44 protein-coding genes, 1 tRNA gene and 2 pseudogenes are annotated in these 57671 nt (G+C 54.6%); 24 read left to right on the forward strand and 23 right to left on the reverse strand.

What is annotated here, in order from left to right:
- Window positions 1-409, forward strand: a 409-nt coding sequence (locus tag ACT4MF_RS11830) for a PGF-CTERM sorting domain-containing protein (RefSeq protein ID WP_444682748.1), incomplete at its 5' end; no start/stop codon positions are given.
- Between the two features lie 563 nt (window positions 410-972).
- Here the strand turns inward: ACT4MF_RS11830 and ACT4MF_RS11835 are convergent.
- A tRNA-Lys gene (locus ACT4MF_RS11835) sits at window positions 973-1046 on the reverse strand.
- Window positions 1047-1157: 111 nt separating this feature from the next.
- Between ACT4MF_RS11835 and ACT4MF_RS11840 the strand changes: the two genes are divergently transcribed.
- The gene (locus ACT4MF_RS11840) at window positions 1158-2522 is read left to right on the forward strand and encodes a M20 family metallopeptidase (protein ID WP_444682749.1); all 1365 of its coding nucleotides are present in this window, start codon (window positions 1158-1160) and stop codon (window positions 2520-2522) included.
- Here ACT4MF_RS11840 and ACT4MF_RS11845 read toward each other — a convergent pair.
- Window positions 2495-3163, reverse strand: coding sequence for a DUF7119 family protein (locus tag ACT4MF_RS11845; protein WP_099256135.1), 669 nt, complete (start codon window positions 3161-3163; stop codon window positions 2495-2497). The two genes, ACT4MF_RS11840 and ACT4MF_RS11845, sit on opposite strands and share 28 nt — an antisense overlap.
- 163 nt (window positions 3164-3326) lie before the next feature.
- Between ACT4MF_RS11845 and ACT4MF_RS11850 the strand changes: the two genes are divergently transcribed.
- On the forward strand, window positions 3327-4472 hold the full coding sequence (locus ACT4MF_RS11850) for an aminopeptidase (protein WP_099256136.1): 1146 nt from the start codon (window positions 3327-3329) through the stop codon (window positions 4470-4472).
- A 420-nt stretch (window positions 4473-4892) separates the two neighbouring features.
- On the opposite strand, the gene pheT is transcribed toward ACT4MF_RS11850, so the two are convergent.
- Window positions 4893-6632, reverse strand: a complete 1740-nt coding sequence (gene pheT, locus ACT4MF_RS11855) for a phenylalanine--tRNA ligase subunit beta (RefSeq protein WP_444682750.1) — start codon at window positions 6630-6632, stop codon at window positions 4893-4895.
- Window positions 6632-8140 (reverse strand): phenylalanine--tRNA ligase subunit alpha, encoded by a 1509-nt coding sequence (pheS, locus tag ACT4MF_RS11860; protein ID WP_444682751.1) that lies wholly within the window; start codon window positions 8138-8140, stop codon window positions 6632-6634. The genes pheT and pheS overlap by 1 nt, the downstream gene beginning before the upstream one ends.
- A 316-nt stretch (window positions 8141-8456) precedes the next feature.
- On the opposite strand from pheS, the gene ACT4MF_RS11865 reads away from it, so the two are divergent.
- Window positions 8457-8762, forward strand: a complete 306-nt coding sequence (locus tag ACT4MF_RS11865) for a HalOD1 output domain-containing protein (protein WP_444682752.1) — start codon at window positions 8457-8459, stop codon at window positions 8760-8762.
- Between the two features lie 30 nt (window positions 8763-8792).
- Here ACT4MF_RS11865 and ACT4MF_RS11870 read toward each other — a convergent pair whose 3' ends face one another.
- From ACT4MF_RS11870 to ACT4MF_RS11880, 3 genes are all read right to left on the reverse strand, one after another.
- Window positions 8793-9482 carry a peptidase gene (locus tag ACT4MF_RS11870; protein ID WP_099256140.1) on the reverse strand — a complete coding sequence of 230 codons (690 nt, stop codon included), beginning with the start codon at window positions 9480-9482 and terminating at the stop codon, window positions 8793-8795.
- Window positions 9483-9558: 76 nt separating this feature from the next.
- Window positions 9559-10209, reverse strand: a complete 651-nt coding sequence (locus tag ACT4MF_RS11875; RefSeq protein ID WP_099256141.1) for a MinD/ParA family ATP-binding protein — start codon at window positions 10207-10209, stop codon at window positions 9559-9561.
- The gene (locus ACT4MF_RS11880; protein WP_444682753.1) at window positions 10206-10985 is read right to left on the reverse strand and encodes a DUF7857 domain-containing protein; all 780 of its coding nucleotides are present in this window, start codon (window positions 10983-10985) and stop codon (window positions 10206-10208) included. Before ACT4MF_RS11880 ends, ACT4MF_RS11875 begins: the two co-directional genes overlap by 4 nt.
- A 104-nt stretch (window positions 10986-11089) precedes the next feature.
- Here ACT4MF_RS11880 and ACT4MF_RS11885 point away from each other — a divergent pair, with 104 nt between their 5' ends.
- Window positions 11090-12253 carry a hypothetical protein gene (locus ACT4MF_RS11885; protein WP_444682754.1) on the forward strand — a complete coding sequence of 388 codons (1164 nt, stop codon included), beginning with the start codon at window positions 11090-11092 and terminating at the stop codon, window positions 12251-12253.
- Between the two features lie 1142 nt (window positions 12254-13395).
- Entirely contained in the window at window positions 13396-14787 is a 1392-nt protein-coding gene (locus ACT4MF_RS11890) for an ATP-binding protein (protein ID WP_444682755.1), read from the forward strand.
- A gap of 36 nt (window positions 14788-14823) precedes the next feature.
- Here the strand turns inward: ACT4MF_RS11890 and ACT4MF_RS11895 are convergent.
- Window positions 14824-15519, reverse strand: a pseudogene (locus ACT4MF_RS11895) (SWIM zinc finger family protein); the annotation flags it as partial.
- Window positions 15520-15572: 53 nt separating this feature from the next.
- Here ACT4MF_RS11895 and ACT4MF_RS11900 point away from each other — a divergent pair.
- Window positions 15573-16490 (forward strand): hypothetical protein, encoded by a 918-nt coding sequence (locus ACT4MF_RS11900; protein WP_099254386.1) that lies wholly within the window; start codon window positions 15573-15575, stop codon window positions 16488-16490.
- 81 nt (window positions 16491-16571) lie between these two features.
- Here ACT4MF_RS11900 and ACT4MF_RS11905 read toward each other — a convergent pair whose 3' ends face one another.
- A complete protein-coding gene (locus tag ACT4MF_RS11905) occupies window positions 16572-17594 on the reverse strand; it encodes a DUF7961 domain-containing protein (RefSeq protein ID WP_444682756.1) in 1023 nt (340 codons plus the stop codon).
- Window positions 17595-18030: 436 nt separating this feature from the next.
- Between ACT4MF_RS11905 and ACT4MF_RS11910 the strand changes: the two genes are divergently transcribed.
- Window positions 18031-19041 carry a tyrosine-type recombinase/integrase gene (locus ACT4MF_RS11910; protein WP_444682757.1) on the forward strand — a complete coding sequence of 337 codons (1011 nt, stop codon included), beginning with the start codon at window positions 18031-18033 and terminating at the stop codon, window positions 19039-19041.
- 279 nt (window positions 19042-19320) lie between these two features.
- On the opposite strand, the gene ACT4MF_RS11915 is transcribed toward ACT4MF_RS11910, so the two are convergent.
- Entirely contained in the window at window positions 19321-21114 is a 1794-nt protein-coding gene (locus ACT4MF_RS11915; RefSeq protein WP_444682758.1) for a pentapeptide repeat-containing protein, read from the reverse strand.
- 120 nt (window positions 21115-21234) lie between these two features.
- Here ACT4MF_RS11915 and ACT4MF_RS11920 point away from each other — a divergent pair, with 120 nt between their 5' ends.
- The 7 genes from ACT4MF_RS11920 to ACT4MF_RS11950 all read left to right on the forward strand — a co-directional run bounded on the left by ACT4MF_RS11920 (window position 21235) and on the right by ACT4MF_RS11950 (window position 32239).
- Window positions 21235-22599, forward strand: a complete 1365-nt coding sequence (locus ACT4MF_RS11920; RefSeq protein WP_444682759.1) for a hypothetical protein — start codon at window positions 21235-21237, stop codon at window positions 22597-22599.
- A complete protein-coding gene (locus ACT4MF_RS11925) occupies window positions 22596-23993 on the forward strand; it encodes a hypothetical protein (RefSeq protein ID WP_444682760.1) in 1398 nt (465 codons plus the stop codon). The genes ACT4MF_RS11920 and ACT4MF_RS11925 overlap by 4 nt, the downstream gene beginning before the upstream one ends.
- Before the next feature lie 319 nt (window positions 23994-24312).
- The gene (locus tag ACT4MF_RS11930) at window positions 24313-26343 is read left to right on the forward strand and encodes an ATP-dependent DNA helicase (protein WP_444682761.1); all 2031 of its coding nucleotides are present in this window, start codon (window positions 24313-24315) and stop codon (window positions 26341-26343) included.
- A 322-nt stretch (window positions 26344-26665) separates the two neighbouring features.
- Window positions 26666-26950 (forward strand): AbrB/MazE/SpoVT family DNA-binding domain-containing protein, encoded by a 285-nt coding sequence (locus ACT4MF_RS11935; RefSeq protein WP_444682762.1) that lies wholly within the window; start codon window positions 26666-26668, stop codon window positions 26948-26950.
- Between the two features lie 541 nt (window positions 26951-27491).
- Window positions 27492-28811: a DUF5797 family protein gene (locus tag ACT4MF_RS11940; RefSeq protein WP_444682763.1), complete on the forward strand. Its 1320-nt coding sequence runs from the start codon at window positions 27492-27494 to the stop codon at window positions 28809-28811.
- A gap of 787 nt (window positions 28812-29598) precedes the next feature.
- The gene (locus ACT4MF_RS11945) at window positions 29599-30645 is read left to right on the forward strand and encodes a tyrosine-type recombinase/integrase (protein WP_444682764.1); all 1047 of its coding nucleotides are present in this window, start codon (window positions 29599-29601) and stop codon (window positions 30643-30645) included.
- Window positions 30646-30901: 256 nt separating this feature from the next.
- On the forward strand, window positions 30902-32239 hold the full coding sequence (locus ACT4MF_RS11950; RefSeq protein WP_444682765.1) for a recombinase family protein: 1338 nt from the start codon (window positions 30902-30904) through the stop codon (window positions 32237-32239).
- Here ACT4MF_RS11950 and ACT4MF_RS11955 read toward each other — a convergent pair.
- Genes ACT4MF_RS11955 through ACT4MF_RS11965 form a run of 3 tightly spaced genes read right to left on the reverse strand, consistent with a single transcriptional unit; the run spans window position 32217 to window position 35008 of the window.
- Entirely contained in the window at window positions 32217-32936 is a 720-nt protein-coding gene (locus ACT4MF_RS11955) for a hypothetical protein (protein ID WP_444682766.1), read from the reverse strand. The genes ACT4MF_RS11950 and ACT4MF_RS11955 overlap by 23 nt on opposite strands.
- 45 nt (window positions 32937-32981) lie before the next feature.
- Window positions 32982-33920 carry a recombinase family protein gene (locus ACT4MF_RS11960; RefSeq protein ID WP_444682767.1) on the reverse strand — a complete coding sequence of 313 codons (939 nt, stop codon included), beginning with the start codon at window positions 33918-33920 and terminating at the stop codon, window positions 32982-32984.
- Complete coding sequence (locus tag ACT4MF_RS11965; RefSeq protein WP_444682768.1) at window positions 33917-35008, reverse strand: CRISPR-associated protein Cas4; 1092 nt, start codon at window positions 35006-35008, stop codon at window positions 33917-33919. Before ACT4MF_RS11965 ends, ACT4MF_RS11960 begins: the two co-directional genes overlap by 4 nt.
- 481 nt (window positions 35009-35489) lie before the next feature.
- On the opposite strand from ACT4MF_RS11965, the gene ACT4MF_RS11970 reads away from it, so the two are divergent.
- The 5 genes from ACT4MF_RS11970 to ACT4MF_RS11990 all read left to right on the forward strand — a co-directional run bounded on the left by ACT4MF_RS11970 (window position 35490) and on the right by ACT4MF_RS11990 (window position 43161).
- Complete coding sequence (locus ACT4MF_RS11970; RefSeq protein WP_444682769.1) at window positions 35490-37586, forward strand: DEAD/DEAH box helicase family protein; 2097 nt, start codon at window positions 35490-35492, stop codon at window positions 37584-37586.
- Window positions 37583-37765: a hypothetical protein gene (locus tag ACT4MF_RS11975; protein ID WP_283402840.1), complete on the forward strand. Its 183-nt coding sequence runs from the start codon at window positions 37583-37585 to the stop codon at window positions 37763-37765. The genes ACT4MF_RS11970 and ACT4MF_RS11975 overlap by 4 nt, the downstream gene beginning before the upstream one ends.
- Window positions 37762-39708: a hypothetical protein gene (locus ACT4MF_RS11980; RefSeq protein ID WP_444682770.1), complete on the forward strand. Its 1947-nt coding sequence runs from the start codon at window positions 37762-37764 to the stop codon at window positions 39706-39708. The genes ACT4MF_RS11975 and ACT4MF_RS11980 overlap by 4 nt, the downstream gene beginning before the upstream one ends.
- A complete protein-coding gene (locus ACT4MF_RS11985; RefSeq protein WP_444682771.1) occupies window positions 39708-40112 on the forward strand; it encodes a hypothetical protein in 405 nt (134 codons plus the stop codon). The genes ACT4MF_RS11980 and ACT4MF_RS11985 overlap by 1 nt, the downstream gene beginning before the upstream one ends.
- A 142-nt stretch (window positions 40113-40254) precedes the next feature.
- Complete coding sequence (locus tag ACT4MF_RS11990) at window positions 40255-43161, forward strand: DNA methyltransferase (protein WP_444682772.1); 2907 nt, start codon at window positions 40255-40257, stop codon at window positions 43159-43161.
- Window positions 43162-43219: 58 nt separating this feature from the next.
- Here ACT4MF_RS11990 and ACT4MF_RS11995 read toward each other — a convergent pair whose 3' ends face one another.
- Window positions 43220-44086: a DNA adenine methylase gene (locus tag ACT4MF_RS11995; protein ID WP_444682773.1), complete on the reverse strand. Its 867-nt coding sequence runs from the start codon at window positions 44084-44086 to the stop codon at window positions 43220-43222.
- A gap of 155 nt (window positions 44087-44241) precedes the next feature.
- Between ACT4MF_RS11995 and ACT4MF_RS12000 the strand changes: the two genes are divergently transcribed.
- Window positions 44242-44454 carry a DUF8069 family protein gene (locus tag ACT4MF_RS12000; RefSeq protein WP_444682774.1) on the forward strand — a complete coding sequence of 71 codons (213 nt, stop codon included), beginning with the start codon at window positions 44242-44244 and terminating at the stop codon, window positions 44452-44454.
- A 1-nt stretch (window position 44455) separates the two neighbouring features.
- Here ACT4MF_RS12000 and ACT4MF_RS12005 read toward each other — a convergent pair whose 3' ends face one another.
- Window positions 44456-46003, reverse strand: coding sequence for a DNA-methyltransferase (locus tag ACT4MF_RS12005; RefSeq protein ID WP_444682775.1), 1548 nt, complete (start codon window positions 46001-46003; stop codon window positions 44456-44458).
- A gap of 663 nt (window positions 46004-46666) precedes the next feature.
- Between ACT4MF_RS12005 and ACT4MF_RS12010 the strand changes: the two genes are divergently transcribed.
- On the forward strand, window positions 46667-47674 hold the full coding sequence (locus tag ACT4MF_RS12010; RefSeq protein WP_444682776.1) for a tyrosine-type recombinase/integrase: 1008 nt from the start codon (window positions 46667-46669) through the stop codon (window positions 47672-47674).
- 147 nt (window positions 47675-47821) lie between these two features.
- On the opposite strand, the gene ACT4MF_RS12015 is transcribed toward ACT4MF_RS12010, so the two are convergent.
- The 7 genes and pseudogenes from ACT4MF_RS12015 to ACT4MF_RS12045 all read right to left on the reverse strand — a co-directional run bounded on the left by ACT4MF_RS12015 (window position 47822) and on the right by ACT4MF_RS12045 (window position 55327).
- Window positions 47822-48958, reverse strand: a complete 1137-nt coding sequence (locus tag ACT4MF_RS12015; RefSeq protein WP_444682777.1) for a homing endonuclease associated repeat-containing protein — start codon at window positions 48956-48958, stop codon at window positions 47822-47824.
- Between the two features lie 389 nt (window positions 48959-49347).
- A pseudogene (locus ACT4MF_RS12020) lies at window positions 49348-49431 on the reverse strand (TRAM domain-containing protein); the annotation flags it as partial.
- Between the two features lie 9 nt (window positions 49432-49440).
- On the reverse strand, window positions 49441-51654 hold the full coding sequence (locus tag ACT4MF_RS12025) for a DEAD/DEAH box helicase (RefSeq protein ID WP_444682778.1): 2214 nt from the start codon (window positions 51652-51654) through the stop codon (window positions 49441-49443).
- A gap of 96 nt (window positions 51655-51750) precedes the next feature.
- On the reverse strand, window positions 51751-52308 hold the full coding sequence (locus ACT4MF_RS12030; protein WP_444682779.1) for a hypothetical protein: 558 nt from the start codon (window positions 52306-52308) through the stop codon (window positions 51751-51753).
- A gap of 129 nt (window positions 52309-52437) precedes the next feature.
- On the reverse strand, window positions 52438-52878 hold the full coding sequence (locus ACT4MF_RS12035; protein WP_444682780.1) for a hypothetical protein: 441 nt from the start codon (window positions 52876-52878) through the stop codon (window positions 52438-52440).
- 724 nt (window positions 52879-53602) lie between these two features.
- Entirely contained in the window at window positions 53603-53857 is a 255-nt protein-coding gene (locus ACT4MF_RS12040; RefSeq protein ID WP_444682781.1) for an AbrB/MazE/SpoVT family DNA-binding domain-containing protein, read from the reverse strand.
- A gap of 276 nt (window positions 53858-54133) precedes the next feature.
- On the reverse strand, window positions 54134-55327 hold the full coding sequence (locus ACT4MF_RS12045; RefSeq protein WP_444682782.1) for a DUF4238 domain-containing protein: 1194 nt from the start codon (window positions 55325-55327) through the stop codon (window positions 54134-54136).
- A gap of 266 nt (window positions 55328-55593) precedes the next feature.
- Between ACT4MF_RS12045 and ACT4MF_RS12050 the strand changes: the two genes are divergently transcribed.
- On the forward strand, window positions 55594-55839 hold the full coding sequence (locus ACT4MF_RS12050; protein WP_444682783.1) for a hypothetical protein: 246 nt from the start codon (window positions 55594-55596) through the stop codon (window positions 55837-55839).
- A 325-nt stretch (window positions 55840-56164) separates the two neighbouring features.
- On the opposite strand, the gene ACT4MF_RS12055 is transcribed toward ACT4MF_RS12050, so the two are convergent.
- On the reverse strand, window positions 56165-56473 hold the full coding sequence (locus ACT4MF_RS12055; RefSeq protein WP_444682784.1) for a DUF7437 domain-containing protein: 309 nt from the start codon (window positions 56471-56473) through the stop codon (window positions 56165-56167).
- Window positions 56474-56815: 342 nt separating this feature from the next.
- On the opposite strand from ACT4MF_RS12055, the gene ACT4MF_RS12060 reads away from it, so the two are divergent.
- Window positions 56816-57517, forward strand: coding sequence for a recombinase family protein (locus tag ACT4MF_RS12060; protein ID WP_512053294.1), 702 nt, complete (start codon window positions 56816-56818; stop codon window positions 57515-57517).
- Window positions 57518-57671 lie beyond the last annotated feature (154 nt).

Raw genomic sequence — 57671 nt, forward strand, 5'->3', positions numbered from 1 at the left:
CGACGACAGCGACGACGACGATTCCGACGACAGCGACGACGACGATTCCGACGACAGCGACGACGACGATTCCGACGGCGGTGACGGTGGATCCGGCGGAGGCGGTACCGGTGGCGCCGACGGTGACGACGGTACCGACGATGACGGAACCGACGGCGACGACGGTGCTGACGGCGACGATGGCACCGACGGAACCGACGGCGACGACGGTGCCGACGGCGACGATGGCACCGACGGAACCGACGGCGACGACGGTGCCGACGGCGACGATGGCACTGACGGTACCGACGGAACCGACGGAACCGACGGCGACGACGGTTCCGACGACGGTATTCCCGGCTTCGGAACGCTCGTCGCGCTCGTCGCTGTCGTCGCGGCCGCGCTGCTCGCGACTCGCAACGGCGACTGAATAGCGCGGTTCGACCACCCCGTTTTCGTTTTATTTGGTGTGAAATGGAGTCCGCTAGACGCGTCGCTCCGTATCGACGCGATCGGTGAAAGAGACGCAACAGGGGATGCGAAGGGATCGACCGATCGAAGCGCGAGTCAGTCGATCACGACGCATGGGACGAACCGCTCGCTTCGCTCACCGCCCGCTCCCTGATTCGAACCGCCTGCCGGTTCCCTCACCGCCTCGCTATCGCTCGGCGGTTCAGTGTACGGGCCGGGAGGGATCCACGCGAGCAAAGCGAGCGTGGAGCCAGTCGCGCCCGTGACCGAACGAAGTGAAGGGAACGGGTGCGACGGGATTCGAACCACGCCCAGACGTGCTCGCTCACTCCGTTCGCTGCGCGCGACTGGTCTCTTCGAGTCCCTGCCGACCGGTTCACTCGACGGTTCGCGTTGCTCACCGTCTCGTTGCACGGGCCGGGAGGGATTCGAACCACGGTCACTCCGCAAGCTCCGTTCCCTGATTCGAATCCCCTCCCTCAGCACAGTTCCGCCGCTCGCGATATGCTCGCGGCGGTACAGCGGGCCGGGAGGGATTCGAACCCCCGACCGTCCGGTTAAAAGCCGGACGCTCTCCCTAACTGAGCTACCGGCCCAGACACGAATCCGTACGGAGAGACCACGGATAAACGTTTAGAAACCGCGTGCGGCGGGGGGATCGCCCGGCGATCCGAAACGGTTTCCGAGGGGGCGCCGTCGCCGCGAGCATGGAGTTCGACATGCGCGCGTTCGCCGCCGACCTCTGCCGGTTCGCCTCCACGGCCGGCGAGGAGGCGGCCGCCGCCGACTTCGTCGAGGGCGAGCTCGACGCGCTGGGGTTCGAGACGCACGCGTGGGACGCCGACCCGGCGCTGCTCGCCGACCACCCCTCCTTCCCGGACGACCTCGACGAGGCGGACGTGGCCGGCCGCCGGAGCGTCGCGGGCGTGCTCGCGCTCGGCGGAGCCGGAGCGGGCGACGATGACGCGACCGACGACGGCGGCGGAGCGACCGACGACACCCCGACGGTCGTCTTGAACGGCCACGTCGACGTGGTCCCCGCCGAGCCCGCCGAGTGGTCGAGCGACCCGTTCGAGCCGGTGTGGGGCGGGCGCGGCGGCGACGGGGACGGCGGCGGCGACGACGACAGCGAGACCCTCACCGCCCGCGGCGCGGCGGACATGAAGTCGGGGGTCGCGGCCTGCGTCGGCGCGGCGCTCGACGTGCGGGAGGCGGTCGCCGAGGGCGCGGTCGACCTCCTGGACGCCGGGCTCCGGGTCGTCGTCGAGGCGGTCGCCGGCGAGGAGGACGGCGGGTACGGGGCCGCGACCGCGGCGCTCGCGAACCCCTACCCCTTCGAGCGCGACGCCGCGATCGTCGCGGAGCCGACGGAGCTGCGTCCCGTCGTCGCCTGCGAGGGGTCGCTGATGGCGCGGCTGGAGCTGTCCGGCCGGAGCGCGCACGCCGCCACGCGCTGGCGCGGCGAGGACGTGCTCCCGCGGTTCGAGGCGATCCGGAAGGCGTTCGACGAGTTGGAGACGGAGCGCGGCGAGGCGGTCGACCACCCCCTGTACGAGGAGTTTCCGGTGCCGTGGCCGGTCGTGTGCGGGACGGTCGAGGCCGGCTCGTGGGCGTCGACGGTGCCGGCGGCGCTGACCGCCGAGTTCCGGATCGGCGTGGCGCCGGGCGAGACGGTCGACGAGGTGGAAGAGGCGTTCCGCGCGCGGCTTGACGAGGTGGTCGACGGCGACCCGTGGCTCCGCGACCACCCGCCGACGTTCGAGCGGTTCTCGGTGCAGTTCGAGCCCGCGGAGGTCGCGGTCGACGAGCCGATCGTCGAGGCCGTGCGGGCGGGGATCGGCGAGACCGGACTCCCGGACGCGGAGCCGACGGGCGCGACCTACGGCGCCGACTCCCGGCACTACGTCGCGGCGGGGATCCCGACGGTCCTGTTCGGGCCGGGGAGCATCGCGGAGGCGCACTACCCGGACGAGACGATCGCGTGGGGGGAGGTCGAGCGGGGGCGGGACGCGATCGCCGCGGCGGTCGGCCGCTTCGCCGCGGATTACGCCGGGTCCGACTCGGAGAAGTAGTCGTCGAGCGCCTCCGCCACGAGGTCGCCGGGGGCGACGTTCCGGTTCGAGGCGCGGCGCCTGAGCTCCACGTAGGCGTCGAGCGGGAGCCGGAGCCCGACGTGGCCGAGCTCGACGCCGGCCTCGCGGACCGCGGCCTCGATGTCGCTCCCGTCGTTGACGGCGGAGGCGATGGCGCGCACCTCTCGGACCGTGAGGTCGCCGTCGATGGTCGCCCACGCCAGCAGGTAGCGGTCGGTCCCCCCGAGTCGCGCGACGTGCTTCGCCGCGCTCGGCGCGATCTGTCCGCTCGCGACCTGCCTGCGGATCGCCTGCGGGAGGTCGTGGACGCGCGCCCACTTCCGGATGAACGCCACCGAAACGTCGTCGCCGGCGCGCTCGGCGGCCGCCTTGTACGAGCCGACGCCGCGGACGAGCGCGGCGCAGGCGGCGGCCCCCCGGAGCATCAGCACGTGGTCGTCGTCGCCGACATCGCCGGCCGCGAAGCGCGCGACCGTTTCGGCCGCCTCGGCGACGCTCTCGGGGTCGTCCGGGTCGAACCCCACCGCCTCGGCGGCGCGCTCGCCCGTGACCTCCGGGTCCGACCGGACGACCGGCTCGCCGACGGGAGAGCGTCTGTCCGCGGGTGACTCCTCGTTCATACCTTACCACTTCGAGTGCGCGCACATAAGCGGCCGGCACCGGGCAGGTTTCGCTGACGACGACGACGCCCGAGACGCCCGGCGAGCCGGCAGGGCGACGCGCGAACCCAGCGCGTGCGGCCGACGAGGAGGGGTTTTTATCTGACGACCGAGACCTCGCGGCATGGACGAACGCGTACGCGAACACGCGGAACTGCTCGTCGACTGGAGCGCGCGGATCGAGGCCGGCGACGATGTGGTCGTGAGCGTCGCCGAGGACGCCCACGATCTGGGCGTCGCCGTCGTCGAGGCGCTCGGCGAGCGGGGCGCGAACGCGACCACCCTGTACGGATCGGCGGAGGTCTCGCGGGCGTATCTGAAAGGCGCCGAGGCGGGGGCGGACGGCGACGGCGGCGACGGTGTCCCCGCATTCGACGACGACCCGGCGGTCGAGCGCGCGCTGTTCGAGGCCGCGGACGCCTACCTCCGGATCGGCGGGGGACGCAACACGACCGCGACGGCGGACGTGTCGAGCGCGACGCGGCAAGCCTACGCGACGGCGAGACGTGACGCGCGCGAGGCGCGGATGGACACCGACTGGGTGTCGACGGTCCACCCCACGCGCTCGCTCGCCCAGCAGGCCGGGATGGCCTACGAGGAGTACCGCGAGTTCGTCTACGACGCCGTGCTCCGCGACTGGGAGGCGCTCGCCGACGAGATGGCGGCGATGAAGGACGCGCTCGACGCCGGCGAGGAGGTCCGGATCGTCACCGAGCGCGACGGCGCCCCCGACACCGACGTGTCGATGTCGATCGCGGGCCGGACCGCGGTCAACTCCGCCGCCTCCGTGGCGTACGACTCCCACAACCTCCCCTCCGGCGAGGTGTTCACCGCCCCCGTCGACACCGAGGGCGAGGCGTTCTTCGATGTGCCGATGACGATCGACGCGACGCGCGTCCGAGACGTGCACCTCGTCTTCGAGGACGGCGAAGTCGTCGACTTCTCGGCGGGCGCCGGCGAGGACGCGCTCGCGAGCGTGCTCGACACGGACGCCGGCGCCCGGCGGCTCGGCGAGCTCGGGATCGGGATGAACCGCGGGATCGATCGGTTCACCGACTCGATCCTCTTCGACGAGAAGATGGGCGACACGGTCCACCTCGCGGTGGGACGCGCGTACGACGCCTGCCTGCCGGAGGGCGACTCCGGCAACGACAGCGCGGTCCACGTCGACATGATCAGCGACGTGAGCGAGCGCTCCCGGCTGGAGATCGACGGCGAGGTCGTCCAGCGCAACGGCACGTTCCGGTGGGAGGAGGGGTTCGAGGGCTGACCGATCGAAGTCGTGGACGGCGTACGGTATTTAAGTAAATACGTCGGTGCGGTGGCGCGCGCCTCCGAGCGGCCGCCGATGGCGGCCGCGAGGAGCGCGTGCGAGGGAGTCGCTGGCGGCTGTCGCCGCCAGCGACGAGGCTGGGGAGGTGTGAGGCTGTGTGGTTTGGGTCGGGTGGGACTCAAAGGGGCAGTCGCTGAGGCGGGCGTAGGCGACGTAAGGACCGCAAGGAGGGAGCGGAGCGAGCGACTGAGGACCGCAGCGAGCCTACGCCCGCCTCAGCGGCTGGGGCTTTGGAGGTGTCCATCGTCGATCCGCCGTCAACAGCCGTTATAAGTGAGCGGCTAGGGCTTTGGAGGTCCTCACCGCGGAGTCGTCGGCGAGGTATAAATGCCCGACAGTAACGTAAAGATCGAGCCCCTACTTCTGTAGCGCGTCGAGGTGGAACTCGAAGGCGGCGACGGGCACCTCCAGGTCGTGTTCGACGAGCACGGCGGGGTGAACCTCGCCGATCACGCCGACCTCCTCGCCGTCGATCACGACCGCGGCGGTCCGCCCGTCGATGAAGGAGGGGTGCTCCGTGCGGGGCGTCTCCAGTTCCGCGCCGAAGTCGTCACACACGGACTGCAGGCGGCCCTTCGCGGCCTCGTAGGAGGCGTCGCGCCGGGCGACCGCGCCGGCGACGTGGCGGCGCTCGGCGACGTTCGTGTCCGTCGTCTCGTCGCGCTCGGCCGCGAAGCCGACCTCCGCGACGTCCTGCGGGTACGCGTTGTGGGTGTTCCGTTCGAGCAGCATCAGGAGGGACGGGAGCGCCCACGTGCGGAGCTGGGTGTACTCCTCGCTGTACGGCTCCGTGATCGCGACGGGGTCGCCGCCGCCGAAGGCGTCGCTTCCCGGCTCGACGTGCATGCGGTCGTAGTTCTCGGTCCCGCTCGTCATGTGGAAGTTGAGCAGGTCCTCGAAGCCGAGCCCGACGAGGCTCGTCCGGACCGCGTCCTCCAGCCGGGAGCGCTCGTGGCGCCCGCCGACCGTCCCCACGTCGGGGTAGCGCGGCTCCAAGTTGTCGAAGCCGTAGGCCCGCCCCACGTCGTCGACCAGATCGAGCGGGTGGAGCACGTCGACGCGGTACGGCGGGATCTCCACCTCGTAGGTCACGTCCTCGTCGAGGGTGTAGGAGGCGTCGAGGCCGGCGCGCTCGAAGCAGTCGACGACCTCCTCGGGCTCGAAGTCGACGCCGAGGAGGGTCTCGATGCGGTCGTGGCCGACCGCCTTCTCGTCGGTGTCGAGGTTCGGGCGGACCAGCTCCGCGCCGTACTCGCTCGGGTGCGTCGCGCCGTCGGCGTAGTTCACCTCGACCGCCTCGATCGTCGCGCCGCGGGCGGAGAGCGCGTAACAGATGATGTTGCACATCCGGTCGATCGTCCACTGGTCGGTGCCGGTGAGCTCGACGAACAGCTCGCGGGAGCCGGTCGTCACCTCGGTCCGCTTCCCGTTGATGACGGGCGGGAACGAGAACAGGCCGAGCTCGTCGTAGATCGCGGGGTAGCGGTCGAGTTCCTCGACGAGGTCGGCGTACGTCTGCCCCGTGTCGTGCTCGGCGAGCACCTCGAACGGGGTCAGCTCGTCGTTCGCGTCCAACGGGACGAACGTGTCGCCGTCGGGGGCGACGCCGCGGTAGGTGATCGACGGCTCCGCGCCCTCCTGCAGCGGCGCGCCCTTGACCATCGCGAGGTCGTGGATGCCGACGGCGCCCTTCGCGCGGCCGCGCCCCATCGTCGCGTGCAGCTTCTCCTGGAGCTGGATCAGCGAGTCGAGCGCGCCCTCGTCGAGGTCGACGCCGCGGACCACGGCGCCGGTGACGTACGGGCGCTCGTCCGGGACCGACTCGTCGACCTCGATGGTCCACTCGGGGTCGTTCGTCTCGGGGACGTAGACGCCCCGGTCGTCGCCGTAGTGGTAGCGCAGCGATCGCGCGACCCCCTCGACGGAGAGGCGGTCGAGCCGGTCGGGCGCGAACTCGAACTGGAGGAGGCCGTCGTCGGTCTCGCCTTCGAACTCCAACCCGAGCCCGAACAGGTCCTCCTTGAACTCCTCGTCGGTGGTGTCGGTGCGGCCGGTGAGCCCGCGCAGCTCGTCGGTGTCGATGTCGACGACGGGCATCAGTAGCTCACCTCCGCGTCACGCAGGAACTCGATGTCCGCCAAGGTCCCGTGGAGGTCGCGGATGTCCTCCGCGCCGGTGGTCAGCATGGCGAGCCGTTCGAGGGCGAGCCCCCACGCCATCACGTCGCAGTCGACGCCGAGCGGGCCGGTGACCTCCTCGCGGAAGACGCCCGAGTTGCCGATCTCGATCTCCTCGCCGGTCTCGGGGTGTTCCCCGAACAGCTCGAAGGAGGGCTCCGTGTAGGGGTTGTAGTGCGGCTTGAACCGGATGTCCGTGATGCCGAACTGCCGGTAGAACTCCTCGAAGGTGCCCATCAGGTCGCGCACCGAGAGGTCCTCGGCCATCACCCACCCCTCGATCTGGAAGAACTCCAGCAGGTGCGTCGGGTCGAGCGTGTCGTTGCGGTACACCTTCTCGACGGAGAAGTAGCGCTGGGGCGGCTCCAGCCCCGCGCCCGCGATCCCCGAGAGGTACCGCATCGAGAGCGAGGTGGTGTGGCCGCGGAGGGCGACCTCGCGGGCGAACTCCTGTGACCACGGCGAGTGGTAGCCGTCGCCGTCGATCCCCCAGCCGTCGCGGTGAGCCGCCTCGACGCGGGCCATCAGCTCGTCCGGAATCCCCTCCATCGGCGGCACGTCGAGCGCGAACCGGTCCCAGTGGGTCCGCGCCGGGTGGTCCTGGGGCATGAACAGGCAGTCGTTGATCCAGAAGTCGCTGTCGGCGTGGGGACCCTCCATCTCCTGGAAACCCATGCCGACCAGCACGTCCTTCACCCGGTCCGCGGTCCGGCGGAGGACGTGTTTCCGGCCGCCTCGCGTCGTTGGCGCGTCGGCCTCGACGTTGTACGCCGAGAACTCCACGTCGCGCCACTCGCCGCTGGCGAGCAGCTCCGGGGTGAGCTCCGACACCGTCTCGGTCGCCTCGACGCCCGTCATGAGCGCGTCGACGCCGTCGTCGGTGAGCGTCACCGACCGAGTGACGGATTCGCCGCGGTCGACGAGTCCACGGGAGTCCAGCTGGTCGAGCACGGCGTCGTCGGCGTCCGGGGCCGCGCCGTCGGCAAGCGCGGCGAGCGCGGCCGCCTCGGGGTCGGCGTCGGGATCGGCGGCCGGGTCGGCGGTCAGTTCGCCCGAGTCGATCGAGCCGAACCCCTTGCGCGCGAAGTTCGAGAGCGCGATGTCGACCTCGGGGCCGTCGAGGTCCGCCTCGCCGATGACTCGCCCCATCGAGACGGCGGACTCGTCGGCGCCGAGCGCGAGTCCGGCGCGGTAGAGCCGCGTCTCCGGGAGCTCGACGTCGACGTACCGACGGCCCTCGTCGGTCAGGTCGAGCGTCTCGGCGGCCGTCTCGACGACGGACAGGAGTCCCTCGTCGCGGAGATCGAAGGCGGCGCCGGTGACCGTCTCGGGTTTCAGCCCGGTCTCCGACGCGATCTCGTCTATCGTCCGTTCGTCCGTCGCGCTCGCGGCTTCGAGGACCGCGAGCTGTCGTTCCGGGAGTCGCATTCGAGTTGTCTGTATACGCGTCTGGCTGGTTGGTAACGGTTCCGGCACGTCGCCGGCGATCCGCGCGGGTGCACCATCCCGCCGTAGGGCGGAGCCGCCGCGCGGGGTTCGCAAGAGCGGAGGTGGCCCACCCACCCCGCCGTGAGCTAATCCGACCCCGAACGCCTCGTCGTCGGTCCCGGCGGCGATACCGCTTCGCGCGGTCGTGTGTTGGAGGTGCGAGGGAGGACCGGGGACGACCGTCCGCTCGCGATAGAGTATCAGTATCGATAAATTAGGCGGGGGTATTATACGTCTGTTCGACCCTGAAACGGGTATGAGCAGCGCAACGACGAACGCTCGGGGTCACGAGTCGGTCTCAGAGGCGGTCCGCGTCGAACACAGCGACGACGGGGTATCGCCGAGTCGCGCCGTCGTCGAGGCCGTCTCTGACGCCGCCGGCGTCGAGCCGGTGGACCTGGCCGACGAAGCCGGGATCGTCCTCTACGAGCACGTGGACTTGGACGCGCTGGACACGCTCGTGGCCAGCCACCCGGAAGTCGACCTCGACGTCTCCCTTTCCGTCGCCGGCTACGCGGTCAGCGTCGACGCGACGGCGGCCGTCGTCCAGCCCTCCCGGTAACGGGCCGACGCAGCGACCGACTGCGGCGGCTCACTCCGCCTCCGACCCCTCTCGCTCTCGCAGCGCCGCGATCCGATCGCCGAGCGGCGGCTGCACCTCGAACCACGTCGACCAGTCGCCGGTCTCCGGCTCGACGCCGCGGATCGCCGCCACGCGCTCGAACGCGTCGGCGACGCGACCCGCGCCGACCGCGTCCGCGGCGCGGTCGTCGGCCGCGTACTGCACCCGTCGCCCGACCCAGAACGCCGCGAGGCCGACGGCGACGAGCGACGCGAACCCCGCGTCGAACGGGACCGTCGCGGTGACGATCGCTGCCAACACGCCGACGACGGCCGCGACCGCGACGGCGCGGAACTCGCCGTAGTACGTCTCGACGCGGCCGGCCTCGGCCGCGAGGAGGCCGAGCGCGACGTCCTCGTCCACGTCGTCGAGGACGGCCTCCGAGAGGAACAACACGCGCCGCCGAGGCGGGCCGCGGACCGCGACCTCGACGCGGCCGACCCCGTCGTTTGCGCCGCCCGCTTCGTCCGCACCGCGGCGCTCGATCGCGACCCGGTCCGCCTCGAGCCCCGCCGTCTCGCGGAGGAAGTCGAGCCGGCCGCGCTCGCCGTCGGTCGGCTCCCGGAGATCCCGGAACCGATCGGCCGCGTACAGGGGACCGATCTCGACGGCGAGAAACGTCAGAACGGCGACGCCGACGAGCAGAGCGACCGTGAGCATCGTCAGCGAGTGCGTGCCGGAGCCGGAAAAAGGCGCGACTTCGCGATCCGCACGGGAGAGGCGACGGCGATGCCCGTCAGCCGGGGACTCGCCGGGCGAGCTCCCGGACCGCGGCCGCCGCGGCGCTGTCGGGCGCGGTGTCGACGACCGGTCGCTCCTCGACGACCGATCGGCCGACCCTCGGGTCGGCGGGGACGACCGACGCGGGGGCGCCGAGCGCATCGGCGATCGCGCCGGTCGGCGGCTCCTCGGTCACGCGATTGACCGCGCAGCCGACGAGCCCGGCGTCGAGTTCCCGGGCGAGCTCGCGGGTTCGGATCGCGTCGGCCAGCGCGAACGCCCGCGGCGACACGACGAGCAGACACGCGTCCGCGACCGCGAGCGGTACGCCGGCGTCAGCACGCCGCCCCGCGGGACAGTCGAGGACGACGGTGCCGCGCGCCCGCTCGATCGCCGCCACCGCCGCTTCGAGCCGCCGGAGGTCGGCCGCTCGCGCGCCGGCGAGGGTCCGACCGCAGGGGACGATGTCGACCGGCCCGGCCCGCAGGGTCTCGATCGGGTCGGCGGCGCCGGCGAGCGCGTCGTGGAGGTCCGGACCGCGACCGCCGGGGAGGTCCGCCATCCCGAGATCGGCGTCGACGACGACGGCGTCGAGGGCGGCGGCGACGTTGTACGCGAGCGTCGTCTTCCCGACGCCGCCCTTGCCGCCGGCGACGGCGAGGATCACGCGAGTCGCTCCAGCGCCTCGACGGGCGCGTCGGTCGCCTCCGCGCGCGCCGCGAGCGCCGACGCGCGTTCGCTCAGCGCTCGGAGCCGCGTCGCGTCCGCTGCGACGCGCTCGTCGAGCCCGGAGAGCTCCTCGACGCCGTCGGCCTCCGCGACCACCTCCGTCGCGGTCGCGACGTCGGCGTCGGTCAGCCGCTCCGCCCGGGCGATCCGCGCCTCGACCGCCTCGAGTTGGGCGTCGACCGCACCGGACCACTCCACCGCTCCCGACGGCGGGGCGGCGGAACGGCCGGGCGCTTCGCCGACGTCGGGCGGGGAGTTCGGGCCGGTCGGAGGGTCTGAATCGTTCGTTTCGCCTCTCTTGCTCATCCCGTCTGCAGTCCCTGCGACCGCGTCTCTCGGCGGGCGGTGGTCGCCGAGCCGTTGGAGGGCGGCGGCCGCCGCCGACGCCGCCCCGTCGTCCGCGTCTGTCGGAGCGTTCTCTCCCGACCGCTCCACCGGATCGACCGCCGTCACCTCGGCGACCTCGACCGGCGGGTCGGCCGGCTGGGCGCGGGCCGCGAAGCCGAGCGCCCGCCGCTCACCGGGGGCGAGACGCAGGGTCACGCCCCCTTCGTCCCACCCCTCCTCGGCGACGCCTCCTCGACGAGGGGGGAGCACGGGGGCGTCGAGCCGGCTCTCGATCCGGACGCGCCGCGGGACGGCGTCGTCGTTGCGCACGCGGCACCGAACCAGCGACACGTCACCCTCCCGGTCGACGTCCCACGCGAAGTCCATACGGCGGGTGCCGCGGTACCACACTTAAACTGCAGGCGGGGGGCACAGTGACCGTCGAGGGGAGCCGGAGAACCGCTTATTGTCCGCGAGGATATGCGTCCCGTATGAACGAGTCGGCGGTGTTCGACCGCGTGGTGACCGCGCTCGACGAGCGGAACTACGAGCCGCTGGTCCACGTTCCGGAGGCGCACAGCGACGCGTACGCCGACGTGCTCGACCGCTGCCGGCGCCACGAGATCACGATCCGGGGGCGGTACCCCGACGTGCTCGGGTTCACCGACGCGAACCGCGTGTTCGCGATCGAGGTGAAGGGGTCGACGAACCTCCTGCGAGGCATCGGACAGGCGCTGACCTACCAGCAGGGCGCCCACGTGTCGTACCTCGCCGGCCACGGGGAGGCGGTGAGACCGCACGCCGACCTGCTCCGCTCGAAGGGCGTTGGCGTCATCGGGGTCGAGGAGGACGGCGCGACCGCGTGGCGCTCGCCGCCGAGCGCGGAGTCGACCGCGGAGGTCGCGGACATCGAGGGGCAGCTGTCGCTCCGGTTCCGCGGGAACGAGTTCGGCGGCGATATCACGACGCTGAGCCTCGCGCAGCCGCTCAACTACTTCGCGCCGGTCGTCGCGCTCGACAGATACGGCCCGCTCGCCCGCGACGAGCTCGTCGACGCGATCGCCGACGAGTACGGCTTCGGCGCCGGCGACGAGACCGTCGCGAGCGCGCGTACCCTCGGGCTGGTCTCGGCGGGGTCGCCGCACGAACTGACCGAACAGGGGGGACTGGCCGCGACGGTGCTCCGCGGCTACGGAATCGAAGCCCTCGACGACCTGCGCCTGACGAAGGAGGACGTGGGTCGGCGCACCGTCGCCGAGGTCCACCCGCCGCTCGCGATACTGCTCCGGAACTCGTTCGTCAGACACCCCGAGTTCGGGCTGCTGCTCGACGCGCTCCGAAAGGAGGGGCCGCGCGTGCAGTTCCTCGATCTCGTCGAGCGCCTCGTCCGCGAGTACCCGAACGTCTTCCTGAGCGCGTTCTGTACGACCCGGGGCGCGACCCGCGCTCGGGAGCTGATCGAGCGCGGTGAGACCGCCCAGCTCTACCGAGACCGGGACGTCTGGACGGACGTGATCCGGACCAACGTCCTGTTCAACTTCGTCCAACAGCTGAAACACGTGGGCGTCCTCGCGCCCGAGACGCGCAGCCACAGCGGCGCGATCGCCGAGTACGACCCCGACGCGAAGCCGTGGATCGTCGCGGACGCGGAGTGAGAGGTTCGGGACGGGTGGCGGCCGGGATCTGGCGATCGGCGTTCGGCTCGCGGCGCGACGGACGCTGGTTCGACCGTCGAACGACTATACCGACGAAGTGAGAACGATCCTGAAAGGATTCGGCACCGACGAAGCGGCCGTTGACGAGGCGGCTATCACCGAGTATCTACGATCTCACACCGAAGAGCTGGAAGTGGTATCCAAGAATACACTACTGACTGGCAGGAACCACAGGTTACGACGCGCCGTGACAAGTCCTTCGACGAGGTGTCGACGCGTCGCGTTGCGTCGACGCTTGTGAACGTCGTCGACGAATTCGGGCCTGAAAAACGAGATATCAGATTCCGAACCGTCATTAGTCGGTGGAATATCACCCGTCTCGGGAAGAATATCCGCCAGTCACTCAACAAGACAGCGCGCAAGCAAAATCGACGGGATGCGGTGTGTCTTCACGACAGCTTTATGTGACCCGGTGAGCGCCCCGACACGATTACACTCCGAACTAACACGGGGACTGCGAGTCGGTCTGCTGATGAGATTCCTCTCGAAGAGCTCGCACGGGCAGGCCATCTGATACTCGAAGCAGGTACCCGGATGACACGTGAGGATCTCGTACTCGAAATCGTGCGTCTCTACGGCTATCAGCGTACCGGCTCCAAGATTAGGGCACACATCAACGATGCCATCGACATTCTGGTCTCCGAGAATTGTGCGAAACTCAGTGCGTCCGGCGAGACAATCGAATGTATCAATGTTAACGCGGACCGTATTCTGTTCAACCGAATTTACGAGTAAGTTTGTAACGACATTGTTTCGCTAACCCAAAATCTCGTTTATAACCAAGAGACTCTGTTGAACTCCTACAAATCCGCCACTATATATGAAATTTGATACCATTCAGAATTAATCATTCGTTGTCATATTTCCTCAAATGAGGCAAACGTTTTATAAAATCGTTTCGGGATTTAAGACGAAAGGTATTATTTCTGATGACTTTCTAACGTATCTGTTTGTTCTCGGAGCTATTCTAATTTTCTTTGGTTGGATCCTCAATAGATGATATCTCTATATATTCCAGAATATGATTATTCGGAATATGATTATTCAGAATATTTTTATTCGACACTCACTAATTCAGCGCCATGACAGACTTCGTGAACCGCTCGGAGGAGTTAGATCGGCTTCACGGCCTTTTCGACTCGGAGAACGCGGATCTCGCCGTCGTGTACGGACGGCGACGACTGGGAAAGACGAGACTCGTCAAGAAGGCACTTGAGGGACGAGAGAACGCGGTCTTCTACCAAGCACGACAGAAGACACGAGAGCTCCAGCTGGAACAGTTCGTCGAAGCTGCGGCTGACACGTTCCCTGGTATCGAAGACATTCGGCCCGACTGGGAGCGGCTGTTCAGATATCTGGCCGACCAGCATGCGATCGTCGTCCTCGACGAGTTTCCGTACCTGATCGAACAAGACGAGAGTCTTCCGTCGGTCTTACAGGCGTTGTTCGACCACGAGTTCGATGAGTCGGAGACGACGTTCGTTCTCGTCGGGTCGTCGATCAGCATGATGGAGGAAGCGACGCTGTTCGGAGACAGCCCGCTATACGGGCGAACCTCCCTCACGCTCGACATCCGTGAACTCTCGTTCGACGCCGCGACGGAGTTTCTCCCGGACGATGCGACGGCGGACGAGGCCGTGCGTACGTGGAGTGTGTTCGGTGGCGTTCCCTACTACCTCGAGGAACTCGACGCCGATCGGTCGCTCGGCGAGAACATCCAGCAAACGGTGCTGACTCGTCACGGCTCGCTCCGCAACGAGCCGGAGCACGTCCTCCGGATGGAACTGACGGAGCCGACGCGCTACTTTTCGATCCTCGAAGCGATCGCCGGCGGGGCGACCGGCCGCAACGAGATCGCCGGCGTGACCGGTATCGATTACAACCAGCTATCGACGTATTTGGACCGGCTCTCGCGGCTCCGGCTCATCGAACGACACGTGCCGGTGACTGAGAAGCCCGAACGATCTAAACGAAGCCAGTATCGGCTTCGTGACCCGCTCTTCCGGTTCTGGTTCCGATTCCTGTACGGGAGCTCGGATCGCTATGACCAGTTCGGAGACGAGGCCTACGAACGACTCGTCGAACCGGAGATGGCCGACTTCGTCGCTCCCGCCTTCGAGCAACTGTGTTGTGAGGCCCTGTGGACGCTGTACGATGAGACGCCGATCGTCGATGTCGGACAGTGGTGGTATCAGGACCACGAGATCGACGTCGTCGGACTCACCGACGAGGACACGCTCGTCGTCGGCGAGTGTAAGTATCAGGAATCGCCTCTCGACTACGGCGCGCTGGCGTCACTGGAGACGCACGTCGAGGAACTCCGCTGGCAGCCGTCGGGCGGCGGCACGCGGACCGTCGAATACGCGCTGTTCTCCCGGAGCGGGTTTACGGATAGCGTCCACGAAGCCGCTGTCGAGCGTGACGATGTACGCCTTTATACGATCGACGACGCCGTCGCCGCACTTAGAAAATGAACGACTGAACCGTGGGTAACGCGAGATAGTGGAGAATTATTCTCGCCGCTCAGTGAGCGTTTCCTCCAACTCCGTCGCTGCGCGCTCGAAGTGCTCGGCGAGAAACGACGTTCCGGATGCAACCCGGTCTTCGAGGAACGCGACGGCGTCGGCGATCTCGTCAGCGTCGATATCCCCTGCCGCCACGCAGTCGACGTACCCGTCGAGTGCTCGCGTGAACCCCTGCGAGAAGTGGTCGTACGCCCCATCAACGCGCTCCATATTCTCGTCCAGCGATTCGACGAGGGCACGATACACTGCCGCTGCCGACGCGTACCGTCCCTGATCGCGATACTCGCTCGCGAGGTCGAACCATTCCGAGAAGTCGATGGGTTCGAAGACGACGAAGTAGTCGGGATTCGTCTCCTCGAACTGCCGGTCGATCGCAGCGCGCAGGTCGGCGACCGACCGCGTCGACGACTCACCGAAACGGGCGAAGAAGCGTTCGCGGGCGGAAGCGTCAGTCGCCAGCGTCTCACGGAGGAACTCCCGGAGGTCGTCGGCGTCGGCCGCCTCGAGTGCGGCGTCGAGTTGATCGCCCTCGTCCGGAGGACAGTCGTCGATACACCGAAGCAACACGGCGACGATGTGCTTACACGCCTCCGGTCCGTCGTACGGGCAGTTACACAACGGATCGAACCCCTCGCCTGAGAGGTCAATACGCACCTCCGATCTTTGCCTCGTCTCCGAAATTGCTATCCCGGCGACGCATGGAGGTATCATCAACGGGGTAGTGTTCTCGATACGTGGATCTCCCAATTGACCCGACGCAAAACGATGCATCGCCGACGGATCTCGTCCGCGGTCTCTCCTCACAAGCCGCCCGCCGTCGCGTCCTCCAGGCAGCTGACCTCTCTGTCGACGTCGACGACCGGAGCTTTCCCGAAACGCTCGACGAACTCTCACGGATCGAACTCCGTCGGGTGGCCTCACAGCTCCGGTTTGCGGGCGCCCGGACGCTCCACTACTTCCACGTCGATGGACTTCAGCAAGTGTCACCTGACGGTGCGACTGGCCGGGCTGGAGATGTCAGTTCCTCGGGCGCGTATGGCCCCGAGATACAGACGGCGGTCAGAGACCACGACCGCGTCTACGTCGTTTGCGACGTCCCCGATACCGGGACACAGACGCAGCTGACGATCTCCGACGAGGACCGGACGACGACAGTGGCCACGTTCGAGCCACGGACACCAGTCCTTGCGGTACGTGCACCCGATAACGAAACTGCAGACGCGACTCTGCGAGCAGTGGTGGACTTCCTTGGACTGGACGCCGCGAGCCGGCTCTCATTTCTCGACGGCGGCTTTCGCGGCCGATTCGAGGACGCCTGTGTGGTTGGCTACTCGTCGGTTCGACTTCTGACCACGGGGAGTCGTGTTTCCTCATCGGAAATCGAGATCCGACCAGAGGAATCCGGACGTGGGAGTCACACTGATGTCCGGACCGACACGGTCGTGAGTGACTTACTCCAACGGAACGACACGGAACTCGACGAGGCGACTGGGATCGTGGCTATCTCCGGCGATGTCCGACCGCCGTCATCTGGCGAACGTTTTCGTCCGCGAGTCACGATCGGGTTCCCCGATGGTCGCGTGCGCTTCGAGCAGTTCGTTCCCGAGCAGGTGCTGCTAGAACTCGACGATATCGTACGCGATTCACTCTGAATAACCTGGACGATCTACAGAACCACTACTGGGCCGACAGTCAGTGACGAAATCGGACGTGACTGTTGATGGTATAGCTACCTAATCCGCCATACGGAACTCGAGTTCCGAGTGTCCGTACGTGTAGCGCTTGATCCCGTTCTCCTCACAGTGCGTCGCAAGCTCTCCCGGCGATACGTCCTCCTCCTCGAAATCACCCAAGAACGCGACTGTCACGTTTTCATCGCCACGCTCCTCAGAGTCTTCCACCACGACGGCCGTGTTCGGATCGTTATGGCTGGTCTTGATTACCTGATCCCCCGACACATACGGGTTCTCCGCGAACGCGAGATTCTCGTGTTTGTACGTCCAGAGCTTGATGTCCTGGTCGTCACAGTACGACGCGAGGATCGCGGGGTGGTGGTCGCGCCACGCACCGGGCCCCTCGTCGAGCGAACTCGGGAAGGCAACCCGCACGGCTTCCCCGTCCATTTCGTGTCCGAACGCTCCGGTGTTCTGCTCCGGCGGCAATACCTCGACGACGATCCCCACCGACGGCTCCGAGTCACTGGATTTCACCACCCGATCTCCCGGTGAGAACGGATTCTCCGGCTTCTGGTTCATGTGAGCAGTATTGGGTCCGAGGTCGATCAGTTCGTTCATCGGTCGAGCCGCGAGGTGGTCGAGTTTCTCCGGAGAGTCCCCGGAGAACTCTTTCTCCGTTTTGACCTTCGATTTCAGGGTCTCGAGGCGCTCCCAGCCGAGTAACATCAGGCTATCCTCGTTGTCCCGGTGCCAGACCATCACCACGATGTCGTCGTCGGGGTCCCGTTCGACCAGCGACTCGGGAAGAAATGCGGAGACGTCTCGTGAGGATTTCACGTCAACCGTGTAGCCGAAGACCTCGAAGTCGTGTCCGGAGAAGCTCTCGGAGTTACACCGCCGGATCGCCTCCTCGTTTTCCCACTCCCACATCTCGACGGGGAGGTACTCGCGACAGAACTGCTCGAACGCGAGTTCGCCGAGGTTTCCGATCCGCTTGACATCCAAGTCGTCGGCTCCCTGAATGACCGCTTGGTGGTGGGCTCGCTCGTGATCGATTTCGTCCGGGGTGAACCGATACATTAGTTGATTATCAGACACCAGACAGATATATTTTCAGTATTAAATATCAAATCAAAGAAAGAGAGGGCGAAGGAGCGTCGCGATTCCGGCCCCCGACGAGAGCGGCTGATTAATCGTGAAACCTCGAGCTAGACTGGCCTAGCACGACGAAACCGCCAACCACCCAAAGGACTTTACCTCGACTCCGTCACGTGTATTTCACGAACCGCACGAAGGCGACGACCCCCGTCACGCTGCGTGACGAACTCAAACCCGTCACTGGGGGTTCGCCTTATATACACCCGGCCGCCGTCCTGTCAATTTGCCCCGTCAGAAAACGTAACGGGCGCGACGGGCGCGCGTTCACGCTCGGAACGAATCGTCCTTTCGAGCCTGTATTGCCCGAAATCGGGGACTTCAGATCGGGGCTTCACTGCGACTCGCGCCACAAAGAGCGATGAGCCTCGAGCCAATCGACCCGGAAACAGCCGTAGAACTGTACCTCGCCGACCGCGAAGCCGAGGTGGCAAAGGCAACGCTGTACTCGCACAGCTCCCGTCTCGGTCACTTCGTTCGCTGGTGTAGCGAGGAGGACATACACAATCTGAATGCGCTGAGTGGACGGACACTCCACGAGTACCGCCTGTGGCGGCGTCGTGACGGTGACCTCGCACCCGCTACCGAGAAGACCCAGATGGACACGCTCCGCGTCTTCGTGAAATGGCTGGAGAACATCGATGCCGTCGTTGACGACCTCCACACGAAGGTGCGGTCACCCGTACTGCGCGACGGACAGAACGTCCGCGACGTGATGCTCGACTCCGATCGTGCTGAGGAGGTTCTCGGCTACCTCTCGAAGTACGAGTACGCCTCACGGCCTCACGTCGTGCTCACGTTGATGTGGCACACGATGATGCGGACCGGTGCGGTACACTCGCTTGACGTCGACGACTACGATCCGGACGGCCGGTATATCGCTGTCGTCCATCGATCTGAGACCGGAACGACGATCAAGAACGGAACGGATGGAGAGCGACTGATCGCGTTATCGAACGAGGTTTGCCACCTGCTCGATGACTGGATAGCGAACCGCTGGCTCGCTCTTGACGACGAGTTCGGCAGGCGACCACTTGTATCGACATCAAACGGACGCGCACATCGATCGACTCTTCGAGGGGATTGTTACAGATACACGAGGCCCTGCGTTTCCACTGGAAAGTGTCCACACGACCGAGATCCAAATGATTGTGATGCGATGAACTATACTGCTGCATTCAATTGCCCCTCAAGCGTCAGTCCACATGCTCTTCGGCGTGGGGGGATTACTCACCATCTTAGCAGTGATGTTCCGAAAGATGTTGTTAGCGACCGTGCGAACGTTTCACCAACTGTTCTCAACGAACACTACGACCGCCGAAGCCAGCATGAAAAGATGGAGCAACGACGGGGTTATCTTGACAATATCTAAGATACACTCAGTCACCGTCACTCGTGTCGCTAAACTGATCTAGGTGGTCATGGTAACTCGTAAGAAACGATTAGCTGTTAGGCCCTTACTGGGCAGCAATTAATCGTGGCAGTCGGACTGTACAACACATTAGATACTGATGTGTCGCTCAGAACAGTTGTTACGCTTTCAGGCCCAATCTATGGCAATTCGGGTACTATCTTCGGTTTTAATGGGTTTTGGGTGTCAAGAAGGGAATGATCGTAAAAGGCAAAATCAAGGCCGGGCGGCAAGCCGTACTTATGTAGTTGCGCGACGCCCGAGCGTGTAGACAAATATCGCAAAGAGAAGATTACCAATTACGGCAAGGGTAGTTTCTAGCCACTGCCCAACTACACCCTGCGGTGTCACCTGTGTAGATCCGACACCGATGAGCTGTCGGACTGCGTGTTCAGCAAGCTGGATCCAGTATTTCCCTGATTGAATGATTCCTTCAGAGGGGTATCCAATATGAACAGACTGACCCTCAATGTTGACACCACATCCTACCCAAGCAACTGATGTGAACAATATTATTAAACTGGTGAATCTCAAGACTTGTGCGGGGCTTTCTCCATATAGCATGGTTCGTTTAAGCAACTGCTGGCGAACGTACCCAAAGCCCAGTTGTTTCTGACGTGTGGCGTTTTGTCGGATGTTGAATCTTCTTCGCTCTTGCCCTGATGCCGTGCCCGCGTATCCCGCCTCAATCGCGCCATATAATCTCTCAGATTCGTCATATAGCTCGTCAACCTCCTCAGAACAGGTAGAGATTAGACCCGGAAAGATAGTCGCTGCATACCAATACCATCGACTTGTACACCGGAACCAGAGCTTTCGGTCATAGAGTGGCTCAAGCGAAGATTCTGGCGGACTGTCTTGAATACAGTTTGGGACATCCTCCCATTTATTTGATTCGGTGAGAGCGAGTAGTGACCTATCATCTGTATTCTCCCGATCAGTATCTTTGATTTTCCCCGCAGGTTCAGAGTCGACCTCTCCACTAGCTGTTGCTAAGACATACGATGGACCTATGCTAAAGTTGAGGGGATTTACATTGTTAGAAATACAGTTCCACACCCTCTGCCATCCAGCACGGTAGTCTGCTTTATATTCCTGAAGTAACCGGGCTCCAAAGTACACATCGCTGCCGAGTCGAACGGTACTAAAATTCATATCCTCCAAGTTTGCCTCTCGAAAAGTTGTCTTTCGCCCAATAGTAGCATCAATAAATAGCGCTGACTGGAGATCTGCCCGAACAAAACTTGTGTCTGAAATAACACATCCCGAGAACATCGCATCCTTGAGATTTGAGCCCCAATATTTTACATCGGCTATCCTTGCGCCACTGAAATCTGCCTTATCGAGTTTTGCGCCTTGGAATCCGGAGCTTTGAATTGTTGCGTCGGTGAAATCTGCCTCCGAACAGGTTGAGCCTTGAAAACTGCCGTCAAAGATGTCCGTTTGGGTAAAATCCACTTTTTCGCACTGTGACCCCGCAAGCTTTGTTTCGGTTAGTGTAGCATCAGTGAAATCTGATTTTTTTAGTGTAGTTCCCTGGAAAAAAGTGTTATTACAGGACGCATTAATAAACGAAGTATTGTAACACGTAGTTTTGCCTTTTCTAAAGTCGGTCTTTCGAAGAGTTGTTTCGTTGAGAGTACATCCGCGAAACGATGCGCCTCGACAGTCAGCCTCCGAGAGGTTGGCACCAGTGAAGTCAACGTTCTTGAATTTTGTCCGAAGATCTGCCCCTTCAAGTGTAGCATCACAAAAAGCACTATCATAAACATCAATATTAGAGAAGTCAAGGGTGGAGCCGTCAGCTAGTCCTCGCAAATCGATTTCTGCCACCTCATCGCTGTGGTTGGTGAGTTGTTCAACAGCTGCTCGAACCTCATCTTGAGGTTTCTGGCCGTCTGACGAGTTTCCGTGTAACAGACAGTACTCTTCTGTTGAGTTTGCCCAAGTATTCAGTGGACAATCAAAGACATCGTAGGATGCGTTTGGGGGTGCCGCCCAAGTACAGTTGTTTGTGTGTGAGTCCGATGCCACAGTTTCTCCTTAGCATTGTCAGCATCACTAGAAAATCCACCGGACATAATAGCAACGTGCATGTGGATCTGCTCAATAATTTGCTCAAGTTTAACATACATTAGTTCAACAACACTGAACATGAGTTTTGACACGCTCTTCTACATCCCGCAGGTAGGAATGAATGAGCTAGATCTAGACGGCGAAGGCGAGGATGACACGAATGAGGAGGAAGACAGCTATCCAGAATATTCCGAGAACATGATACGAGAATCTTTCGTAACTGTTCAAGATTTCAACAAGTACTTAGACAAATATTTTTTTACACTGACTAACAAGAATCATCCAAAGTATGATTGGACCGGTAGCCCCGGAACAGACCTCCATATGCTTGCAGGGGTTACCGATCTCTCACGTGATGATCTGATTGAGGGACTCGCAGACAGTACAGAACTTAATTGGGATGAAGAGGTCGAATATGGGCCAGGAGTAACACTTCTTATAGATGATAAGTCGACTGGAACTGGTGCCTACCTAGCTCACAACGCGTATGAACCGAAGCAAACAGAAATAGAACAAGCAGAGCAGATCGAATTTGATGATGAAGAGGCAGTATTTGGCAAACAGAATGGTGTATTTATTTTATACTCTAATTTACCGAAAAAATCATATATTGATGATCCACTTCTAACGCGTCTCCGGAAAGTAGAACGAACCAGTCAGCTCCATGTCTCTTCGCGACACCTAGTAGATGTTATTGATGAGTACGTGAACAATATGGAATCACAACTCGGTGAACCACCCAAGTGCTCTGAAATTATTTTCAAACGCCCGAGAGGTTCGTCAGTGGACAGCAAGGTTGGAATGTCAACAAAAAGAACAATTAATTATTACGGCGACGATGCTGCTACGGTTGTTGACCATTTGACAGAACACCTTGGTGTCCACGTGGATTCAGTTGACTTCGAATTGAAATCACTCAAGTTTAAAATAAATAGGGATGCTGTTATCAAACTCAAGAGCGGCTGGAGAAACGAAAATGGTGAGAACGGCGGACCGATAAGCCGTCTACTTAATAATATTCTTACAAAAATTGTTGAAGAGACGGTTGGGATGAAGAATGCCTATGCGAACGCAGAAAGTGATACTAGAAGTATTCTTGGTGGGGAAGTGTCAGTATCGCAACCGGCTGTGGTTCGATTTGATTCGCCAATAGAAGTTACAGACATCGAGGCGGTGTTCGACCAGTTAGCAGCTAATGGTATCGTGCCAGTAGACCGCTATACTGAGTCAGAACCACTCTATTATGCAACGAGTATGTATCATCGCCGTTATCAGGAATACTTCGATATTCGCGGAGACTGTGACTCATTAAGATTGTTTCCTCGAGATAACGAACGAAATATCGAATCATTATTCCGCCTTTTCGATACTCTACAGACACGTATTGAGCCGAATGTGGAAGTAACAAGTCACGACATGAATCTCTCGGAGGAGAGCCTATGAATGAACTCCAAGGGTATGCAGCAGATGTTCGAGAGGTTGAGAAGAAGTTTCAAGCGGAGTTGGAAAATGATACCGACAGAAGTTTTGAGGATCTATTAGATGCGCCACCGGATGGGGACGTAGAGAGGCTAGTAAAGGCCGCACTAAATGCGAAGGAGCCAGAAGGCGAGTTTGCTCACTCTGTTGCCCGTGAGGCGTACAAACAACAAGCAATCCAGTACGAACGAAGAAATCGAGTACGAGAGCTTGTCGTGTCGTTGATCACAAAAGGGGGAGCCCTTGTTAGCGACACTCACTGGGAACTCATCGATCAGTTAGCGCTGGACGAGTATATTGAGCCTCCAGCGGATCTATTCCTGTGGGAAAGTAGAGACGGGCAGACTTTGACGATTCTCACGCTGATGGAGATACAAGAGCCCACACAGGTGTATGAGCGATTAGCAGACTTGCTCCCCGTGATTCGAGATAATAAGGCAGAAATTAGTGGCAAACTTGGCGAGCATCGGGGCGACGATACCCCGCTAGATATTGATGAGGATGGTATTGAAGGAGCAATTCTAATTGCTCGTCAACCTAACAATTCAAATAAAGATCTCAGAAAAGAGATCCCTAAGGACCTCGCTACAGCTCAAAAAGACAAGCCGATCTCAATATGGGATTTTGACGCGACCGCTGACGAGGAGCTAACGATCCTCTCAGAGGTCAGCGTTGAGAGTATTGAGGGCTGGAACTGGCATGTGCCAGAGAATACGTTGGGCGAGTTACTTAAAAACGGCAAGCAGTTTAGCCACCTGTCTCAGGCGTCAATGACACACTTTCCAGATTCACACCACGAGCAGGTGTTTCGAAAGCTTCCGACGTACCTACACAGGCGTAATCAGACACAAAGGCAGGATGAAGATGGCAACTTTATCAAGGAGCGAACTCGGCAAAAATGGGTTTTTTCAAAGGCAGAATTTGTTGAGTACTTTGTCCCAGAGAATAGTACAATGAACCACGCAGACGTTGAACACAGAATTGATCCGTTGTTGACATGGTGGACGGACATCGGAGTTATTAGTGAGAAAACGAGCGGGTACGAGCCATATTACAAGAGTGGAGATGATGACAAGGATGAAGACAGCAACGACGATCATACCGGTGACGAAATATACACATTCAAACATCTGAATACAGCAAGTAAAGACCCAGATGGATTCTGGAACGAAGCTGTAGAGCCTTATCGAGATGCGGTAGTGACGAGGGTACTCAAATCACACATCAAATGGAACTATATATCAGATGAGAAATGTAGCGGTATGGATATATCACCAGTTATTAAAAATCCACTTATACATGTTGATCAAGAGAAAATTAGCGAAGCGATGACTGATCTCAGTACAACTATAAGTTAGCTTGAGATTGTCCTAGGCTTACTTTCGATAGATAGTATAATCGAGAAGGCTGCTAACAGTGAAGTGTATGAAATAACACATTCTTGATTTCTGTGTTTAGTGTCATCAGTAGCTGCTTTCGGAACCTCACGTTCAAAGAGAATTAGAAGTAAACCCATGAACTTACTTATTTCTGATATGTTCGATCTAGTTAACTAAATTCGATAATGCTAGTGAGAAGAGAACCTAGTTGAGATAAAATATTTTATATTATCGGATCTGAGACCCACCCCCAAGCAGTTATATCCCGTGTGTGGTGACCGACTAGCTAAGACGAGATATGCAGGACACCGTCCGAAGTAGGACTACAGAGACGATTGTCGATGCTTGTGATCGAGAGAACCCTGTTCTAGTTGAAGCCCCTCCGGCGAGCGGAAAAACGTACAATTCAGTCCGGCTCGCCGCAGAAGACGGAAAAAAGATACTCTACCTGACCGCCCGTCAAGACCTCTACACTCAAGCAATTGAGGAAGCAGAAAAAGTCAGCGGGATCAATGCGATGGTGATCCCCAGTCCATACCGAGATTGCCCTACATTTGCCGACGAGAACGACGGGGAAACAGAAAAAGCACGAAAGCTCTATCAGAAGGGCCTCAGCGGAGAAGAGATTCATTACAAGCCTTGGAACACAGTCAATACACCATGTCAAGGTCGGTCGTCAACCTGCCCGTATCTCACAAAGCGGGACAAGATTAAGAAGAACGCCGACGAGATTGACCTACTCATCGGGAATCATCAACATGCACACGTTCCCCGGTATCTACAGGGCCGAACAGTAGTGTTCGATGAATTCAACATCGACCCTTTTCTAACCCGATTCCCTCAGAGAACGAAGTCGGGAGAACGACGGAATATTCCGCACGAAATTATTGGATCCTTTCTTCAGGCCGTTGACGACATACCACTGTCTGATCTCACAGATCTCATCGAAGCACGAGTTGAGAGAAGTGACTCTTGGAAGACGACTATAGAGTGGTTCAAACAGAACGGCGCAACAAAGAGTACCTCAATAGAGCAGGTCGCGATTACCCCCCACCCATATAACAATTCTCACCAATTCGCCGCACTACTCAGTTGTGCTCTGTTGGTTATGGAAAAGGTCGGAGCAGGTATCGAACTGGCTCATGACGCAGAGATATGGGAAGCTTGTGGTGTAGACTCCCACGTACGCTGCGTGCGGGATCGCAACTCAGGCGAAATGCTCGTTCTCACGCCACCGGATCTAAGCCACGCAGATCAAGTTATCGCGCTTGACGCGCTTCCGGTTAAACGACTCTGGGAAGCCGTTCTCGGCTGTGACTTCACACTATCACGGGTAATTGGGCGCGAAGAACTCGATCAATATCTTACCGAGGGGTTGGGATTCAACATTATACAGCTGGCCGAGGGCATGAATCACTATTCCTCGGGAAAAACGTCTAGTCGAGATCGGGAACGAATGCTCACAGTTCGTTCTTTGGAGGGGCAGCGTTTCCCGATCATATCACGAAAAAGAGCACTTGACAGCTACGCCTCTGAGTCATGGCTGAAACAGTGCGTAATTCAGGTAGATAACGAAGAGACAGAGACGGATCTAGAGGGTTATTTCGCCCGGAACTATGCGAAGGTATTGAGCTCGAACCTGTTCAAAAACGAGTCCGTTGGGTTCGTATCCGGCTCACCGTTTCCAGGTGATGATGTCGTCAAGCAGTGGGCCGCATTGTGCGGGGAGGTAACAGAGCCAGAACGCGATGGTACTGGCAACTCCGGTTCGTTGAATGGGTTCTCTGGGTTCGGTGAAGAAGTTTATCGACATCTCACACATAATCAAGTATTCCAAGCGATCCTTCGTTTCGGGCGGACCGAGGGGGCCCGGGAACAATCCACATCAGTCTATGTGAATACACAAGCAATCCCGGATTGGATCTCAACTTCTCAAATAACTATCTACGATTCGAATAGCAGTGGAAAGCTGATTCATGTTTTAGAAGAACTGCTTCGAGCGAGATACGATGGAGGAATCAGCTGGCAGACACAGAGGACGCTACGAGATAGAATAAATAAAAATCCAGAAAGAGGAGGCGTTAGTGACGAGACAGTCAGGAAAGTAGTCTCAGACGAGAGCTTTTCAGACGCGGTCGAGGCTCGGGAAGATGCCGGGAAAGGAGGCGCAGATCTTTACCGATGGTCTGACCAGTGTGTTTTGTCGCCATACTACGATCGCGGTAAGCGAGCGAACCACATGTTCAGGACCGGATCTAGAGTCTACTTGATACATGTGCCAGAGATAATCGACTTGCCGAATTCAGCGTCACACGTTGAGAGTGTCTAGCGTTAGATAGCCCGTTGAACTCGTCTACAGATGATACTCTAACCGAAGTGCGATTAATTCAGTTATTCACCTATAGTCTTTAAATACTGACCTCTCTACAGCATGTCAGGAACCTTGTGCGGAGTAGAGAGGATATACTCATTACGGCGATTGCGTTATATTCTCTATCTGAATCCTAGGCAAACCGAGAGAACGTACCCAGTTATTGAGCAGAACTAATGTGAATGACCAGAGGGAGCACATAGTCATTTCTTGCGCAAAGTGAGGTGTAATCAGTTCCATAACCCGAACGATTACCAGTATTCTCGCTCTATGTAATAACATGACACGGGTGGATTCAGAAGGGCGAGTCACTCTCCCACAAGAAGTACGAGAGCGTCTTAATATCGAACCGGGTACAGAAGTTGAAATCCTTGAAGAAGACGGAAAGGTGGTTATTGAGCCTGTAAACAGCCCAGACAAAATTCTCGAACGAATGGAACAGATCATTAGTGAATCATCTCTGAACAGAGAGCAGACGGAATCACCTCTTGGAGAATCCGATCCAGCCGCTCACAAGCACAAAAATAGCGTTCAGCGGCAGGCAGAGAACAGCGGTGATGAGTGACACTGGCGGCTCGTACTTATTTGCCGGAGTAGAACACCCGATGAACAATATACAATTTAACTTGAATGATCCAACGCCTCACTCCCTAGTTACCACTATGCGAGGCCTGCGTTCAGTATCACGCTGACATTAGAAAATATTGGCTCTGTCGAAATCCTCTGGAAGTGATATGCTCTGATCGGCTGTGGGCAGTACAGGGAACTGACGTACCGCTTAGTCGGTTGAAATATTCAGTATCTGTCAAGAACGCTTTGTGAGATACAGAGGATGAGTTCAGTACGACAGTCTCGTTTGTTTACCCTAAAACCGGTAAACAGCCCGATCAATAGACCTGTGAGTTGCTCAGTTAGGGGTTCAAGTTGGTCTGTTGACAAGTCGATGATGGTATAACCGAGGTAGAAGCTCGTTTCGCGGATGAGCGTTTGAATCAATAGTTCTTCGGGTGTGTTGATTTCCAAAACGTGGAGGTGCCACATGTCACTCTCGAAGTATCGCTTTGCTTAGAAAGACTAAAACGAGAACCGAGTAAACCAATTTAGGAATGAACGCACCGTTGTGGAGAATTGATGAGGAAGACGTTCGAACTCAAGCACGTAATCGAGTCGATGAACTCGTTGGAAATCACTCAAATGGATATTATGTTTATGTCTTGGAGTGTAGTCCAGAGATTCATCTTCGACGGGAGATTGAAGATTATGATGGAAAGGCCATCGTAGACGCAGTCCGCAATGGCGAAGATGCGTGGCTGGACTATCCTGCAAAGGTTGAGCCACCAATGGGGGAGCGTGAATCGAATTTCCCAAGGTGGATCGACCAAGCGGTAGAAGCTGACGAAGTCTACTATGTTGGACAGACCACGAAACCAGTTGAACGGATTGTAGAACATGCTATAGCGGGCGATGAGTCTGCATATGCTACACGACTGTTTCCGCCAGCATCGATTGTCCACATAGAGCAAGTTGAGAGCAGGGAGAACGCCTATGCAATGGAAGACCTCATATCGCAGTTCATTACATTCGGCTGCGAGATTGTGAGCGAACACCGGATGGGGTATGGAGAGGTCCCCGACAAGATTCACGATCGGCTTCTGGAATTTGCTAATCCCGATGGGCCTACCCTCGAAATCGCAAATGGGCGAAATTTACGAGCATTCCACTCGGCACCAAATAATCATCGTACTGCCGAACTGATATATTACCTAACGGAGTCACCATTTGGTTCGACGCATTTTGATATGGCAGAGGAGTATGATGCCTTTCCCCTCAAGAGATCAGTTGTCATTCATTGGTACCTAAGCTCTCTCGAACGTATTCCGGGTAAGGCCTCGTTCAAGTATCAAGAGGAGATTCTCAGAAACCACGTGGAACGTTTCGAATCTTGGATAGAGGCGTCAGATACATATCCTGATCGTGGGGATGATTTGGGCGGCGAGTGGGAGGCGGAAGATGGAATCGAGTCTACGGAGGAAGGAGAGCGGTATTATCGGGAACTACACGAACTAATGAAAGAACGTCTTGTTGGACCCTTTTTGACCGACTTCCGACAGAAGACACGAGAGCTCCATCCATCACCACTCCGGTTTGCCTATTCAGATAAAAGGCCTAACAAAGGACTGAAAAATCTATATTCAGGGAGCTCAACCCCTGGAGAGCCTTCTGACGAGCTCACATCTGAAGAAAAATCTCGATTACAGGACATCATCGAGTTCGCTCCATCCACCGATGACGAACTTCAAGAAAGATGGGGACTTGAGGAGACTGGTGACGTTTATCACTATTTGGAAGATCATCTCTCCAGTCAGTACTACCGCGACTCGGATCACCAGATTCATCCCACAAGTAAGGCGGAAGAATTCCTCTGATTTATTGGATTCAGCTCGTGAACGGTATGTATAGTAGTATCCGTGTACTGACCTAATCTGACGACTCCGATTCTCGGTGTGCGACGTGCTGCGTTCGCGCTCTGTATTCAGCACGCGGCCTAAAACATATCACCGTTTGAGGATTTCAACAGAGCCAGAATATTCTAGACTGTAAGATATGTGGTTGTCAGTTATTTCTACTTGTATATAATTACTATCTATATAGAATTAATACTCAGTAGCCTCATATCAACCAATTATCCATGCTATATGCTATCTCATCTGAGATAGCCAAGTCTAGCCTTAATTAACCGCAGCTACCACAGTAACTACAAAACACTCAAAGCTTCAGTAGGTTTGTACTGCTCAACATAGAATGTTAAAAAATAACGTATAAGAGTATTTTTAGAACCCAATTAGATTGGTGGTTAAATTTGATTTAAGTTTGAGTTGACTCAAAAAATTCGATCCTTCGGACTGGCAATAGAGATGCTAACTTAATGGTAACAAACCATCCGCAGAGTGTTTTTAACTCCCAGTTTGGGTGGAGGAGATTGAGTAAGAAGAAAACATGGCCATTCTGGATATGCCTCAGTGTAGAGTTTGTAAACTTCGAGTGAGGTAGAAGGTATAAAAATAGAAAGAAACCAGAGAAACGTCTCTCGTACAGAGCGCCACCGAAATGGTGAAAAGCAGAGTAATTGGACAAATGAATACTAACGACAAAGAACTAGACGAATTGCTAGAAGAATACATTCTGCGAGAGCAGCGAACCACATTGGATCCCATGATGATCGACGAAGGGATCCAGCGGTATCTGAAGATCCGTTCTGGGAGTCTTCGCCCAACGACAATCGAAGAATATGAGAATGAACTGCTACGCTTTCAGCTCCGACTTGAGCAGAACGGAATTCAAGATCTGAACGACGTGCGAAACCGCGACCTAGACGACTACTTCACTTGGCGCAGGGAAGACTCGTACGACACACGACTGAGCACAAACACGATGCGTGACGTGCGGTACATCGTTCGCGATTTCATTAGGTACGCTGCGACGATTGACGCTGTCAACTACGAAATCCCGGACAAGATCTCGATCCCGAAACTGACTGATGGGGAAGGTGTTCGCGACGTAGAAATCGATACAAAGCGCTTGCGACTGATCCTTGATCAACTGGAAAAGCGAGCGTACGCGAGTAGGGAGCACGTCGTGTGGGCGCTTCTCGCCGAAACGGGACGTCGACTCGGGTGTATCCACTCTCTCGACTATGATGATGTTCACCTCGACGCAGAGCATCCGTTCTTGGAGTTCCGTCACGATCCGCCTGAGACCAGCTTAAAAAACGGTATAAATGGCGAGATGAAGGTCAATATCCCCGAGTCACTCTGTACCGTTTTGGACACGTACCTTACGTACAATTGGAAGGAGTGTACGACTGAGAACGGTCGCTCTCCGCTCTTATCCACGTCGTACGGAAGACTAGGCAAAAGCACGATGCGAAAGTACGTGTACAAATGGAGCCGTCCGTGTTTCCTCGGACAAGACGACCCGAGTGAGCACGAGTCCGAGGGCTGTGGCCCGACAGCATCGCCTGACAAATACTCAAAGTGCCCAGGTTCGCATTCACCTCACGACATTCGTCACACCTACCTCACGGAGTGCCTGCGAGATGGGATCCCCGCCGAGGCGTTGAGTGAGCGCTGTGACGTGACGAGAGCGATTCTCGAAAAGCACTACGACGAACGAACCCCTGAAGAAAAGCGAGACCTTCGCCGCCGGATTCTTGAGGAAGTCGGGGCGAACCGCGGAGCGTTCAGTCAAGCCGACGCCTGACCCAGCCAGTTCTCCACTGAACTAATCTCAAATTATGAGCGACAGCCACCACCAAACGACGAGCGCACAGTCTACGACTACCACTTCTAGTATATATACTACATATGTATGCTATAAAAAGGGGATACGAAAAGCAGGTATAGCTCTGTTTCTCATCCCGTTTATATATTTGATCTACGCAGAAAGTGGTCTAACCGTACCAGGAGCCTGGACCACCTCAATCTGTACCCTACTTAAGGACGGAGTGGGCCTTCCGATGATGCTTGGCCTCTTGAGAAAAGACGAGATCGATGGTTCTCGTGCACTCATTCTCACCCGGGTGAGTACGACAGCTCAAGGAAACAACTCCAGCAAAAAGTCCCAACGCGAGTATCTTGAGACGGCAGCAGAGGGTGCCAATCTGGAGACGATCGACACACTGGAAGCTGAGGAATCTGCCGCCAAAATTGAACGCAGCCAACTAAATGACGCTCTTGAACGGGGACGTAACGGAGATTACGATGTCCTCATGATCTACGAGGTTGACCGCTTGAGCCGAGCAAACCCGTGGGAGACGCTGAGCTATCTAAATGACCTCCGTGAAGCGGGCATCACGCTGTACGCAGACTCATACGGTTACTTCGACTGGGAGGAACACTTCGACCTCGAAATCCTCGCACGGGAAGCGGTATTCGCACGTCGACACCTGAATCGGATCCGCCAAGGTGCTCGCGATGGATGCCATCAGAAGTTGAAAGATGGCCAATGGCCGTTCGGAGGTAATCCGCCGGTCGGATACCGAACCAACGAAGACGACGAACTTCTCTTAGATGAGGAGTACGCGCCGTTTGTCGAGGACTTCTTCGAGATCTACGCAAAGACCGAGAATCGAAAAGAGACAATGAGGCAGCTCAACGACAAGTTCGAGGAGCGTGGTTTGGACTCGATCAGCTACTCACGAGTCAAGACCGTACTACAGAGCCCGCTATGTATCGGACGGCTGGCTTACAAGGGAGAAGTGGTCGCCGAAATGCCGGAGTTACGTCAGGTAGATACGGAGCTCTTCCAAGAGGTACAGTCGATCCTTTCTGGCCAAGATGACCGTCCCGCAACGCCTGAAGTTCCGGAATTCGCCGCAAATGCCGTGGAGCAGTACGGACTTGAGTTCGTCATGGACCAGTTCGAGTCGTTCAAACCGTTTCGCTGCCGGAAGTGCGACGGAGACCTCGAACGCCACGGATCCAAGGAGGTTTGGGGTATTCCGATGGCGAAGTACCGATGCCAAGACTGCGAATACCAAGGACCACTGATGACTGAACAGGAGCTTAAATCGCTCCACCAGACCGTCCCAGTGCGGTGTCCGTTCTGTACTTCAACCGAGAGCTTTCGCTCAAGTACCCGGCGACAGCTCGGAATGCAGTTCAACTACGCGTATGAGTGCCTGGACTGCGGCCTATCGTTTGGATCTGATTTGAGTCCAGATCGGCTGAAGCGAATGTTCAGCCACCCAAACCTCGGATTCGATATCGAGGGCAGTGACGACACGGACAGCAAGGACGATGATGATGACGAGGATGACCCACAACCCGCGATCACGGATTACGGCAATCCGTAAGCGATTGTGACCGTCTCCAAACCGTTTCTTTCGTCGATCCAGCAGCTCGAGCTGCTGAATCGTAGGTGATCAATATGCCCTGTGGCTTAGCAGCCAAATAAAGCGCCGCAGCCGCTGTACAGGCAGGGTCACCTGATCCTGAGTCAAAGCGGTCCAGAATCCGACTTGCATCTTTGACTGTCGCTTCGTTGAGGGCTAATTTTCTCGCGAGGAATGGCAGGTAGTTCTCTGGAACGGGTGGAAAGAGGGCTAGGTCGAACTCCCGTTTGAGCTTCTTCATCGTCCGTTGTACTGCCGTCCTCTCGCACCCGAGTGACTCTGCGATCACTCCGATAGGACGTGGTGCCTCGGCTTGTCGGAGCGTGATAATCAGTACAGCACCAATCACGTGTTCGGCTTTCCGACCATGAAAGAGAGTCTTCTCCCAAGTTTTGACTAAGAGTTTTGTCGAGTTATCTAGCTCGGATTCGGTGAGGTACAGGTCTGCTCTAGACCGGTCTAACGTGGCGAGAAGCTCGACGAGAACGGATTCAGACGAGTCACGTGGGGTTACTGATTCGATCCAGTCATCGATCTCAAGACTCGGCTGTGTATCTGAGTCGTGCGCGGCTGGCTTTGATTGCTCAATATTGTCCTTGTCGAGAACGAATCCGCACGCTCCACAGAACCCATCAGTGAAACCGAAGCGGTCGTCCACGTCGGCCGCGCCACAACTCGGACACGCTGGAACCTCTGGTGACATCTAGATATCTCTCCACTCACGATAGTCAGAAAGGATTCTCTCAGCTTTTCTTTGCTTCCGAGCACGCTGCATCCGCCCTTTCTGATGCTGATACCGAAAGCGTGTCTCAACAACGGTTTTGAATAGTGTATCATCGAGGATACGATATTCTTCAACCTGTGCGTGGTAGTCGGCGACTTGGTAGCTGCCGGTGTAGATCTCGTTGGTGAGGACCTTTCGAACGGACTGACGACACCACAGCTCACCAGCCTTCGTTCGAAGCCCACTCTTATTGAGCAGACTCGCGACACGGGGCATGGATTTCTCTTGGGGGTAGAGGCAGAATATCGTCTTAACGACCGACGCTTCGTCTGCTAACACGCGTAGCTTGCCGTCGCTTGTCTTTTCGTACCCGAGAGGGGGTTTGTCATTCGGCCACTTGTGCTCCTTCGCAAGCCCGTGCATCCCCATTCGAACACGCTGGCTGGTCAGATCGCTCTCGAGCTCTGCTGCCGATGCGAGGTTTCTGAAGTTGAACCGACCAACCGGCGATGTCGTATCGATGTATTCGGTGACACTCTGGAGACTCACGTCCCACTCGTTCAGTCGTTCCTCAGTCTTTACCAGGTCGACGAGAGACCGACAGAAGCGGTCAAGTTTCCAAAAGACGACGACGTCGAAACAGCCAGCGCGAGCACGATCCAACATCTCTTGGAACTTAGGCCGATCCGTGTTCCGACCTGATTCCGCCTCGTCGGTGAACACGAACGTAACGTTCCACCCCATCTGTTCGCACCGCTTGGAACAACGATCGACTTGTTCACCGATTGAATAACCGAATCGCTGGCTTGAGGACGAGGTTCGAGCATAGATTGCGGCGTATTCGATTGGATCGTCTTCGTTTGTCGACCCCCCACTCGGCGATATTGTTCGCGGGGCCGGACGGCCATCGATCATCATTCGGAGCGCTCCGCTTCAGCCATTTCATCGGAGTAAGCTGGTGGCCAGGGTCCAGTCAGGGGGGCGGGGGTGTCTTGACGGGCACAGCAGCCGCATAGAGGAGGGGTGTCGGTGTCACCAGCCCAATCTACCTCGTCATGATCGAACTGCTCACTACAGGCCGTACAGCGCCACTGGGAGACCCGGTGTTCTGTAGCGAGGTCAGGATACCTTTTTGCGAGGGTCGGAGTGAGCTTCGCGTCCGGGTCCGCTTTCAGATACTCAACGACCTGTGAACGGGGGTATTCCATGAGTGGAAGGTATCCAAGGAACCCCCGATCCGATACCGGTCTGTTGCTCTTCCCGCACCGTTCTCGGTACGAGCAGAAATCACACTCCCATCCGAATCGGGGGGTTGCCGGCGGGAGCTCGCCGTCAAGACGATATTCTGTGTGTTCGGTCGCCCAGCTGACGACCGTCTCTTGCCAGAACTCCGTGTCGAACTCAATGTCAAATACTTTGAGATCAAACGAGTCCCGGTCACCGTAGATCAAGCACCCTTGCTTCACCTCAACATCGTATTTCTTCGAGAGGCCGACCATGTAGGCGTGTAGCTGTGCCTTGTGGTGCTCGTTCGGGTCGTCGAGGTACTCCAACGAACCCTTCGTCTTCACTTCAGTCGGGAGAATTGGCACGCCGTTGTCGTCGACGACGACAGGGTCAGTTGACCCCTTAACCACGAGTGCGCCGGCGTCCGTCTCGATTTCGAAGTCGACATACAGGGAGTTCGTGACAAGCAGGCCGTCATCGTCGACGGCGTCGCGCAGGTACGGTAGTACGACATCCTCCTCGAAACGCGTGCCGACCCACAGAATGCCCTGGGCCATCTCGGTCTCTGCCGGCGCGTTCTCCTTCCGATAAACGAGCTTTCGGTGGCACTGCAACAGACTGCTCGGTGTATGCTTGTCGGGCGGAGGCACCGGACTCGGGTCGTTGTAGTACGCATGGCCTTCCTCAACGTTCTCACGGGCGTTCGACGCCCGTCGCCACTCCTGAAAGTCCGTGGTAGTGATCGCAGTGAGTGCCGTGGCAGGTCTCCCTGATCCCACGGGAGAAGTCAGTGTGCGATCGCCGTCACGAGAGTGTGATCGGTGTTTCACTCTACTTCCTAGGTGGGAAGCAATATAACAATTCCGTTGGTGGAATAAATAGATTTAGCCCCTCACATCTCGCGTTTTGAGGTGAATGGGTAGCGATGGCCCCGGTCGCAAACCGACGGTATCGGATGAGGAGATACTGACGGTGTTCGTGAATGCAGAAGATCCTGTACTGATGGCTGATGAGGTTGCAGAATCTCTCCCTATCGGGCGCAGGGCGGTGTATAATCGCCTCCGCTCATTAGAGGAGCAGGGCGTTCTCCAGTCGAAGAAGGCGGGTGCGAGAAGTACTGTTTGGTGGTATCCGGGTGAGACTAACACTGAGATGTAGTCTTAAATTTGGGTGGGTTCAGTGCTAGAGTGATCCGATCATACTGGTATGTTACTAAAACGGGACAATCTCTATACTGTTCCGGATGTTCGTTCCACCTAGATGTCGTTACGGGATTATCCTTGGAAAGGGTACTATGCCGGTCACGAAGATCTGCTTAATGAATTTTTCATACCTGCTCTAAAACATTCAACTTCATATGATCGCATTACAGGTAGCTTTTCAGCATCGGTATTAGCGTTGTTCTCTGAGGGACTACCAGAATTTATTGAGAACGGTGGTACAATCCGCCTAATGCCAGGTATCGAACTCTATGAACATGATATTGAAGCGATAGAACAAGGTCGATCCGGCGATGTTATTAAAAATCACATAGAGTGGGAGGAATTAAAGAACGGGAATCGGGATGAAGTTATGGAAGCACTTGCGTGGTTGGTTGCAGAAGAAATTCTCGATATCAAAATCGGCGTTGTAACTGATGACTTAGGGAGATTACAAACAAAACAAGAAGCAGAGTGGCATCAAAAAGTTGCAATTTTCGGAGATGATGAAGGAAATATTGTTGGGGTGTCTGGATCCCCTAATGAATCATTCAAAGCATTAAAACAGAATCGAGAGAGTTTCAGCCTATTTCGAAGCTGGATAGAGATGGAGGGCGAAGAGTGGGATGAAAAAACCCGCCTACAAGAGCAAATTGACGAATTTAACCGATTATGGAATGATGAGGATCCTAGATCATCTGTTTTTGATTTTCCAGAAGCACTAGAACAAGACTTGCTCGAAACTGCTCCAACAGCAGAACCTGACTGGGACGATATCATCTCTAGTAATGAACAAAACAAGGGTCAAGAGGATATTACTCTGCGTCCTTATCAAAAAGACGCGATTCGGAGATTTTTGAATAACGATAATCGGATAATCCTTGATCACGCTACAGGAACGGGAAAAACATGGACCTCGTTACTGGCAATGCAACGTGTTGTTGAGTCCGATGATGTCATCGTCATCTTCGCTCCAACGAGAGATCTTGTCAATCAGTGGGTTGATGGGGACAATATCAGACGCTTCTTTCCAAAAAGCAATATAATCAGATGCTTAGGTGACGTTAACTGGAGAGAAGATCTTCATAATCGGTTATTCACTAACCGGTCAGCACCGCTGTTTGTTGTAACAACTATGCATCCAACTACTATGAAAGATGCTATTGAACGTATTAATAGCGAGTGTGACCCAGAACAGGTTGGGATTATTGCTGATGAAGTACATAATCTAGGGTCAAGTCTGCGACGTACAATCTTTCCAAAATTACAGGCAGATCTTGGCCGAGTTGCTCTTAGTGCGACCCCATTCCGAGATGATATTGGGGATGATACGATTGTAGAATACTTTGGTAGTGAAATACACGAAGTTAGTATTCAAGATGCAATTGAAAAGTACGGAGTGTTGAGTGAATATGAATATCATATTCACCCAGTTGTGCTATCTTCCCGAGAACGACAAGAATATGACAGCCATTCAACCGAGATTTCCAACTTATATAATACTTATAAATCATATGAGGATCAGCCGGTTATAGAAGTCTCAGATCGTCATCCCGACCTGAAAGTAGAAATAATGGAGAGAGCACGGATTGTCAAAGAATGTGAAGGAAAACTCAGTCTCACACGGTCAATTATTGAAGATATCGGAACTCGAACTTTGGTGTACTGTAATACAGAAGACCACACGAAAGCTGTAATAAATGCTATTGACGATCATACGACAAAGACTGCGTCTATCTTCTTAGGAAAACTCTCTAAGAATGATAAGGAGAATTTGCTAAACCTATTTGAGAAAGGAGATATAGAAATATTAGTTTCTATTGATTGTTTAACCGAAGGGATCGATGTTCCAGAATGCGACTCGGCAATACTAGTAACAAGTTCAACAACAGAAAGAGAGGCGATACAACGCCGCGGTCGGATTCTGCGTGAGGCGCAAAGTGATTCCCCTGCACAGCTCCATGATTTTATTACGCTGCCAGCAGAGTTGGAGAGCATTAAATCGGGTGATGCAGACCTTACCCAAGCAGAGTTGTCGTTAATTGAGCGTGAGCTAGAGAGACTTCGTATGATGAACTCGGATGCGACAAATAGAATGGATAATGACCCCTACATTTTAAGAATCGCTCGGGCTATGACACAGTACGATCTTGAATGACAGGACTTGACCCGGATATCGAAGATATCCTAGAAGACGAAGTTGAGGACTCACATATGAAGCGGTTAATTCGCAATATATTGGACTGGGAAGACAAACGACAATATCAGACTCATCGCAAGGGCAAAAAAAAAGCGCTGGAGGGATATCTTGATGACTATCTTGAGGACAAAAAATGAAGCTACTCTCTATTGAGGTTGTTAACTTTCGACCATATCGGGAGTCTCAAATAGATCTAACCGATCGAGATGGTTCAATCCACATTATTGAAGGAGATCAAGGAGGAGGCAAGACGAGTTTACACACAGCAATTCAATGGGGCCTGTATGGTGGTGCAGGTCCGAAAAGCAACTACACCAAACACTGGAATGAGCGCGCAAAGCAGGCTGGTGAGGAAGAGATGTCGGTCAAAATCAAATTTAAAGAAGGCTCTCGAAATTATACACTAATACGAGAAATCGGTCGGTTTAACCAGAACCAACAACGTGCTCATGAAGACCTAACACTAATTGGAGATACAGAAACGTATTCTGGCGAAGATGCACAAGATCAGATTGAAGAGATATTACCTGAGGAATTGAAACGCTTCTTTTTCCTTGACGGGGAGAGAATACAAGAATTAATAGCGGAAGATGCGGGTCAAAAAGTAAAGAGAGAAATTGAGACTGTCCTTAAGCATAGGACTATTATAAATTCACAGAAGGATTTAGGAGACTTACTAGAAGACCGACTCATCCCTCGACGCAACCGAATTGAAGAGGAGGCTAAAGAACGAGATGAAATTCTCGATGAGATTTCTAACCTTCGAGAAGATATCCGACAACTCCGACAGCGGAACAAGGAAGACAGAGATGAGATACAGAATAACAAGACCGCATTAAAAAAGAATAGAAAAGAATTGGAGAGTGTAAACAAAGAGGCAATTGATCGGATAAATGAGTTAGAATCTGATACAACAAGCCTACAAACTGACAAGGTCAAAGAACTATCTAAATTAAATACATCTTGGAAAAAGCTAAGATATCAAATTTTATCTGAGGATCTCAAGCAGATTAAACAAGAGATCATAGAGGAAATTGAGGAATATGAAGGTCGTCTCTCTGATATAGAGCGGGATGAAATTATTAATGATCTAGCTGAAGAAGCGAAGCAGGGTAAATGTCCAATCTGTGGGACTGAAGAAATAGAAAGTCTCGAAGAACACAGTGTCAGAGATCACGATAAAAAGCAATCTGAAAAGCTAACAGAAAAACTAGTTGAATTGCGAGAAATGCGTGACAGGCTTGATTCAGTCAATTTCCCTCAAAATTATCCGGTGGATCACCAAACAGAGATAGACAGAATAAACGAGGAAATTAAAGATAATCAGACGGAACGTAAGGATTTGCTCGGTGACTTGGGAGGTGTTCCAGATGATAGTGAACAAGACACACTAGAAAACAACATTAATGATCTTGAAGACTCGATAGATAGCCTACAAGAAGAGATAGATAATCGCGAAGAAACAATCAGAGAAAAAGAGCAAGAAATTAAAAAATTAGAAAGTAAGAGAGAGGAGAATGCATCTAATCAAGAGCTGGATAAGGTAAACAGTAAGATAGACGCAGGAGAGACAGCCATTGAAAAATTAAAAACGATTCGAAATATTCACGTCCGCGACAAACGGGAAAAGATAAAGTCAGAAATGAATCAAGTTTTCGAGCAGGTCGCACAATCTGACTTTATGGACCAACGGTACCAAGGACTTGATTTCCGGGGGGACCCTAGCGATGAAGATTCATACGTCCTTCAGCTCATCGAATCAGATGGTGAAACAAAAGACATGGCTAATCATGAACCCTCTGCTGGAGAATCCCAATTAACGGCTTTGAGTTTCATATTTGGATTGAATAAATATGCTCGTTACTCTTCAACGATAGTATTTGATACAGTAGCTGGTCGTCTTGATCTAACAAACAGTCAAGCACAGGGAGAGTTCTTTTCTAATCTGGAGGACCCTCTATTGCTACTTGTAACTGATTCTGAGCTACGCGATCTCGGTGATGCAGTTAATGAAGAGATTGGAGCACACTATCGGATCAAACCAGATGGAAAGGATTCGAAACTAGAGAGGGTCAAATAATGAAGTTCGATGAAATATCCGGTGCACAGACCCTACAAGTTACTACTGAAAAGTTCAACAAGGTTTCAAAGTCGATCAACGAAACCTTAGAGAATAATGACGCAGAAAAAGTTGAGAACACTCAAATAGCGAATCTCGCAATCGCAGTGGGAATCAAAGAGAAACGACAAAACCAGCCCGAGAGTACAAGTAAAGCATTAAAAATGGAATCATTAGATCAAGACCGTGTTCTCCGAACAATAATTGAGCGTCGTCACAAGAACTCATCTCCGGAGAAACTCAAAGAACACATGCAAGGGTACCTTGAGGGAGGTATCGAGATTATGTTTGAAGATATCAAAAAACAAAATTACTTTGAATATCATCGGTATGTCAAAGATGCTGAAGGGTCATTGAATAATTGAGTATCACTCTCAGTTCACGCGTCTAAGTTGGTTTTGTGAGAGCTCACTAATCTAACCTAGATCCATAAGTTAAACCGGTAAAGAGTAGTACCTATATTTGTAGCCATGCAAGGCCGTATTCGTTCTAGTCTCGAGGGTTATCATGAATAGCGAGACATGTGAATCTGCAGTTGAACTTGAAATGTTAGCTTCTGGAATGGCAAAGCAGCATGAAAACTTTCTAGATGCCACTCAGGAGCTTATTGATAACTCGGTGGCTGCGGTCGTAGATGGAGAAAGCTACTTCGATGACGCTAATGAGCGAGTCAATATTTCTATTTCGTTCGTTCGCGGGGAAGAGACAGTAACCACGTACATTTCAGATAATGGCCCCGGTATAGCGAGGGAAGACCTCCAAAATCATGTCTTCCGAACGGGGAATAAGGAGATATCTGAGGGAATACTCAATAACGTCGGATGGGGGTTGAAAGCGAGTTTAGCTTGGTTTGAAGAATCACTCAAACAACGCGGCCTTGAAGATGACACTCACTGGTTTTCACTAGTCACTCAGACAGCTGAAAGTGAACGTCTGCGTGTTGACGGTCCGATAACCGGTGACCTACCAATAGTTGATGCTACCGAGCGTGACTGGGAGATTGGAGTTCCGAGCGATGTCGATTCACTATTAGAATCTGACCACGGGACGCGCATCCAAGCGACATGTGCCCGTTCGCAGTTTGATGCCGATGTCTGGCCATCGGCTGACTCGCTTGGAACGAAAGTCCAGTATGTACGTGAACGGCTCGGTGTTCTGTTCCGGCGCTTACTCTCCGCTCGTGATGATAATCAGATAGTTGTACACTATCATGACCTACCCTCGAACGAACAAGGAACGTTTGAGGTTCCTCCTATCAGTCCTTCCTACACCGACGACACAGCGCTGAAATCTCACGAATTTTGTGCGTCTACTCCTCGCGGAGACCGATACCAAGTGCGGTATGAAGCTGGTACGCTGGACATCGATTCGATGACTGAATGGGCAGAGAAACAACACCCAGATCTGCTCACTCAGAGTGGCAAATTCAGATATAGATATCGGCCAAGTCAGAACAGACAAGGGGTCGACATCTACGCAAATGGTCGAGTGCTGATGACCTCGGTATTTGAGGATCTGTTTGATCTGACGCGGAATAACCAGTATAATTACTTCGGAGGCATCCTCCAGATATTTCCGATCGGCGATACAGACGAAGTGCCGACAGATAATAAAAAGACACGCCTAGATACAAACAGCGAACTCTGGCGTAAAATACGAAAGGAACTGTCGGATGAAGAATTGCTTCCGGAGGGTAGAGAGTACGGTAAGCGAGTCTCGACGGGTGGAGCGTCGACAACCGCTCAAACTCAAGAGGAAGAAGAGTCGTCAGAGGAACTCGAAAGCACATCTACATTTGATCCAAACACAGATGTATTTGGTCTTCACCACGGGGATGCAAGGTCAATCGTTCCAGCAATAAGCGAACATACGGCAGACACGCTAGACGAGGAAGAGGGGTTCGTGGATACGACGATCACATCTCCACCGTACTACGACCTCAAAGAGTACGGTTCGAGTGAGGAAGATGAAATAGGACAACATGGAACATACGTTGAATATCTACAAGAACTCCAGGACCTCTTCTCAGAGGTATACTCGATCACCAGAGATGACGGTTCCCTCTGGATCGTTGTGAATACTTTCCGTCGGAACCGCGAAATCGTTCAGCTTCCATTCGACATCGCACGTGTGTGCCAGAATCTCGATCAGGGACTAGAATGCTCAAACTGTGAGAATACGATACTAAGAGGAATCGATGAGTTAGACCGTCGCCAGACGACGTGTCCCCACTGTGGTCACACGACGAATAACGACGAGTCGTGGATTCTCCAAGACATCGTTGTTTGGAATAAGAACCGTGCGCTCCCGTATACGAAAGAAGGGAGGCTACGGAATGTCTTCGAGTATATTCTTTGTTTCAGCAAAAGCCCTGATTATGAGCTACAGATGGATCGCATTCGAGAGTCAGATCCTGCTCAATTCAAGAAATGGTGGGCAGATTTCCCTGAGCGCTACCATCCGCTCGGAAAGCTACCTGAAAACATCTGGGAGTTCGATCCGCCAACACGGGGATCATTCACTGGAGAAGTGGACGTGTTCGATCACCCTGCAGCGTTCCCTCCAAAACTAATTGAGCGAATTCTCACACTCTCTACGGAGAGTGATGATGTCGTACTGGACCCCTTCGCTGGCTCTGGGGTCGTTATAGGACAGGCAGAGCTGATGGATAGGAGACCAATTGGTGTTGAATTGAATAAAAAATACTCTGAAGCGTATCCAGATTTGAAGGAGTATCTCAAGGAACATCATGAAGAGGACGATCAGGTCGCATCACAAGAAGACCTAGATAGGATTATTTGCGGACTGCGTCAAACGAAGTACGCACGGGAGCTCCTTCGAACGATGGCGAGCGAACTCGGCCTCTCAAGCCCATCGCAGTTAGATGTACATACCGCCTTCCTCGTAAGCCGAGAACTCGGATATCAGTCCATTGAAGACGATATTCACGGACAGATCGATCTCGTGCTTCTCGTAGATGATGAGACGACCGCTCGACAGGCACTTGATTACGATGAGATTGCCGAAGAGGTCACCACGATCCAACCGTGCTCTGGCTTTGGAATTCGTGCTCGTACGTTAGTCATGACAACAGAGGAGTTCATTAGTGAGATAGCTAATGAAACCTATACACATCTGCCAGAAGAGCTCTTCATCTACGAAGACGGTCGGCACTACGTGTACTCGGAGGATATTTTGTATAGTGATTGGCGAAAAATGAATGAGGGTACCGATCAGTGGACAGAATATCACTCTGATAACGAGATACCTCCAATCGTTTCGAATGTCGGTGTTGAAGTAAACCATCCGAAGCATTCTATGGAAACTGTTTCAAGAGATTTGTCGGGCGATCATGAGATACAATTAAACAAATCTAGTGGAGAGCACTATCGACACATAATTCGGACAAACTAATCAGAGATGTAATAAAACCCTCTTCACCACCTCTACGTGACAATTCTACAGTTACGACTTAGCTGTAATTACCCAGATTCTGTTGCCGCTGGCGATCTGCCGGTACGTTTGTGATGAGCACTTCCGCTACGTCGTCACGATTGTCTGCATCACTGTTCACCATTCTCGCTGCGTCGACAATCTCGATTGTGAATTCTGACACATCCTCATAGAGTTCGCCGACTGGCGGTGAGTTGGATAACACAACGTACACCCCGTTCTGGCTGAGTTTGACGGCCAAATCACGTAGTCGACGCTGATCGTCTTTGTCGAAGCCATCCGACTGATACTGAGTGAAATCTGCCGTTTGGGATACAGGTTCGTACGGAGGGTCGAAGTATACGAGGTCGCCTTCGTCAACACAGTCGACAAGGTAGTCAAAATCCCGATTGTAAATTTCAATATCGTCGAGTATGTCGCTTGCTTTCCGAACTTGCCGCTCCCGGATGAAGTCAGGATTCGTATGCCGACCGAACGGAACGTTGAATCCTCCAGATTGATTTTCTCTGTACAGCCCGTTGTAGCCGGTTCGGTTTAAATAAAGCATCAGACTCGCCTCCTCTACTCGCTCTTGTAGGGACCGCTCGTCGAGTTTGTGGAGTTTATTGAACCGGTCACGAGCATCATAATAGTACTCCTCTTCGTACTCGTGGCGGTGATTCTCTTCGATTAGTTGCTCGGGATGATCGCGGATAACTTCGTAGAAGCTAATCAGTCGTCGGTTGAGATCGTTTATTGTGCCCTCGGAAGGTTCGAGGTCGAAGAAGACTGCACCTCCGCCAATAAACGGCTCGTGATATTTTTCATACGAAATGGGGAATCGCGAGTGAAGCTCCTGAAGGAGTTGGCGCTTCCCTCCAACCCACTTGAGAATCGGCTCAGCCATCTATTGCCATTTTCTATGGTTGGGTCATAAACCCAAGGACTCTGATAAAGTTCGGTTTATCGACCACATACGGAGTCTCATGGTCTTCTAGCGAATGGACTGATCAACCGTGCTGGAGATAACGATTAAGACCATTCATGCTCGTTGTTCGTATAATGGTGGGCACCGAAGATCAGTTCTTGACACAGGATATCCACGAGGAGAAGGCAATGCTCATCGTTGAACAGCAACTTGAGAAGGGGACGATCGAGATGAAGCACGACGAGCCTGTGCTACACCACATCCCTTCAGGAGCAAAATTCGAGTCGGCAGTAAATATGGCTCACTTCCACAAAGGGTGGGAGGCACGGGGAGAGGTGTCTCAGTAGGCTAATTGAAACTGCTAAAGTCGGCCTGGTGTCCCTCGATGTCCCGTTTGCGTTCGTCCATCGGGTTTTCAGCCTGAATCAGTAGATTCGAGATTAGCGGCGGTCTGCTCTTCGACCAGTATCGCTTCCACTCTCTCTCCTCGACAAGTGCTTCCCAATCATCGGGCGTGAAACTATGCTCTGCCCAGTTGTGAGCGCCGTCGACGTACAAGTGGTACTCGTCCTCTATGTTGACATCACGTCCTGGGAGACGTTCGTCGAGATAACGGTCGACGGTAATGAAATCGGCATCAAACTCAACACCGTAGTAATCGCCGGATCCCTTGTCTTCTGACAACATCCCCTTCTTCGCAGCCTCGACATCGACACTCTCGTAGTCAGATTCAGATTCACATACGTAGAGTAACTCCGCTTCCGGGTCATCACCATCATCGAATTGCGACGGGTCGCTGGCGGTGTGAATGAATTCGATCTGACCCTCGAGTATATTGTGCTGGTTGGAATTCACGAACTCCTTGTACAGCTCATATACATACTTGTGGATCCGAAGAGTGTATATCTTCCGTTCGAGTTCTACCTGTTCGTCGCGGAGCGTTGATTGCACCGTTCCTACCTCATGAAGAGCAGTGGGACGAACGTGCTCTTCATAATACTCGATATATTCCTCATTCAACTCAAATCCGAGCGGTTTTCGATCGAGGGCTTCTGCGATAGCGAGTGTCGTCCCAATACCGGCGAAGGGGTCGAATACGACGTCACCAGGCTCGGAAGCGAGGTGAACGATCCGCTCCACAAGACCTTCTGGGAATGGACTCGGATGGTAGCTGACTTTGGGCCCCCACTGACCCTGTTTCGGGATCGGGAATTTCCACACGTTACTCGGGACCATTCCCCTTGGACTGTATCGTTCGGGGTAGTTCACCCACCACTGTTCGAATTCGTCGGTGTCGGTGATCCGAATCGCATCCTTATCGTATTTGAAATCATCTGTTTTCGAGAACATCGTCACGTGCTCGTGCACATTGCGTAGACGGCCTTTCTGATGCCATGGACGCGTGCGGAGCTTATCCCAGATAATGTTGTCTTCCATCCGCCATGACTCCGGGAGCGGATCATAGACCTCGCCACACGTCTTGCAAATCAACGTACCATCGCCCCGATCGCGACGAAGGCATCCCTCACAGTCCTCGTCGAGGCAGGTTTCGTAGTTCGGCAGGTTCTCCAGTTCGTCGGCGATGTCGAATGGCAGACGAACGACGCGTCCATCGATTTTGTATGTATCAGTGACGATCCAGAGCGTACAGTCGTCAGAGGCAATTTCGTAACACTGTTTGTAGATTTCGCGAATGTCGTCGAGAAAGTCCTCGTAGCTCTGTTTACCGACCTGTTCATCGTGATCTCCGTAATCGACAAGATCGGCGTAGGGAGGTGACGTGATGATCGTATCGACGAGCCCATCAACGTTGTCGAACTCCTCCTCCAACCTCGATTTCAACTCTCGCGAGTCATGTTGGTAGATATGGAAACGAGAGTCAAGATCGTCGGCCATTTTTCATCAGTCTCTCTGGCAGGACCGGTGATAAAGGAGTTGGTAAAGCGTGAGGTGGTCCTGTGTGTCGTATATCAAGTCAGCCTACAGAGGGAATCGGCTCAGGTAGACAGATAAGTCAGTTCTCTACTCTCAAATTCCCACGTAGGAAGCAAACCGACCAATTCAATACCTCTTACCCCCGTTTGGATGTACGCGAATCGCAGGAAAGCTTCGACCCGCGTTCCGTAGCATAACGAAATCACTCATAAATCACGGTCGTTCTTTATAAGGAACGTACCGCCGTCTGGCGGATTTGAATCGTTATGAATTGGAACGGGCGCGACGGGATTATCACCGCGCGGAGCGGGCGTTCCCAACGATTTCGCGGCTGTCGCTCCCTGCCGGCTCGCTTCGCTCGCGGGCGGGGTGCGCTTCCACCAACCGCCCTTCTCAGTGCTACATGGCACTCTCTTCCTCACGACCGGGATCAACCGAGGGTTCAACATGCTTCTAATGGATCGTGAGCCGGTCACGCCGTCCGTCGATTCAGGACCACAAGATGACGAGAAAGACCCGAAGTCGAACCCGAGTATCACTCACACAAACCGAACCCGATTGTCGGCATCGAAATATCGACCCCAGTGACCAGCAGCACTCTCTCCGAACCCGGGTGGCTCAGAGATGACCCGACCCCAAGAAGCGATTAGCACCTACTTGGATGCGAGGCGATCCGAGGTCGCTGAATCAACGATCAGCAGTCACAAATCTCGGCTTGGTCAGTTCTGCGGGTGGTTTGAGCAACAAGACGACATCGAAATAATGGCCGATTTGTCGCCATTAGATCTGACGCAGTATCGTTCGTGGCGACGGGAAGATGGCGATCTCTCACCTGCCAGTGAAAAGACGCAGATGGACACCCTGCGGGTATTCATCAGGTGGTGCGAGAAGATGCAGATTGTCGAGGAGAATCTGTCTAATGCCGTAGAGAGTCCGACCTTATCCAGTGACGAAAATAGCCGAGACGAGTACGTATCGGAAGACGAGGCCGATATAATTCTTGACCAGCTGGACCGGTTCAAATACGTATCTCGGGATCACGTTGTCACTACCCTACTCTGGAACACCGGTCTACGCACCTGCTCGATCCGTTCACTGGATATTGGGGATGTCGATATTGATGAGGAGCTGCTGGAGTTACGCCACCGCCCAGATCAGGGGACTTCACTGAAGAATCAGTATGCGTCGGAGAGAATGGTGGCGATTAAACCGACGACTGTGGCTATTCTCGGCGATTATATCGAGCATACACGCGTGGATCAGTGCGATGAGTTTGGCCGAAATCCGTTGATCACGACGACAAAGAATGGGAGGGTTGGATCGTCTGTGATCAGGAAGCACAGTTACGGTCTTACTCGGCCCTGTAAGCAGGGGTTGGAGTGTCCTCATGACCGTGACCCTGATAGCTGTGATGCCGCCCAGTGTAAATCGGATGCGTATGGGTGTCCGTCGAGTAAAAGCCCTCATACGTGGCGTAGGGGGCATATCACGCATCTCTTGGAGAACGATGTGCCACCGGAAGTCGTGTCTGGTCGGGCCGACGTTACTCCCGAGGTTATCGAGGATCACTACGACAGCCGCGACGAACGAACACGGGTTGAACAGAGAAGGGGGTATCTCGACAACATCTAAGATCGGTAATAGCCCAAATTGGTGATCTCATGAGTCACTGGAGTCAGTGACTGCTGGCGACAGCACCTCCTTGTTTCGTGCATGCCCCTGTCAGAGTCACTGGAAATCTTCCGTGATTGTTTCTCCACACTAAGTTGAACTCTCTATTTAGTCAAGTATATTTGAGACAGTCCGTTGTGCTGCTGTTACAGCAGACTCCCAATCATCATACTGCTCACAACATTGTTTATACATCACAGGATGATGATCTTCTATTTCCTCTGCACGAGGAATGTCGCCAATATAGTTTAATAGCCAAATCACGTGCCAAGTGATTGCTCTAACATCAGTATCTTCTGGATCGTTAGATGCAGGTATGTCAGCTATGTCTAATGTATTTTCCCAACTCCCAAAATGCTCGATATAGGTGTTATAGCTGTGCTCACCATAGTCAATAATGTCTTGAGTTTGTGGAGATTTCATGAGTTGAGCCGAAACAGATCTTAGATCTGTAATGAGGTCTTGATCGGTGAGAATCCTATTATTAGTTGGAACCTCTCCAGTTGCCGTATGTACCGCATTTGTCCAACTCCCAAATCGTTGGGAAATAGTGGCGATAGCATGGTCGCCGTGCTCATTATATTCGGTAGTAGTTGGTGGATGATTGATACAGTCTGTCACACCAGAAATTGATGACAATAACTCGCCATCAGAGATCTGTCTGGTCGGTATTTCTGGTTCAACATCGAATCCTGCGAGGGCTACCGCGATTGAGACAGATTCGTAGTTACGAACATATACTGACGCAGTATAATCTCCGTATTCATTTAGATCCGTAGTAGTAGGTATCCGTCCTATTTTGTTCCCTACGTTCTGAATATTAGTAAGCAGCTTGTCATCCAAATGTCCATGTCGATTTTCAACAAATTTACCCTTTACCCCCGCCTCATCCAGTAGATCGTACCAGTGATCAAACTCCGATCGGTATTTAGAATATCGATACTCAGAATTTTCTTCAAGATCAGTAACACGAGGAAGACGGTCAACTGAATCAGCGACAGATTTTATATCACTTAGTAGATCGTCTCTGGATACCCAACCACCAGTAAACCGATCCGAAGCATTATATCCAGCTTCACTTAGAGCTTCAACGATTCCTCCAAACCTGCTTTTATATGTAGTATATGAGAAATTTCCGTATTTAGTGATGTCTTTTGTTTTTGGAGGTCGACGCACAATATCACCGACCCTCTGAAGATCTTCAATTAAAACTTCAGTAGAAATATACCCATCTTTGTCATCCATTCAAATAGACTCTATAGCGGTGTTACAAGTATTATTGGATAGTTCGACATGGTATGATTTGGCTCTGTTGAAATCCTATTCTTCAGTCACATTATCGATTGAAACAGCCGGTCGACGAAGAGTGCTAATTTGTTGGCGCTACTCCTAAGCTGGCGTCACACTCTGGACAAACGAATTCACTCACGCCATGGCCGATTCCTCCCTTATTTACGGGGATAATGTCTCGGTCGCATCTTGGGCAGATTCCCATACCCCTATCCTCAACTTGTGCGACATATAATATTTTGCCACGTAAGGAACCTGTACTGAGCGATTTTTGACCCCCTGTATTGAGCGCAACCGGATGAAGATGGATTATCTGCTGAGGATTTCAACAGAGTCGCTTCAAACTACTCGTAGTAACTGACGCGCTCAACAACTTCCGCGAAGGCGACATTCTCGCGCACATCTGTAATCTCGATAGTGACACGTTCGCAAAGCAGTTATAAGAAGTCGTCAAGTCCTGTATCGATCAGATCCTCGGTGTCTTCTTCCAGTTCATGGGTTAGGTCCTTACTGTTCGGGACCTCAAAAATCAGTTCAGGATTGGACTGGTTGATCTCTGCCAGAACAGATTCAACTTCGTCATGGATTGGTGCGTCTGGGTTTGATCCCGTAATAGTACACCATGCCCGTGCTCTGGTGAGAGCAACGAATAACTCATTACGCCGATTAAGTTCTTTCCCGCGCCAATCTTCTTCAGTCGTCGAGTCTACCCCGAGCACGTACACAGAAGCAGCTTCGTTACCCTTCGCCCGGTTAATAGCTGAGACAGTGACTTGTCCAGGTGACGAGAACACTTTGGAACCATCTTCAGAGGTATTGCCATTCTCTTGCCAGACGGCATTAGTCTCGATCCCGTGCGTTTCAAGAAGATTACCGAGATAGTCGTTAACATAATTGCGATTCTTTTGTCCGCTCCTGCGACTCCGGGATAACGGAATTACGAGGACCTCTTCAGGTTTCAGACCTTCCTCAAAAATATCCTCTCGGATCTGTTTGGCTACCCATTCGATTTCGTCTGCCTTTGATACAAACGAATGGTGACATAGCAACCTGTCAGGCTCAATTTCATCTTGCAGAGGATGCGGTGAGTTCTCTTGAGGACGTGAAAGGAGAGCCTCACTACCTGTTTTACGGAAGTCAGCATCAATCTCGTAACCAAGATTCTCCCACCCATCCTGCCTGGTGATCATTTGGACTGGCCCCCCATCGCGTTTCAAACCCATCCCGAGCGCATGTGCGGTCATGAGGAGTGATCGGTGTGCACGATACGCTTTCCGCATGATGTAGGTTTTCTGAGGTCCGTTCTTGTAGGTTCCACTCAAATCTAACAGAGGGTCTCCGTCTGCATCTGTTCCAAAGAGGTTTTTCGGGCTGGGGGCTTCTAAGCTGCCAAGATCTTGGGCTTCGTCATAGGCCCAAATAAGACGGTTATCATCTGTGAGTGCCTCTCGACACATGTTGAGAAAATCGGGTCCGAAATCCTGTGCTTCGTCGATAAGGATCGCATCCCAGAGATCAGGAATATCTCCTTCTTCTAAGACCTCAGCGGCGACAGCTTCCTGAAGGTCGTCAGCATCTGAGAAGATAGCTTTCGCTTGCCCAAAATTACGGAAAGAGACGTTCTCCACCTCATTAGCAATCCTGTAGTACACACCATCACCAGTTTGGCTTCCGCCCCAGCCGTGGATAATATCGATAGATGCATCTGATTCTTTGAGTGACTGGCCGCTAAACTGTTCGTAATACCGATCCACAAGCGTCGTGATATGACCGTATAGACTCTTGGTGCTGAAGGTGAGAGCAATCCGGGGATTTTCCGCAGAACTGGGTTTCCACCCGTTCGGATCACTAAGCATTCGAGCTGCCTTCATAGCGACAAGAACGGTCTTCCCCGACCCAGCAATTCCACGAATTTGCTGCGGACCAGGTGGAATTTGGAGACCAATCTTCTGTTGTTTTTCGTCAAGTCCACGGATCCCGGTCGTTACTAAGTCATAATATTCTGCCTTGGTTTTGGGGTCATCAGAGACCTCTCCATGTGATCCGCTGATCGGCTGGCCACAACTCAACACACCTCTTGCGGCATCGTACTCTGACTTATTGAGTGGGTCCAGGTTTGGGAGTGATTCAAGTCGATCACGCAATGTCACTTTCCCCAACTCATCCCCCGTGATTACTCGTGGAGCTGATGGCCCGACAAAACCTCGATTCTCCCATTCTTCCCGTTTGATATGTGGGAGAACGACCACTGGAATCATCGACACAGTACACTGTCCTTGGTTATCACGCAATTCCGGCTCTCTCTGGAAGTACGAGGTCAAAAAGAATCCCTGATTTCGTGCTTGCTCAAGGGGAGTCGCAGTTCGTTGGGTCATGTTCTGGAGGACCCATGTGTCGCCTTCAATTCGATCTATATGCTCTATCGTGTATCCCTTGCATTCGATGACGACGAGGCCCATGTCCTCATGGAGCAGCACAAAATCTGGTTTCCGGTCAAATCGGCTTCCACCCTTCTGTATAATCGGATACTGGTGGTAGAGGACTCCTCGATCGTTCGAAGTAAAGCAGCGTTTTAGCTTATTCCAAACAGTTATTTCTGCCTCACCGCCCGGATCTGATTGAGAAACAGATGACGCCGAAATAAATTCCATAAATTATGACATATTGTGAATTATTAAAAAGACTATGATTCTGCTTCTCACCAATATCGCAGTCAGTAGAGTTTGTGAAGTTGTAAGGTACTCAGGTTATCGCGTGAGCAGGTCGGCGAGTGTTTTTTGACCGTCAATATCGAAGTCGGGTTCAGCGTCAGGATCGCGGAGGTAGATGCTCACGCCGGTTCGGTGCCCGTGATTCTGGACGTTGACGATGTCGTAGTCACTGGCATCAATTGTGCGAGAAAGCGTGCTACCGACTGTTTTTGATCCTCGGCTCTGCTCGTGGATCACCTCCAGTTCAGTGAGGTTGTCGTCAGTACGGTGGATGTCGATGGTTCGCCGGAGGGCGGCGATGTCATCGATCGTTTTTGACTGGGGTGAGGCGAGTCGGTCGCGGTCAATGACGCCAGTGACTCCTGGTGGCCCACCGATTGTCTGACCGATATACAGAATCTCTGCGTTAACGTCTCTGAGTGCGAGGAACACGAGTCCGGGGACGAGTATGTCACCGGGGATCTTCGTCAGTTTGATGAAGAAGTCACTGGGCATGGACTGAGCCGTGGTTGTGACCTCGTCGGTGAAGTTGTATTCGCGGAGTATCTTCAGTGATTTGGGGATTTCATTTGTGGTGGTGTCGGTGGTGGTCATTACCTTGCTGTACCAGAGTTATTCGGGTAAGAGTGAGCCATATCCACAGTGAAAGTGTAAGTAAACAAACTAATATTAAAGGCACCGGAAATCCACCGGAGAATCAGGGCGGTTCGGTTGATCGCTCAGTCAATCGCTGTGAATTGCCGTGACGTTCCACCCGAGGCCACCACCCGGCTCTACATCGACGGTGACGTACATCGGAGGGTCGTTCACCGGTTTGGGGTCAAATTGGAAGTTGTCCGGCTCCCCATCATCTAACTGAACTTCAATATCGTATTCGCCAGCTACGACTCCACTGTCCCCGACTGCGAGCCACTCCGGATACGTCCGTTCTTCACCAGGATCAAGAGCGACTTGCCCGGTCGACGTGATCGGCTCGCCTAACGGACCAGTTGGGCCGTCTTGGATCCGGATTGTGATGATATGCGGAATTGTATGGTCGTTTCTGACGACGACTTGTCCAGGTGACGGGGACTCGTCATCGGACTCTGTGGATGAAGAACAGCCAGCAAGGAGCGACAGAGTAGCTAATCCACCGGTCTGTTTGAGGAGGGCACGGCGACGCATGACACAATAGTCTCAGATTGGTCACAAGTATTTGTTCCTTGTAGTACGCGGTCATCGACAAGACGAATGGCTACGGGAGTAGCATATTTTCCGGCTGAACTCCTGTGTACCGCCAACAGATGTGGTGACTGTGCGATGGGGCGCATACCACGACGACAGGGATGAGCGGAAACGGCGGTATCCCGGTGAATTGAATTCCTGACAAACATGCGTTTCAGGGCTTCTCTGAGCTATTCCCGAGCGGAAATCCGGGGTGTGTTTCTTGAGGAAAGCCGAGCGGAAACCCGGGGTGTGTGCCTGAATCCCGAGCGGAAACCCGGTTGATCCTCCGGTAAATCTAAAACCCGGATAACACTCGTTTCAAGCATTCTATCCACCGGTCCCGAGCGGAAATCCGGGGTGTGTGTGATCTGATTCCCGAGCGGAAGCCCGGGGTGTGGATCGTGTATTTAGAATTACATCCCGAGCGGAAACCCGGGGTGTGTCCCCGACCTTTTCTCATCAAAAGCCGAGCGGAAACCCGGTCCAATCCCCAGTAAATCTAAAACCCGAATAACGCACGCTTCAAACGTTCTATACACCGGTCCCGAGAGGAAACCCGGGGTGTGTGTGATCTGATTCCCGAGCGGAAACGCAGGGTGTTCCGGTAACTTAATCTCCGATAAACGCGGGTTCCAGACTTTCTATCCGGTGGTCCCGAGCGGAAACCCGGGGTGTGCGAAAGTCAGCCCTTGTCTCGCTGTCGGTCCTCGCGGAGCATCTCCGTAGCCGACGTCTCCTGTTCAATCTCCTCAGTTGTGAGCGCACCCCGCAGCTCCGAGGGGCGTTTCACGGCTTTGACCATGATCTCTCCGTCTTCGTGTTCGACAAAGCGGACACGCCCCGGTGTATCGATGTCGAGCTTGTCACGGATTCTCCGGGGAATCGTCACTCGCCCCTCACCCGTGACGACGGCGACTATTCCGTCCGATTCGGTCATATGGTACGTATCGGAAGTAGAGGTACTTCAAATCAGATCCCAGTGACTGTTAGTTTTGAGAACGCAGAGAGAACGGGGAAGAAATCCTCTCGCAAGCACGGAGAGAGATGGTAATGGCTCCAGACCTATTACATGAAGAATTCTCGGAGGGAGCAGGAGACGCGACCTTCGCGGTACTACACACGGCTTTCGAACCAATCACGCAGTAACACTTCTTGTTGTGAGTGGTACCTACTGAACTCCCCCGCTGTGAGTAGCGAAACTGGGGCTGGACATCTACTCATCTTCTGTCAGCTCCTCCTTGGCAGAGTCACGTGCGTCCTTGATCATCGATTTGTATCTCGCATACATCTCGGGTGACCGAATTAGAGCGAACTCCGCATCTAATTCCTCTACAAAGGGCAGTTCTGGGGAGAAACCAGGGGCGGTCGAGCCTATCCCAAACACCTCGTTATTTGTGTCGAACCGTGGATCATCCGCATCAAACCGATCTACATCAGTCATATTCTCAGGTCGCAAATCTTCTACTTCATCATGTAGAACACGCATCTCTGACTCCCGTCCCTCGGTTTGATAGAAGACAGCGTCTAATACGTTCACCATTTGGAGCTTATTCAGATCAGTCACAACATCGCTCCCAACATCAACTACACCGGTACCGGGAATGCGATAGCAATCAGGATCGTACATCATGAGCGTGAGGTCGGGAGAGATTGGGCAGAATATCTGTATGCCCCGTGTTTGGAATCCTGTTTTCGTGCCCCTGATTTCCTCCTGAAACATCGGATTATCCAGTACGACGGGGTGGTCAGAAAAGATGAATCCCATCCCGGTAGCGTCTCTCAGTAATGCTACTTTCAGATCTCCAATCAATAGTGGCCCGTACATCGAGACAAGTTCGCCCATTGGGAATGCGGGGCTGTTTTTGACCTGGATTTTGTCCTCCTCCAGCATCTCTAAGGCTGTTTGACGCATCTCTTCGTCGTCTCCTTCCATAGCGCCTTCATTTGCTTCGAGCAAGAGACGGAGGAGTTCGTGAGTCAATTCCTGAGACTCTTTTTTTGCGTTCTTCGTTCGTTTATGCGTATGAGTTAAAAATGTGAGAACGTACATCCACTCTTCCTCACTATCTAATGCGGAGAGCGTCTGCTCGTTTCTGAAGTCTTGGAGGACAGCCGCAAACCGGTCCTCCATCTTCATTGTCGCTTCTTCTTGCTCAGCGTCGTCGCTATAGAAATAGTCCTCGTAGCAGAGATAGTGAATCGATGTCGGAGGGAATTCTTGACGGCGGTCTAATTGATAGGATGGGAGTTTCTCAGTTTCGGGGCACCACCCCCGCATGTAGAGTTTTGGAACGTAGTGCTGTTTCTTTCTCGCCGGCATTATCTCGGAGTCGGGTTGGACATCTATGAATTTACTGTAGATTATGAGTCTGATTGAGTTGAATAGTGACGACGATCTGGGGTTCACGTATCGTCGAGGATACGTATTAAATGCGCAGAAGAAACACCCCCGATTATGGACGTTTCAACACCTGGATAGTCAGAACTGGTGTCGCATCATGTCGTGCCTGACCCCGGGATTGAGCGCGAGCGCATCGACGACAATCATCGGCTCAGCGACGATAACCCGTCGCTCCCGCGACCGCCAGTCCCGGCGCGAAGCAGTACACTGTCCTGGTCACGGATGACCCAGTCGCGGTCGAGAGGTGAACGGAACGAGACTGTTACTGCGTAGTGGCTGAGTCACTGGCCGAGCCGGAGCGGGTGGATGGTGGTTGGTGTTGGCGTCGATCCGAGGTCGTTCCGTGGACGACCGATCTACACGACATCACTGTCGGCGACCAGACTTACGAAACGTACCGTGATCGCAGTCATCAGTACGTCGTGGCACTCTTCGCCGAGCGACTGGATCGAGAACAGGAGCAGCTGGAGATGAGTGACGCCTCGGGGACACAGGTCAGACTCGGATTCAGCGACTGAGTCTGTCGAATCTACCTGTGGTTTATGTGTATATCTGAGGAAATGGAGATGGGGACATGCCTCTGACTTGACCGGGCTGCCTCCTACAGCGCCCGATCCCCCGTCCCCGTCTTGTGATTAGGTGGTAGAGTGGTATCTGTGTGTTGGTAGCGACTGCCAACGTCCTGACTAAGAACTTAGGGAACGGTGGTGTCGGCCCCTAAATTATAGATTCACCGGATTTCTAACACCTAAGAGCTTCTATCGCCCGTTAACTTAGGAAACAGTGGAGGGTGTATTAGTTATAAAGAAACAGAACTCCAGAAGATCAGGAAGCGGCGGTTGTTTAATCGAGGGCATCGTCCCGGAGTTGGGTGTCGAGCCACGGATCATTACCATCTCTCGCGTACACAATCTCCTCGATCTCGTCCGTGATCGCAATTCCGGCATAATTGCTCACCTCAAGCTCTGTGGCTGCCATTCTCTTCGTTAATCTGCCGTTGAGATGATCAATCGTCAAGACCAGGGCTTCCGCGAGCTTTTCATCGCCATGTTTGCGGCGGAATGCTTGGATGTCGTCTCGGTGATCAGCGGCATCAAGAATCGCCTCGAAAGTGTCGGTGTCCTTGATTTCGTCGGTGTCGGTGTTTGTCATGATGTCTCATCTGTTCGCGTCACGGATTACGATTGGTGTTGCGTGCTATGTGATGACGTGATGTGATCCGGCTATCTGCCGCGAGCGTTGCCATGGTGTGTCCACGAGGCCGCCACCACGGGGCCATGCCCAACAGATCCAAGGGTGGGTACAACCTTGTACCCAGTACGAAGATGCCTGAAACTTCGAAGACAACAGTCGTCCAAGACAGCGATGGGTACTACCGGATCAGAATCCCAAAATCTCTCGGTGACGCGATGGAATTGGCTGGCGAAAAAGTTGAATGGTCGGTCGACTCAGGAAAATCTCTCAAAATTACAAAGGTGGATGATGACTGACGTAGTGCGCGTCATCCGGCAGAGTCAGGGAACGGAGGACAGCATCTCACTCAAACAACAGCGAAACAACACGCGAGAGTTAGCTGAGGAACTCGGTGCAGACTCACTCGACACGATCGACCTCGGGAACACCTCGGGCTTCAGTTTATTCTACAAGGACTCAGACGATAATGGGCGGCTGGATGCCCAACCCGAGGTGCAGGAACTGATTTCCGGGTTGCGTGCAGGAAAATGGAACTACTTGATCGCGCACGACGACACGCGGATCGCACGAGATGAGTATTTTAGCGTGATTCAGCACGCCGCGCTCGTAGGTGGATGCGAACTCAGATTCGTATCAGATGTCCCCGATGACCGACTTACGTTCCGGATTCAGCGGGTAGTGGAGGCAGAGACGAAGGCCAAAGAGATTGAGAAGTCGAAGGCAGCAGTAGAGCATCGACGCGAAAGAGGGTACTATCACGGTACCCCTCCCTTCGGACTTGAATTCGACTCAGAGGGCGAGTATCTTGTCAAGGATATGGATGAGTGGCCGATTATTGAGAGGGTATTCGAGCTGCGCGAGCGGGGGTTGTCGTACCGCAACATTTCCGACGAGATCGGTACAATCTCGAAAAGTGGAGTTGGGAATATTATACGGGAAAACCGTGAATTGTACCTAACACGGTTGGATGCTAATCACCCCGCTGTTTCCAGTGCAGATTAAGTCAGTGACCGTGACTATTAATCGCGCTACTGGTGTCTGTGGGTAGCAACAGCACTGAACTGGAGCAAAGATAGGAGACCTATTGAAATGGCTCTGTTAGAAACCCATTCTTCAGATCTATTATTGTGTGAAACAGCCGGTCGCTAAAGGCTGC

Origin of the sequence: Halorubrum sp. FL23, assembly GCF_052439115.2 — an archaeon.
GTDB classification, from domain to species: Archaea; Halobacteriota; Halobacteria; order Halobacteriales; family Haloferacaceae; genus Halorubrum; species Halorubrum persicum.

What these genes read in the sequence shown, in the direction of transcription:
- ACT4MF_RS11850 (WP_099256136.1), top strand. Translation starts at nt 3,327, where the DNA reads ATGGACGAACGCGTACGCGAACACGCGGAACTGCTCGTCGACTGGAGC.
- ACT4MF_RS11980 (WP_444682770.1), top strand. Translation starts at nt 37,762, where the DNA reads ATGAAGCTACTCTCTATTGAGGTTGTTAACTTTCGACCATATCGGGAG.
- ACT4MF_RS11985 (WP_444682771.1), top strand. Translation starts at nt 39,708, where the DNA reads ATGAAGTTCGATGAAATATCCGGTGCACAGACCCTACAAGTTACTACT.
- ACT4MF_RS11945 (WP_444682764.1), top strand. Translation starts at nt 29,599, where the DNA reads ATGATGATCGACGAAGGGATCCAGCGGTATCTGAAGATCCGTTCTGGG.
- ACT4MF_RS12000 (WP_444682774.1), top strand. Translation starts at nt 44,242, where the DNA reads ATGGTGGGCACCGAAGATCAGTTCTTGACACAGGATATCCACGAGGAG.
- ACT4MF_RS12030 (WP_444682779.1), bottom strand. Translation starts at nt 52,308, where the DNA reads ATGACCACCACCGACACCACCACAAATGAAATCCCCAAATCACTGAAG.
- ACT4MF_RS11920 (WP_444682759.1), top strand. Translation starts at nt 21,235, where the DNA reads ATGAGTTTTGACACGCTCTTCTACATCCCGCAGGTAGGAATGAATGAG.
- ACT4MF_RS11840 (WP_444682749.1), top strand. Translation starts at nt 1,158, where the DNA reads ATGGAGTTCGACATGCGCGCGTTCGCCGCCGACCTCTGCCGGTTCGCC.
- ACT4MF_RS12040 (WP_444682781.1), bottom strand. Translation starts at nt 53,857, where the DNA reads ATGACCGAATCGGACGGAATAGTCGCCGTCGTCACGGGTGAGGGGCGA.
- ACT4MF_RS11890 (WP_444682755.1), top strand. Translation starts at nt 13,396, where the DNA reads ATGACAGACTTCGTGAACCGCTCGGAGGAGTTAGATCGGCTTCACGGC.
- ACT4MF_RS11960 (WP_444682767.1), bottom strand. Translation starts at nt 33,920, where the DNA reads ATGATGATCGATGGCCGTCCGGCCCCGCGAACAATATCGCCGAGTGGG.
- ACT4MF_RS11925 (WP_444682760.1), top strand. Translation starts at nt 22,596, where the DNA reads ATGAATGAACTCCAAGGGTATGCAGCAGATGTTCGAGAGGTTGAGAAG.
- ACT4MF_RS11940 (WP_444682763.1), top strand. Translation starts at nt 27,492, where the DNA reads ATGAACGCACCGTTGTGGAGAATTGATGAGGAAGACGTTCGAACTCAA.
- ACT4MF_RS12010 (WP_444682776.1), top strand. Translation starts at nt 46,667, where the DNA reads ATGACCCGACCCCAAGAAGCGATTAGCACCTACTTGGATGCGAGGCGA.
- ACT4MF_RS11880 (WP_444682753.1), bottom strand. Translation starts at nt 10,985, where the DNA reads ATGGACTTCGCGTGGGACGTCGACCGGGAGGGTGACGTGTCGCTGGTT.
- ACT4MF_RS11870 (WP_099256140.1), bottom strand. Translation starts at nt 9,482, where the DNA reads ATGCTCACGGTCGCTCTGCTCGTCGGCGTCGCCGTTCTGACGTTTCTC.
- ACT4MF_RS11990 (WP_444682772.1), top strand. Translation starts at nt 40,255, where the DNA reads ATGAATAGCGAGACATGTGAATCTGCAGTTGAACTTGAAATGTTAGCT.
- pheS (WP_444682751.1), bottom strand. Translation starts at nt 8,140, where the DNA reads ATGCGACTCCCGGAACGACAGCTCGCGGTCCTCGAAGCCGCGAGCGCG.
- ACT4MF_RS11970 (WP_444682769.1), top strand. Translation starts at nt 35,490, where the DNA reads ATGTCGTTACGGGATTATCCTTGGAAAGGGTACTATGCCGGTCACGAA.
- ACT4MF_RS11995 (WP_444682773.1), bottom strand. Translation starts at nt 44,086, where the DNA reads ATGGCTGAGCCGATTCTCAAGTGGGTTGGAGGGAAGCGCCAACTCCTT.
- ACT4MF_RS11865 (WP_444682752.1), top strand. Translation starts at nt 8,457, where the DNA reads ATGAGCAGCGCAACGACGAACGCTCGGGGTCACGAGTCGGTCTCAGAG.
- pheT (WP_444682750.1), bottom strand. Translation starts at nt 6,632, where the DNA reads ATGCCCGTCGTCGACATCGACACCGACGAGCTGCGCGGGCTCACCGGC.
- ACT4MF_RS11885 (WP_444682754.1), top strand. Translation starts at nt 11,090, where the DNA reads ATGAACGAGTCGGCGGTGTTCGACCGCGTGGTGACCGCGCTCGACGAG.
- ACT4MF_RS12055 (WP_444682784.1), bottom strand. Translation starts at nt 56,473, where the DNA reads ATGACAAACACCGACACCGACGAAATCAAGGACACCGACACTTTCGAG.
- ACT4MF_RS12015 (WP_444682777.1), bottom strand. Translation starts at nt 48,958, where the DNA reads ATGGATGACAAAGATGGGTATATTTCTACTGAAGTTTTAATTGAAGAT.
- ACT4MF_RS11905 (WP_444682756.1), bottom strand. Translation starts at nt 17,594, where the DNA reads ATGTATCGGTTCACCCCGGACGAAATCGATCACGAGCGAGCCCACCAC.
- ACT4MF_RS11935 (WP_444682762.1), top strand. Translation starts at nt 26,666, where the DNA reads ATGACACGGGTGGATTCAGAAGGGCGAGTCACTCTCCCACAAGAAGTA.
- ACT4MF_RS11845 (WP_099256135.1), bottom strand. Translation starts at nt 3,163, where the DNA reads ATGAACGAGGAGTCACCCGCGGACAGACGCTCTCCCGTCGGCGAGCCG.
- ACT4MF_RS11910 (WP_444682757.1), top strand. Translation starts at nt 18,031, where the DNA reads ATGAGCCTCGAGCCAATCGACCCGGAAACAGCCGTAGAACTGTACCTC.
- ACT4MF_RS12035 (WP_444682780.1), bottom strand. Translation starts at nt 52,878, where the DNA reads ATGCGTCGCCGTGCCCTCCTCAAACAGACCGGTGGATTAGCTACTCTG.
- ACT4MF_RS11975 (WP_283402840.1), top strand. Translation starts at nt 37,583, where the DNA reads ATGACAGGACTTGACCCGGATATCGAAGATATCCTAGAAGACGAAGTT.
- ACT4MF_RS12025 (WP_444682778.1), bottom strand. Translation starts at nt 51,654, where the DNA reads ATGGAATTTATTTCGGCGTCATCTGTTTCTCAATCAGATCCGGGCGGT.
- ACT4MF_RS11930 (WP_444682761.1), top strand. Translation starts at nt 24,313, where the DNA reads ATGCAGGACACCGTCCGAAGTAGGACTACAGAGACGATTGTCGATGCT.
- ACT4MF_RS11950 (WP_444682765.1), top strand. Translation starts at nt 30,902, where the DNA reads ATGATGCTTGGCCTCTTGAGAAAAGACGAGATCGATGGTTCTCGTGCA.
- ACT4MF_RS12005 (WP_444682775.1), bottom strand. Translation starts at nt 46,003, where the DNA reads ATGGCCGACGATCTTGACTCTCGTTTCCATATCTACCAACATGACTCG.